This is a genomic window from Mesorhizobium sp. Ca11, assembly GCF_020165275.1.
Classification (GTDB): domain Bacteria; phylum Pseudomonadota; class Alphaproteobacteria; order Rhizobiales; family Rhizobiaceae; genus Mesorhizobium.
The window spans coordinates 1-42,555 of sequence record NZ_JAIUHU010000025.1 but is presented as its reverse complement, the minus strand read 5'-3'; the positions used below and the strand labels follow the sequence as shown (position 1 = coordinate 42,555).

34 protein-coding genes, 1 tRNA gene and 1 pseudogene are annotated in these 42,555 nt (G+C 63.8%); 19 read left to right on the top strand and 17 right to left on the bottom strand.

From position 1 onward, the window contains the following. Positions 1–98: 98 nt before the first annotated feature. Positions 99–1,595: an FAD-linked oxidase C-terminal domain-containing protein gene (locus LB538_RS27950; RefSeq protein WP_224532467.1), complete on the bottom strand. Its 1,497-nt coding sequence runs from the start codon at positions 1,593–1,595 to the stop codon at positions 99–101. A 161-nt stretch (positions 1,596–1,756) separates the two neighbouring features. Next, positions 1,757–3,079 carry a DUF3422 family protein gene (locus tag LB538_RS27945; RefSeq protein WP_095769969.1) on the bottom strand — a complete coding sequence of 441 codons (1,323 nt, stop codon included), beginning with the start codon at positions 3,077–3,079 and terminating at the stop codon, positions 1,757–1,759. A 209-nt stretch (positions 3,080–3,288) separates the two neighbouring features. Here LB538_RS27945 and LB538_RS27940 point away from each other — a divergent pair, with 209 nt between their 5' ends. Genes LB538_RS27940 through LB538_RS27930 form a run of 3 tightly spaced genes read left to right on the top strand, consistent with a single transcriptional unit; the run spans position 3,289 to position 6,072 of the window. Continuing rightward, entirely contained in the window at positions 3,289–4,092 is an 804-nt protein-coding gene (locus LB538_RS27940) for an FCD domain-containing protein (protein ID WP_095769968.1), read from the top strand. Positions 4,093–4,107: 15 nt separating this feature from the next. After that, positions 4,108–5,244 carry an alpha-hydroxy acid oxidase gene (locus LB538_RS27935; protein ID WP_224532466.1) on the top strand — a complete coding sequence of 379 codons (1,137 nt, stop codon included), beginning with the start codon at positions 4,108–4,110 and terminating at the stop codon, positions 5,242–5,244. Positions 5,245–5,304: 60 nt separating this feature from the next. Then, the gene (locus tag LB538_RS27930; RefSeq protein WP_224532465.1) at positions 5,305–6,072 is read left to right on the top strand and encodes a metallophosphoesterase; all 768 of its coding nucleotides are present in this window, start codon (positions 5,305–5,307) and stop codon (positions 6,070–6,072) included. A 42-nt stretch (positions 6,073–6,114) separates the two neighbouring features. On the opposite strand, the gene LB538_RS29230 is transcribed toward LB538_RS27930, so the two are convergent. Then, the gene (locus LB538_RS29230) at positions 6,115–6,246 is read right to left on the bottom strand and encodes a hypothetical protein (protein ID WP_263481599.1); all 132 of its coding nucleotides are present in this window, start codon (positions 6,244–6,246) and stop codon (positions 6,115–6,117) included. A 292-nt stretch (positions 6,247–6,538) separates the two neighbouring features. Further along, positions 6,539–7,237, bottom strand: a complete 699-nt coding sequence (locus LB538_RS27925; protein ID WP_224532464.1) for a type 1 glutamine amidotransferase — start codon at positions 7,235–7,237, stop codon at positions 6,539–6,541. Positions 7,238–7,322: 85 nt separating this feature from the next. Between LB538_RS27925 and LB538_RS27920 the strand changes: the two genes are divergently transcribed. From LB538_RS27920 to LB538_RS27905, 4 genes are all read left to right on the top strand, one after another. Continuing rightward, the gene (locus tag LB538_RS27920; protein WP_224532463.1) at positions 7,323–7,970 is read left to right on the top strand and encodes a hypothetical protein; all 648 of its coding nucleotides are present in this window, start codon (positions 7,323–7,325) and stop codon (positions 7,968–7,970) included. A 132-nt stretch (positions 7,971–8,102) separates the two neighbouring features. After that, the gene (locus tag LB538_RS27915) at positions 8,103–8,837 is read left to right on the top strand and encodes a 16S rRNA (uracil(1498)-N(3))-methyltransferase (RefSeq protein WP_224532462.1); all 735 of its coding nucleotides are present in this window, start codon (positions 8,103–8,105) and stop codon (positions 8,835–8,837) included. A 272-nt stretch (positions 8,838–9,109) separates the two neighbouring features. Next, the gene (locus tag LB538_RS27910; RefSeq protein ID WP_224532461.1) at positions 9,110–10,483 is read left to right on the top strand and encodes a glutamate--cysteine ligase; all 1,374 of its coding nucleotides are present in this window, start codon (positions 9,110–9,112) and stop codon (positions 10,481–10,483) included. 102 nt (positions 10,484–10,585) lie between these two features. Beyond that, entirely contained in the window at positions 10,586–11,584 is a 999-nt protein-coding gene (locus LB538_RS27905) for a DUF937 domain-containing protein (protein WP_224532460.1), read from the top strand. A gap of 377 nt (positions 11,585–11,961) precedes the next feature. Here the strand turns inward: LB538_RS27905 and LB538_RS27900 are convergent, their stop codons facing one another. Beyond that, the gene (locus LB538_RS27900) at positions 11,962–12,228 is read right to left on the bottom strand and encodes a DUF1127 domain-containing protein (RefSeq protein WP_224532459.1); all 267 of its coding nucleotides are present in this window, start codon (positions 12,226–12,228) and stop codon (positions 11,962–11,964) included. Positions 12,229–12,410: 182 nt separating this feature from the next. Here LB538_RS27900 and LB538_RS27895 point away from each other — a divergent pair, with 182 nt between their 5' ends. After that, positions 12,411–13,367: a LysR substrate-binding domain-containing protein gene (locus LB538_RS27895; protein ID WP_140839452.1), complete on the top strand. Its 957-nt coding sequence runs from the start codon at positions 12,411–12,413 to the stop codon at positions 13,365–13,367. A 2-nt stretch (positions 13,368–13,369) separates the two neighbouring features. On the opposite strand, the gene LB538_RS27890 is transcribed toward LB538_RS27895, so the two are convergent. Beyond that, positions 13,370–15,580, bottom strand: a complete 2,211-nt coding sequence (locus tag LB538_RS27890; RefSeq protein WP_224532458.1) for an EAL domain-containing protein — start codon at positions 15,578–15,580, stop codon at positions 13,370–13,372. A gap of 119 nt (positions 15,581–15,699) precedes the next feature. Here LB538_RS27890 and xseA point away from each other — a divergent pair, with 119 nt between their 5' ends. Both xseA and LB538_RS27880 read left to right on the top strand, forming a co-directional pair. Further along, the gene (gene xseA / locus LB538_RS27885; protein ID WP_224532457.1) at positions 15,700–17,265 is read left to right on the top strand and encodes an exodeoxyribonuclease VII large subunit; all 1,566 of its coding nucleotides are present in this window, start codon (positions 15,700–15,702) and stop codon (positions 17,263–17,265) included. A gap of 7 nt (positions 17,266–17,272) precedes the next feature. Beyond that, a complete protein-coding gene (locus LB538_RS27880) occupies positions 17,273–18,391 on the top strand; it encodes a P1 family peptidase (protein WP_224532456.1) in 1,119 nt (372 codons plus the stop codon). Between the two features lie 34 nt (positions 18,392–18,425). On the opposite strand, the gene LB538_RS27875 is transcribed toward LB538_RS27880, so the two are convergent. The 3 genes from LB538_RS27875 to LB538_RS27865 all read right to left on the bottom strand — a co-directional run bounded on the left by LB538_RS27875 (position 18,426) and on the right by LB538_RS27865 (position 19,780). Continuing rightward, the gene (locus tag LB538_RS27875; protein WP_095769952.1) at positions 18,426–18,677 is read right to left on the bottom strand and encodes a DUF768 domain-containing protein; all 252 of its coding nucleotides are present in this window, start codon (positions 18,675–18,677) and stop codon (positions 18,426–18,428) included. Positions 18,678–18,896: 219 nt separating this feature from the next. Beyond that, a tRNA-His gene (locus LB538_RS27870) sits at positions 18,897–18,973 on the bottom strand. A 342-nt stretch (positions 18,974–19,315) separates the two neighbouring features. Next, the gene (locus tag LB538_RS27865) at positions 19,316–19,780 is read right to left on the bottom strand and encodes a phasin (protein WP_224532455.1); all 465 of its coding nucleotides are present in this window, start codon (positions 19,778–19,780) and stop codon (positions 19,316–19,318) included. A gap of 262 nt (positions 19,781–20,042) precedes the next feature. Here LB538_RS27865 and LB538_RS27860 point away from each other — a divergent pair, with 262 nt between their 5' ends. Then, entirely contained in the window at positions 20,043–24,038 is a 3,996-nt protein-coding gene (locus tag LB538_RS27860; protein WP_224532454.1) for a PAS domain S-box protein, read from the top strand. Between the two features lie 249 nt (positions 24,039–24,287). Here the strand turns inward: LB538_RS27860 and LB538_RS27855 are convergent, their stop codons facing one another. After that, a complete protein-coding gene (locus tag LB538_RS27855; protein ID WP_224532453.1) occupies positions 24,288–26,246 on the bottom strand; it encodes an acetoacetate--CoA ligase in 1,959 nt (652 codons plus the stop codon). Between the two features lie 264 nt (positions 26,247–26,510). Here LB538_RS27855 and LB538_RS27850 point away from each other — a divergent pair, with 264 nt between their 5' ends. After that, a complete protein-coding gene (locus LB538_RS27850; RefSeq protein WP_224532452.1) occupies positions 26,511–28,391 on the top strand; it encodes an AsmA-like C-terminal region-containing protein in 1,881 nt (626 codons plus the stop codon). Between the two features lie 38 nt (positions 28,392–28,429). On the opposite strand, the gene LB538_RS27845 is transcribed toward LB538_RS27850, so the two are convergent. The 6 genes from LB538_RS27845 to LB538_RS27820 form a co-directional block, all read right to left on the bottom strand. Continuing rightward, positions 28,430–29,248: an ABC transporter permease gene (locus tag LB538_RS27845; protein ID WP_224532451.1), complete on the bottom strand. Its 819-nt coding sequence runs from the start codon at positions 29,246–29,248 to the stop codon at positions 28,430–28,432. Further along, positions 29,245–30,207 (bottom strand): ABC transporter permease subunit, encoded by a 963-nt coding sequence (locus LB538_RS27840; RefSeq protein ID WP_140839466.1) that lies wholly within the window; start codon positions 30,205–30,207, stop codon positions 29,245–29,247. Before LB538_RS27840 ends, LB538_RS27845 begins: the two co-directional genes overlap by 4 nt. A gap of 9 nt (positions 30,208–30,216) precedes the next feature. After that, complete coding sequence (locus LB538_RS27835) at positions 30,217–31,356, bottom strand: ABC transporter ATP-binding protein (RefSeq protein ID WP_224532450.1); 1,140 nt, start codon at positions 31,354–31,356, stop codon at positions 30,217–30,219. A gap of 82 nt (positions 31,357–31,438) precedes the next feature. Then, complete coding sequence (locus LB538_RS27830; protein WP_140839470.1) at positions 31,439–32,536, bottom strand: polyamine ABC transporter substrate-binding protein; 1,098 nt, start codon at positions 32,534–32,536, stop codon at positions 31,439–31,441. A 338-nt stretch (positions 32,537–32,874) separates the two neighbouring features. Beyond that, positions 32,875–33,825 carry a DMT family transporter gene (locus LB538_RS27825; protein ID WP_224532469.1) on the bottom strand — a complete coding sequence of 317 codons (951 nt, stop codon included), beginning with the start codon at positions 33,823–33,825 and terminating at the stop codon, positions 32,875–32,877. 167 nt (positions 33,826–33,992) lie between these two features. After that, a complete protein-coding gene (locus LB538_RS27820; protein WP_224532449.1) occupies positions 33,993–35,435 on the bottom strand; it encodes a short-chain fatty acyl-CoA regulator family protein in 1,443 nt (480 codons plus the stop codon). 252 nt (positions 35,436–35,687) lie between these two features. Here LB538_RS27820 and aceA point away from each other — a divergent pair, with 252 nt between their 5' ends. The 3 genes from aceA to LB538_RS27805 all read left to right on the top strand — a co-directional run bounded on the left by aceA (position 35,688) and on the right by LB538_RS27805 (position 37,976). After that, positions 35,688–36,977 carry an isocitrate lyase gene (gene aceA / locus LB538_RS27815; RefSeq protein WP_224532448.1) on the top strand — a complete coding sequence of 430 codons (1,290 nt, stop codon included), beginning with the start codon at positions 35,688–35,690 and terminating at the stop codon, positions 36,975–36,977. A 54-nt stretch (positions 36,978–37,031) separates the two neighbouring features. Further along, on the top strand, positions 37,032–37,274 hold the full coding sequence (locus tag LB538_RS27810; protein WP_027168360.1) for a hypothetical protein: 243 nt from the start codon (positions 37,032–37,034) through the stop codon (positions 37,272–37,274). 225 nt (positions 37,275–37,499) lie between these two features. Continuing rightward, positions 37,500–37,976 carry a response regulator gene (locus LB538_RS27805; protein WP_224532447.1) on the top strand — a complete coding sequence of 159 codons (477 nt, stop codon included), beginning with the start codon at positions 37,500–37,502 and terminating at the stop codon, positions 37,974–37,976. On the opposite strand, the gene LB538_RS27800 is transcribed toward LB538_RS27805, so the two are convergent. Beyond that, a complete protein-coding gene (locus LB538_RS27800; RefSeq protein ID WP_224532468.1) occupies positions 37,957–38,664 on the bottom strand; it encodes an HAD family hydrolase in 708 nt (235 codons plus the stop codon). The genes LB538_RS27805 and LB538_RS27800 overlap by 20 nt on opposite strands. Before the next feature lie 189 nt (positions 38,665–38,853). On the opposite strand from LB538_RS27800, the gene LB538_RS27795 reads away from it, so the two are divergent. The 4 genes and pseudogenes from LB538_RS27795 to LB538_RS27780 form a co-directional block, all read left to right on the top strand. Continuing rightward, positions 38,854–39,564 (top strand): class I SAM-dependent methyltransferase, encoded by a 711-nt coding sequence (locus LB538_RS27795; RefSeq protein ID WP_224532446.1) that lies wholly within the window; start codon positions 38,854–38,856, stop codon positions 39,562–39,564. Continuing rightward, complete coding sequence (locus LB538_RS27790; protein ID WP_224532445.1) at positions 39,564–40,550, top strand: ATP-grasp fold amidoligase family protein; 987 nt, start codon at positions 39,564–39,566, stop codon at positions 40,548–40,550. The genes LB538_RS27795 and LB538_RS27790 overlap by 1 nt, the downstream gene beginning before the upstream one ends. 78 nt (positions 40,551–40,628) lie before the next feature. Beyond that, entirely contained in the window at positions 40,629–42,065 is a 1,437-nt protein-coding gene (locus tag LB538_RS27785) for a glutamine synthetase family protein (protein ID WP_411909068.1), read from the top strand. 46 nt (positions 42,066–42,111) lie between these two features. Further along, positions 42,112–42,462, top strand: a pseudogene (locus tag LB538_RS27780) (four helix bundle protein); the annotation flags it as partial. Positions 42,463–42,555 lie beyond the last annotated feature (93 nt).

Below are 42,555 nucleotides of genomic sequence, written 5' to 3'. Positions count from 1 at the left end.
GGGCGAGGAAACACCGACCGCCGACGTTGCGACCTTGGAAAGCTTGGCCACCTCTCCCCCGCTTTGCGGGGGCGAGGAACTTTGATCCTGAGTCTTCATCAAAACCTCGGAATATCCGGAAACGCCACCTGCCCGCGATGCACATGCATCCTCCCAAGCTCCGCGCAGCGGCGCAGCTGCGGAAACACCTTGCCGGGGTTGAGCAGGTGGTTGGGGTCGAAGGCGCATTTCACCCGCATCTGCTGGTCGAGGTCGACCTGGTTGAACATTTCCGGCATCAGGTCGCGCTTCTCGACGCCGACGCCGTGCTCGCCGGTCAGGACGCCGCCGACCTCGACGCAAAGGCGCAAAATGTCGGCGCCGAAGCTCTCGGCCCTGTCCAGCTCGCCCGGCACGTTGGCGTCGTAGAGGATCAACGGGTGCAGGTTGCCGTCGCCGGCGTGGAAGACATTGGCGACGCCCAGCCCGTATTTCTGCGAAAGGTCGCGCATGCCGGCAAGCACGCGCGGCAGTTCCTTGCGCGGGATGGTGCCGTCCATGCAGTAATAATCCGGCGAGATACGGCCGACCGCCGGAAAGGCCGCCTTGCGGCCGGCCCAGAAGGTCAGCCGCTCCTGCTCGGATTGCGAGATGCGGCAGGTGGTCGAGCCGTTCCTGTAGGCGATCGCCTCGACGAGGCCGATCAGGTGGTCGACCTCGACACTTGGACCGTCGAGCTCGACGATCAACAGCGCCTCGACATCGAGCGGATAGTCGGCATGGACAAAATCTTCCGCCGCATGGATCGCCGGGCGGTCCATCATCTCCATGCCGCCGGGGATGATACCGGCGCCGATGATGTCGGCGACGCACTGGCCGCCCTGTTCGCTGGTCGGGAAGCCGATCAAGAGTGCGCGCGCCGTCTCCGGCTTCTTCAGGATGCGCACGGTCACCTCGGTGACGACGCCGAGCAGGCCCTCGGAACCGGTCATGACGCCGAGCAGATCATAGCCTTCCTGATCAAGATGGCTGCCGCCGAGGCGCACCACCTCGCCGTTCATCAGCACCATCTCGATGCCCAGCACATTGTTGGCGGTGAGCCCGTATTTCAGGCAGTGCACGCCGCCGGAATTCTCGGCGACATTGCCGCCGATCGAGCAGGCGATCTGGGAGGATGGATCGGGGGCGTAATAAAAGCCCTCCTGCTCGACGGCGGTGGTGATGCCGAGATTGGTGACGCCCGGTTGGGCCACGACAACGCGATTAGGATAGTCGATTTGAAGAATGCGGTTGAAGCGGCTCATCACCAGCAGCACCGCATCCTCGAGCGGCAGCGCGCCGCCGGACAGCGAGGTGCCGGAGCCACGCGGCACGACGCGGATGTTGCGCTCGTTGCAGTATTTCAGCACGCGCGAGACCTGGGCGACCGTTTGCGGCAACACCACGACCAGCGGCAGCTGCCGGTAGGCGGTCAGGCCGTCGCTCTCGAAGGCGCGCATTTCATTGGCCGCGTCGACGACGCCCTCGCCCGGCACGATGATGCGCATGTCGGCGACGATCTCGGCGCGCCGGCGCATCGTTTCGGCATCTGGCTTGGGCATGGCTAAGCCGGACATCGGGCAGCCTCATCCGCTCTTGACTGGTCAAAATCTTTTACCAGCCCGACGGTTTTGTTGCAAATGCTGCTTTGCTTGCATTCGGCGGCGAGCGTGACGCCAAGCTTCCGCAGCGGCAATCTGCCGCTGCGGACAGACCCGCGCGTGAAGATGGTTGTCCGCTACTCGCCCGGATGCTTCGCCGGCTCGGAATGCATTTTCCGCACGCGGCGCACGCCCCACCAGACGAGCAGGATGGCGACCGGCACGGAGGCCGCGGTGATCACTTCGGGCGCGAAAGCGTGACCGAAGACCGAGGCGCCCTTGGCGACATAGCCGACGAGGCCGACGACATAATAGGATACGGCGGCGACCGACAGGCCTTCGACAGTCTGCTGCAGGCGCAGTTGCAGCCGGGCGCGGTTGTTCATCGAGGCCAGCAGGTCGCGGTTCTGCTTCTCGACATCGACATCCACCCAGGTGCGCAGCAGCGTCGTGGCGCGGGTGAGTTTTCGCGACAGGTTGGCCTGGCGCTCCTCGACCGAGCGGCAGGTACGCATGGCGGGCGCCATGCGCCGCAAGAGAAAGCCCGCCCAGGTGTCGTAGCCTTGCACCGGCTCTTCATCCAGCGCTTCCAGCCTCGCGGTGACGATGCCGTCATAGGCGCGGCTGGCGCCGAAGCGATAGAGGCTGGACGCGGCGTCGGCCTCGAGCTCGGCGGCGAGTTCGGTGAGGTCGGCGAGCAAGGTCTGGCTGTCGCGGGTCTCGACCGCTTTCATTTCCAGCGTGGTCTGCGCCAGGCGGTCCTCGATGCGACGGGCGCGGCCTGACAGCGTCAATGCCATCGGCAGGCCAAGCATGGCCAGCGTCCGATAGGTCTCGATGTCGATCAGCCGCTGCGACAGGGCGCCGGTGCTGGCCGGCGTCAGGCCGCGATCGAGCACCAGCATGCGGGTCAGGCCGTCGCCGTCCTGGCGGAAATCGGTGACGATGGCGGCAGCGCCCCGCTCGACCAGCGAATAGCACAGGCTGGTCGGGTCGAAGCCGGCGATCAGCCTTTCGCTCGCCTGCGTCCATTTGCGGATTTCCAGACGGATGCCGGAAATCACGGTGCCGGGTGGCGAGAAGCCATTGCCGAAGGGCGAATCCTCTTGCCCCCGGCCGTTTTCGGCCAGCGGCCCTTCCCAGAGATAGGTCGAGAATTCCGTATGGCGCTCCCAGCGCAGCGTGCCCTTGCCCCATTTCATCGCATGATGGCGGGCATTGCGCTCGGGCGCGGCGATGCCCAGCCGCCGCGACAGTTCCGACAGCACGGCATGATCGACCGCGGTGCCGCCCTCGGTCATGAAGGAGAGCTGGACCAGCACGCGCGGTTTCTCGATCAGCGGATGCGGGCGGGCATGGACCTCGCCCAGCGCGCCGGGCCGTCCCTCATGCGCCGGAAAGCCCATCACGCTGCCTTGGGCGCGCGGCTGGAATTCGAGACTGGACATCTCGTCGGACACGGTTGGTCCCCCTGGTTTCGACCTTCGTGCAAACCCTGCCGTCTTGCGGCAATCGGCGGGACGCGTAAACAGCAAATATCTGCGTCCAGGCCCATTGGCACGCGGCCGGCAATGCGACGGGCTGGACGAATTGGATAAATAATTTGACCAGTTGGCGACAGAGGCTTTAATCTGCGCCACATCCGTCCCGTTCCCCAGGCACCCTTCCGTTGAGCGACATCTTCTCCAGGATCGAGCATTCGCGCACCGCCGACGAGGTGGTGCAGCAGATCGAGAGCCTGATCCTCGAAGGCGTGCTGCGCACCGGCGACCGGTTGCCCGGCGAGCGCGAGCTGGCGCGCCAGTTCGACGTGTCGCGGCCGATCCTGCGCGACGCGCTGAAGGCGCTGGAAGGCCGCGGGCTGCTGACGACCAAGGCCGGCGGCGGCACGCATGTCGCCGACGTCATCGGCCAGCTCTTCACCAAGCCGGTGACCGATCTCATCAGCACGCACCGCAAGGCGGTGACCGACTATCTGGAATACCGGCGCGAGATCGAGGCTGTGGCGGCCGAATACGCGGCGCGCCGCGCCACGCCGGAGGACCTCGCCCTGCTCGACCGCATCATGGCACGCATGGACGAGGCGCACCGGACCGGCGATTTCGACGATGAGGCGGAAATCGACGTCGAGTTCCACCACGCCGTCTGCGAATGCGCGCACAACATCATCCTTTTGCACACGCTGCGTTCCTGCTACCGGCTGCTGTCGGAAGGCGTGTTCCAGAACAGGCTTCTGGTGTTCGGCGTGCCCGGCGCACGCGAGGCGCTGCTCGAGCAGCACAGGGCGATCCACGCCGCGATCAAAGCGGCAGACCCAATCGCGGCGCGCAAGGCTGCGATGGACCACATCACCTATGTCGAGCGCTCGATGGCTGAAGCCGAGCGCAGCGGCGACTGGCAGCGCGTGTCCAGGCTGCGCCTCAGACAGCGCTCGGACGCCGGTGACATCGAACCCACACGAAAACGCTCCTAAGCAGCGGGGACAACCATGAGCGAAATCCTCACCATCGCCGACCTCAAGGACCTGGCACGCCGCAAGGTGCCGAAGATGTTCTTCGACTATGCCGATTCCGGCGCCTGGACGGAGAGCACCTACCGGGCCAACGAAGAGGATTTCGGCAAGATAAAGTTCCGCCAGCGCGTGCTGGTCGACATGAGCAACCGTTCGCTGGAATCGACCATGGTCGGCGAGAAGGTAGCGATGCCGGTGGCGCTCGCGCCGACCGGGCTGACCGGCATGCAGCATGCCGACGGCGAGATGCTGGCGGCGCAAGCGGCAGAAGCGTTCGGCGTGCCGTTCACGCTGTCCACCATGAGTATCTGCTCGATCGAAGATGTCGCCTCGGTGACCAAAAAGCCGTTCTGGTTCCAGCTCTATGTGCTGCGCGACAAGGACTTCGTGCTTAATCTGATCGACAGGGCCAAGGCGGCGAGATGCTCGGCGCTGGTGCTGACGCTCGATCTGCAGGTCCTGGGTCAGCGCCACAAGGATGTGCGCAACGGTCTCTCGGCGCCACCCAAGATGACGCTCGCCAACATCATCGACCTTGCGCTGAAGCCGCGCTGGTGCCTGGGGATCGCCGGCACCAAGCGCCGCACCTTCCGCAACATCGTCGGCCACGCCAAGGGTGTCGGCGACGTCTCTTCGCTGTCGTCCTGGACGAACGAGCAGTTCGATCCGCATCTGTCGTGGAAGGATGTCGCCTGGATCAAGGACCGTTGGGGCGGCAAGCTCATCCTGAAAGGCATCCTCGACAAGGAGGACGCGCTGATGGCGGCTGAGACCGGCGCCGATGCGATCGTGGTCTCCAATCACGGCGGACGGCAGCTCGACGGCGCGCCGTCCTCGATCTCGGTGCTGGAAGAAATCGCCGATGCGGTCGGCGACAGGATCGAAGTCCATATGGATGGCGGCATCCGCTCCGGCCAGGACGTGCTCAAGGCGCTCTGCCTCGGCGCCAAGGGCACTTATATCGGCAGGCCGTTCCTCTACGGCCTCGGCGCGATGGGCAAGGACGGCGTCACCAAGGCGCTCGAAATCATCCGCAAGGAAATGGACATCACGCTGGCGCTGTGCGGTAAGCGTTTGGTAACCGACATGGGCAAGGACCAGCTGCGGCGCTAGGCCTTATTCACCGATCCGCCCTAGTTTCCCGCGGTGAACCTCACGGGAAAGACGTACGCCTTGACCGAACCTGGCATCCATTATCTCGACGCGCGCGGGCCGGACGGCATGCGTCTCTATGCGATCGGCGACGTGCACGGACGCCACGACCTGCTCGCCGCCATGCATCGGCGCATCGAGAGCGAACTGGAACATGCGCCCGGGTCGGACTGGCGCATCATCCATCTCGGCGACTATGTCGACCGCGGACCGGATTCCAGAAGCGTCATCGATTTCCTGATAGAGACGCGCAAGCGCGATCCGCGCAACATCATGCTCGCCGGCAACCACGACATCGGCATGCTCGAATTCCTAGCCGAGGCAGAGCCGGACGGCCTGTTCGTGAATTACGGCGGCGTGCAGACGGCGCAGTCCTATGGCGTCGATCTTCTTCGCGACGGCCACTGGTACGGCAAGGCGCAAGCGATCGCCCGGGGACATATGGCCCTGGTGAAAGCGGTGCCGCACAGCCATGTCGATTTCCTGCAATCGCTGACGTTTTCGGCGACCTTCGGCGACTTCTTCTTCTGCCACGCCGGGATAAGACCGGGTGTGCCGCTCGACCGTCAGGACCAGCAGGATCTGATCTGGATCCGTGACGTCTTCCATGACCATCCAGGGCTTTTTTCCAAGGTGATCGTGCACGGGCACACGCCCGTCCCGGAAGCCGAGGTGAAGGCCAACCGCGTCAATGTCGACACGCTCGCCTGGAAATCCGGAACGCTAAGCGCGCTGGCCGTCAATAGCGGCGACAAACGCATCCTCGCCATGCAGGGGAAAGCGTTTTAGGCGCGATCCGGGCGCAGGCCTGCTTGCGATTTTGATTGTGGCCTAGTTCAGCGAGGCGGTGACGCCATAGCCGTCGACGGCGCGGTGGTTGGTCGCTGCGTCGGCGGCATAAATGCCCAGGCCGCAGAGCACGATGGCAGACAGCATGACAAAAGACAGGAGAGCTGCTTTCACGGACGTCATCTCTGGTTAAGCTTTCTGCATCTGGGCACGAGGCGGTTACCAATGCGTTGAAACGATAAAATGCGTGTCAATGTTTCGACGATTTCGCGCTTCTAAGCAGATTCTGTTTCGCCGGTGTGTCGGCTGGATCACACAAAAGGTTCATGGCGGTTGCATCGACGATACAAAGCGCGCCCTCTTAGAAGAGCGGCCGGACACAAACCAAGGAAGAAGGATGTTGTCCCCAGACGGAAGCGCTAAGGCGTGCCAATTATGCCACGCTTCGCCCGATCGGGGTGGATGTTCAGATCGTCGCAACCCAGGCGCGGGCTATCGCCAGACCGGCGCTATCGGCGTCGGCGCCATTGCGGGCCAGTTCGTCGTGGAGACGATCGTTCCAGTCGGGATGACGCTCGGCGATCATAGCGGCGAAGGAGGTGCTCCAGTCGCGCACCATCGGCGTATCCGCCTCGAAGTGGAACTGGAAGCCATAGACGGCGCGGCCGAGGCGGAAGGCCTGGTTTTCGGCGACCGCGCTGCCGGCGAGCCGCACGGCGTTTTCCGGCAGGCCGAACGTGTCGTCATGCCATTCGAAGATCGGGAATTTCTCGGGCAGCGCCGCCAGGACCGGATCCGATTTGGCGGCCGGCGTCAGCGACACCTTGTGCCAGCCGAACTCGGTGGCCCCGCCGATCTGGTTGGTGCCGCCGAAAGCCCGCGCCAGAAGCTGACCGCCGAGGCAGATGCCGAGAACCGAGCGATCCTTGTCGGCGAAATCGCGTGCCAGGTCGAGCAATGCGGGGAAGTAGGGGCAGATCTCGTCGTCGAGCGCGTTCTGGGCGCCGCCTAGCACCACGATGGCATCGTGCCCGGTGCTGTCGCCGGGCAGCTTATCGCCGCGATAGGGCTTGCGCAGGTCGATATCGGCGCCGGCTTCCACAAGGGCAGCGCCAATCTGGCCAAGGCCCTCATTGTCGAAATTCTGGACGACCAAAACCCGCATCGAAAACCTGCTGACATGAAAACGCTGGGGCGAGCGATATCATGCGGCCCGTGTTTCAGCCAAGATGCGTGCCGGAGAGAAAGCTATGCCACTGCAGAACCGGGTCGACCCTTTCGGCGCCATCCATGCCGTGCCGGAACGCGGCCTATTCACCGGCAATCGCGGCATCATCCATGACCCCGAGACGAAGACGCTGCTGAGGAAGCGCTGGGCCTTGCCGGCCTGGATCATATGCGTCTGCGAGTTCGGCAATGTGCGGCGCGAGCCGATGGGCCGCAACCGGCCCGGCGGAAAGGCAGGCTGGACCGAATTGTTCTTCTTCGACGAGGTGACGGCGCTGGCCGCCGGCCATCGGCCCTGTTTCTTCTGCCGGCGTGAACGGGCGACCGACTTCGTCAGCCGTTTCGGCAGGGCGTTCGGGATTGAAGAACCGCGCGCGCCGATGGTCGACAAACGGCTGCACAAGGAGCGGCTGGCTTCCGGCGGACGGCCGCCTCTCGTGGCCGCGCCGGAGCTCGGAGGCTTGCCGGATGGAACGGTGGTAGCGCAGGGCGACGCTGCTTATGCGCTGCGAGGCGGCAAGGCACGCAAATGGTCGTTCGCGGGTTATTCGAGTCCTATCGCCTTCGATCGCCTCACCGGAGGGTCGCTGCGCCTGCTGACGCCGGCGACCACCATTGCGGTATTGCGGCAAGGCTTTGCGCCTGTCTGGCATCCGACCGCCGATATTTGATGCCGCAGCCGGCCTCGCTCGTTCCTAAGCAGATATCGTGGGATGTCCCACGAATATCTGCTTAGATTCCCTTGTTTTTCGCAGGTTCTGATCGCAAAACCGCGAGACACTTTTGCGGAACCTGCTTGGGCCATGCGCGCCAACTACAAAATGCAGCGGCTGTTCGTGCCTGACGATCTCGGACCCGGCCTCGAATTCGACGCCGGACAGCAGCAGAGCCATTATCTCGCCCATGTGCTGCGGCTCGGCGAAGGCGCCGAAATCCTGCTTTTCAACGGCCGCGACGGCGAATGGTCGGCGTCGGTCGCTGCAAAGTCCAAGAAGGCGGTCCGGCTGAAGGTGCTGGAACTGCAGCGGTCGCAGCCGCCGCTGCCGGACCTCGTCTATTGCTTCGCGCCGCTGAAGCAGGGCCGGCTCGATTACCTTGTGCAGAAAGCGGTCGAGATGGGCGCAGGCATACTGCAGCCTGTCATCACTCAGCACACGCAGGTGGCGAAGCCCGGCATCGAACGGCTGCGCGCCAATGTCGTCGAGGCGGCCGAGCAATGCGGCATCCTGGCAGTGCCTGAGGTGCTCGAAGCGGAGAAGCTGGAACGGCTACTTGCCAATTGGAACAAGGAGCGACGGCTGATCTTCTGCGATGAGGATGCCTCGACCAACAATCCGCTGCCGGCCCTGCAGGCGGTAAACGAGAAGAAACTTGCGCTTCTGGTCGGACCTGAGGGCGGATTTTCCGAGGACGAGCGCAAGATGCTGAGGGCCCTGCCTTTCGTCACCGCCATCCCGCTCGGGCCGCGCATCCTGCGCGCCGACACCGCGGCGGTGGCCGCATTGGCTGTGATCCAGGCAACGATCGGCGACTGGTAGGATTGCCTTCTTCCCTTTTGCGAGAAGGTGTCGCCGAAGGCGACTGATGAGCGGGGTTCCAGAAGACACCCGCCTCTCACTCCGCTGGAACACCCTTCATCCGTCTCGGCGCTACGCGCCGATCCACCTTCTCCCACAGGGGGAGAAGGGAAGGTAAGCCATGCAGATCAAATCCAGTTGAGCCGTGGCTCAGGATTTTTCGCTTGATCGGCTACTGACATTTCGTCCATCTAGCGCCCGGCGGCCAGCTGATGGCTGCGGAGGGCTTTCTAATGGCGCGCGACACAACCGATACCCAGCTCATCGAAGGCGTCGACGAACTTGTCGGCTATCTGGCCGACGGCAACAAGCCGCGCGACAAATGGCGCATCGGCACCGAGCATGAGAAGTTCCCCTTCTATGTCGACGGCAACGCGCCGGTGCCCTATGGCGGCGAGCGCGGCATCCGCGCCATCCTCGAGGGAATGCGGGAAAAACTCGGCTGGGATCCGATCATGGATGCCGGCCGCATCATCGGCCTGGTCGAGCCGACCGGCCAGGGCGCGATCTCGCTGGAGCCCGGCGGCCAGTTCGAGCTTTCCGGTGCGCCGCTGGAATCGATCCACCAGACCTGCCGCGAGGGCAACGCGCATCTGGCGCAGGTGCGCGAGATCGCCGAGCCGCTCGGCATCCGCTTCCTCGGCCTCGGCGGCAGCCCGAAATGGTCGCTGGCCGATACGCCGAAAATGCCGAAGTCGCGCTACGAGATCATGACGCGCTACATGCCGAAGGTCGGCACCAAGGGCCTCGACATGATGTACCGCACCTGCACGATCCAGGTGAATCTCGACTTCGAGAGCGAAGCCGACATGCGCCGCAAGATGCAGGTGTCGCTGAAGCTGCAGCCGCTGTCGACGGCGCTGTTTGCCAACTCGCCCTTCACCGAGAGCCGGCCGAACGGCCTGCAGAGCTGGCGTGGCGACATCTGGCGCGACACCGACAACCAGCGCTCCGGCATGCTCGAATTCTGCTTCTCGCCCGATTTCGGCTTCGCCGACTATGTCGAATGGGCGCTCGACGTGCCGATGTATTTCGTCATCCGCGACGGCCACTATCACGACATGACGCGCTATACGTTCCGACAGTTCATGGCGGGCGGCGCCCGCAATGAACTCCCTGACGGCCTGCCGACGATGGGCGACTGGGCCAATCATCTCTCGACCCTGTTCCCCGACGTGCGCCTGAAGCGTTTCCTCGAAATGCGCGGCGCCGACGGCGGGCCATGGCGGCGCATCTGCGCCCTGCCCGCCTTCTGGGTCGGGCTGCTTTACGACGAGCAGGCGCTTGACGCCGCCGAGACGCTGACCGCGAGCTGGACCTACGAGGAAGCGCTGGCGATGCGCAACGCCGTGCCGGAGCAAGGCATCGCGGCGCCGTTCCGCAACGCCACCTTGCGCGATGTCGCCCGCGACGTGCTCGCCATCTCGCGCATGGGCCTGAAGAATCGTGGCAAGAAGAACCGCGACGGCTATGACGAGACATCGTTCCTCAACACGCTCGACGAAGTGGTCGCCCGCGGCACCACCAGCGCCGAGGAGATGCTGTCGGCCTACCACACGCGCTGGGGCGGCTCGATCGAGCCGGTGTTCATGGAATATGCGTATTAACCGTCCGGCCTGCGCCGAGCGGTTGGGCGCCAAAAGCCGCTTCAATCGGTGATGGAAACGAACTAGGCTCTCCGATGAGGATATTCTCGGAGGAGAACCCAAATGCCTTCCCTGTTCGACATTTTCGCCCAGGCCCAGAACGGCGCCGGCATGCAGGCGCTGGCACAGCAATATGGGCTTTCGATACAGCAGACGCAGGCCGCGGTGCAGGCGCTGCTGCCGGCATTCTCGCAAGGGCTGCAGCGCAACACCGCCGATCCCTATGGGATGGGCGCATTCATGACCGCTATGGCGAGCGGCCAGCACGCCAAGTATTTCGAGGACGCCACGAGGGCCTTTTCGCCGCAAGGCATCGATGAGGGCAACGGCATTCTCGGCCATCTGTTCGGCTCGAAGGATTTGTCGCGCGCCGTGGCGGCCCAGGCCGCGCAGGCGACGGGCTTGAGCCAGCAGCTGCTGCAGCAGATGCTGCCGGCCATGGCTTCGATGATGATGGGCGGGCTGTTCAAGCAGACCAATAATCAATTGAATGGGGGGCAGATGCAGGCCGCCGGCTTCGGCGGCAGCGGCAATCCGCTTGGCGAGATCATCGAGCAGATGATGCGCCAAGGCGGCTTCGCGCAGGCGCCGCAGCCGGCGCCCTATGGCGAGAACCCGCTCGGCAAGGTGCTGCAGGACATGTTCGGCGGCGGCACGCAGCTGCCGCAAAGTCAGCCCCAGCAGGCCCCCAGTCCGTACGGCGAAAACCCGCTCGGGAGGGTGCTGCAGGATATGTTCGGCGGCGGCGCGACGCAGCAGCCGCAGCAGACTCAACCACAGCAGACGCAAAGCCCCTATGGCGATAACCCGCTCGGCAAGATCTTCGAGGAGATGCTGCGCCAGGGCGGCGGCGGTTTCGGCATGCCTGGGGCACAACCGGCGCCGCAGCCGCAGCAGAGCGCGCCGCAACAGCCGCAAACCAATCCGAGCGGCCGGCCGCGAAACCCGTTCGACGATATCTTCGGCAAGATGTTCGAGACCGGTGCCCAGCAGCGCGACGAATATGAGAAGAGCGTCGGGACGATTTTCGATCAGTTCAAGCGCGACATGGACCGGCGATGAGTATCGCGCCGACGGCGAGGTCGTCATCCACGGGCGGAGCGACGCGAAGCGGAGCGTAGACCCGAGGATCCATGCCGTTACCTTCGCCGAAGGTGCAGCGGAGCAGAATTCTGCACAGTTGCAGCACATCAACGTCACGGCATGGATTCTAGGGTCTGCGCGCGTCGCTTCGCTCCTTGCTCCGCCCTAGAATGACGAACTAAAAGAAAGATGCCCGGTCCTGGAGGAGAACCGGGCAATGTGCAGGCTGGCCGGCGGGGAACCGGCAGGGAGTGTGGGAGCCTGCATGGAGCTTTGGTCGCGCGTGGCCGTGAAAAGGTTCAACGCGACCGGAAATCCAGGCGATGCGGCCGTTCAGGCCACCTGACGAGCAAGATCTAGATCGTGCCGGCGCGCTCGCTGGCGATGGCGCGCAGCTTCACTGTCGGATCGCGGCCGAAGGGCACGGCGACGGCGACATGAAGGTCGGCGCGGGTCAGGCCGATATCGGCAAGCTCGGCGTCCGACATGTCGCCCAGGCGATAGAAGGCGCGGCGGTTTTTCCAGGCGACATAGGCGTTGGCGAGAGCATTGAGCACGCGCGTCGCAACGGCCGGACGCGTGGTGATGCGCGGGGTCTCGGAAGCGAATTCAATCGTGGTCATGTCAGTCTCTCCTTCCAGGAGTCGAGCGGACGAAACCAGGCGATCGGCGCCTTGGGAGAAGCGCCGTTCCGGTTTCCATTCACATGCTGTCATGTGGACAATGCCAATTTGCCATCGCGAGATTGATTAATCCAACGAATGTTTTTAATCTGTAGCATCAACATCAATGATGGGTTTGACCGATGAAAGCGCCGCTCGACCTCGATCAGTTGCAAACCTTCATTTCGATCGCCGACACCGGTAGCTTCACCCGCGCGGCCGAGGAGGTGCATCGGACACAGTCGGCAGTGTCGATGCAGATGCGGCGGCTGGAGGAGCGGATCGGCAAGCCGTTGTTCGAAAAGGACGGCCGCACCAACAAGCTGACCGAGGAGGGCGAAAGGCTGCTTGCCTACGCGCGGCGGCTGATCCATCTCAACCGCGAGACTTTGGCCGCCTTCGACGACCAGCGGCTGGAAGGCACGATCCGCATCGGCACGCCGGACGATTATGCCGACCGCTTCCTGCCCGAGATCATGGCGCGCTTCTCGCGCTCTAACCCGCGCGTCGAACTGACGGTCGTCTGCGAGCCGACGCCAGGGCTGGTCGAGCACATCAAGCGCGGCAATCTCGACCTGGCGCTGGTGACGCATAACGATACGCGCGGCCAGTCGGAAGTGGTGCGGCGCGAGCCGCTTTTGTGGGTGACGTCCGCCAACCATGCCACACATGAGCAGGAAACCCTGCCTATGGCGTTCGGCCGGCCGAACTGCATCTGGCGGCGCGCGGCGGTCGACGTGCTCGACCGGCAGAACCGCGAGTATCGCGTGCTGTTCTCCAGCTTCTCGGCCACGGTGATCACCGCGGCCGTGCTTTCCGGCCTGGCGGTCTCGGTGCTGCCGGAATGCGCGCTGCGGCCCGGCATGCGCGTGCTCGGCGAGGCCGACGGCTTCGGCCAGTTGCCGGACTGCCGCATCGGCATCATGCGCGGCCAGACCTCGCAACCGGAGATCGTCGACGCTTTGGCCCGTCACATCGCCGAAAGCCTCGACAACATTTCCGTGCCGCTCGGCGAGGAGGCGGGAAGCTTCGACTTCGCCGCCCTCGCCTTCGCCAAGATGAAGCGGGTCAAGGCGAACCAGATCATGCCTGGCTGGTAGAGTCAGGCGCGAGCGGCGGAACGTTCCCGGTCGGCAGGTGAAACACCCGGCAGCGCAAGCAATTGGCCGGGCTCCAGCGGCGGCGACAGCAGATAGCCCTGCAACTGGCGGCAGCCCATGCCGACCAGCAAGGCCTTTTGTGCATCGGTCTCGACGCCTTCGGCGGTCACCTCGACCTTGAGCGCCTGCGCCAGCTCGATCAGTGTCTTGACGATTGCGCGCGCGCTTTCGTCCTCGTCGAGCAGATGCACGAAAGAGCGGTCGATCTTCAACTTGTCGATCGCCTGGCGGCGCAGATAGCTCAGCGAGGAATAGCCGGTGCCGAAATCGTCGAGCACGATGCAGATGCCGGATTGACGCAGCGCGGCAATCACCGTGCCGATCGTATCATTGTGCTCGAGCAGCACGCTTTCGGTGGTCTCAAGCTGCAGGCGACAGGGATCGAGCCCGGTTTCGCTCAGGATATCGGCGACCTGTCCGGCAAAGCCGATGTCACGCAGCTGCATCGGCGAGATGTTGACCGCGATCCAGGGCAATTCGGTCCCGGCGGCAAAGCGGCAGGCTTCGCCCAGCGCCCATTTGCCCAAATCGCCGATGAGGCCGCGCTCTTCGGCGATGGCGATGAATTGCGCCGCCGGCAAAGCGCCGTGCACTTCATGGCCCCAGCGGATCAGCGCTTCGGCCCCCAGTATCGCGCGGCAGTCGGCCGAGAAAACCGGCTGATAGGCGAGCTTGATGCCACCTTCGCCCTCCAGCGCCTTGCGGAGTTCCGATTCGACCTTGCGCTTGCGCAGCAAGAGATCGTCCATGTCGCCGGCAAACAGCTCGTAGCGGCCACGACCGTTCTTCTTGGCCTCGTAAAGCGCGATGTCGGCCTTGCGCAACAGCTCGTCCGCGTCGATGTCCGATCCAGACGACAGCGCGATGCCGACGCTCGCGCTGACGAAGACCTGGTCGTCGATCAGCCGGAACGGCTCACGCAGCTTCAAGAGCAGCCTTTCGGCGATGTCCTCGGCGCTTCCGACGTCGGGAACGTCAAGCAGGATGACGGCGAATTCGTCACCGCCGAGCCGCGCGACGGTATCGACTTCGCGGATCGTATGCTTGAGCCGCGCCGCCGTCTGGCGCACGAGCTCGTCACCGGCCGGATGGCCGAGCGTGTCGTTGATATGCTTGAAGCGGTCGAGGTCGAGGTAGAGCAGCGCGACGTGCGTCTTGTCCCTGCTGGCGAACAGCAGCGTGCGCCGCAAGCGGTCCTCGAACAGCGCCCGGTTGGGCAGGCCGGTGAGCGTGTCGTGGAAGGCGAGATATTGCGCCTGGTCCTGGCTGGTCTGCAGCGCCGTCGAGGCCCGACGCAACCTGCTCAACAGGAATACCAGCACGCCGCCCGCCAACAGCAGCGCGATCGCCAAGGCAGGAGCGATCTCGCGCACCAGAGCAAGGCCGGGCCGTAGCTGGTCCCAGCCGATATAGCCGAGGATGACGCCGCGCGAATCAACCAGCGGCACGGCGGCTGGGCCAGCCGGCTGTGACAAAGGCACCAGCCGCGCGCCATCAAGCAGGTACTTTCCGGCGATCTTGCCGATCACCGCGTTATTGATGAATTCGACCGACACATGCAGATATTCGGTGCCTTGCGCCTGGCTGATCCTGTCCGAGCTCGGCAGGAGCGGCGCGACGCTGACGATCGCTGGCGCGCCATCGAGGGACACCAGATCCTCGGCCACCATCTTCGCAGGCTGGCCGTACGCATCGGTCTGCGGCGGCCCAGCCAGCATGCGACGCAGTTTTTCGATGATTGGAAGAAGCGTGGGCTGGTCCTCGCCATAGGCGGAAGCGTCGACCACCTTGCCCTCGCGCATGGCGTGGATCGCATGATTGGCGGCGTCGAGAATATAGACCCGGTTGTGACCATAATAGGTGTACATCCAGACACTGAGATTCTCGTCGATCCAGGTCTGGTTGCCTGCCCTCACATTGATGATCGCGTCATCCCAAACCGAAACGCTTTCCTGCTCCCGCTGAACAGACGCAATCTGGTCCTTCAAACCATCGGCGATGAACATCTTTTGTCGTACGAGCGAGGCATCATCGGCCTGGCTGGCCGCGTAGAAGCCGAAACCCACGACGATGGCTAAAGCGAAAGTGGCGAGCGTCAGCACGGTCAGCGTGACCTGACGGGTCAACGGGCTGCTGTTTTGGCGTGCGCTCATCAGGTCCCCGGCCGGCTCTTTTGGGCCTGTCAAAGCAAATCGGGCTTAAGATCGCGTTATGATATTAGCGCGGTTTCGCCGCGCTTGACGCGGGCCGATAAGCGTTCCCCAATCGCGCAATGAGTGAAACAGCAACCGAATCACGCAGCAACGCCACCGAATATACGGTGAGCGAGATTTCCGGCGCGCTGAAGCGCACTGTCGAGGACGCCTTCGGCAATGTGCGGGTGCGTGGCGAGATTTCCGGCTATCGCGGCCCGCATTCGTCCGGCCACGCTTACTTCGCGTTGAAGGACGACCGCGCGCGGATCGATGCGGTGGTCTGGAAGACCACCATGGCGCGGCTGAAGTTCCGCCCCGAGGAAGGCATGGAGGTGATCGCCAGTGGCAAGCTGACCACCTATCCCGGCAAATCCAACTACCAGATCGTTATCGACAATCTGGAGCCGGCGGGCGCCGGCGCGCTGATGGCGCTGCTCGAAGAGCGCAAGCGCCGGCTGCAGGCCGAAGGCCTGTTCGATGCCGGCCGCAAGCGTCGGCTGCCTTTCATGCCCAAAGTCATCGGCGTCGTCACCTCGCCGACCGGCTCGGTGATCCGCGACATCATCCACCGCATCAAGGACCGGTTTCCGCTTCATGTGCTGGTGTGGCCGGTGAGGGTCCAGGGCGACACGACGGCCAGGGAGGTGACCGCGGCCGTCAACGGCTTCAATGCGCTGACATGGGACGGACCCATCCGCCAACCCGATCTGTTGATCGTGGCACGCGGCGGCGGCAGCCTCGAGGACCTCTGGGGCTTCAACGACGAAGGGCTGGCGCGGGCGGTGGCGGCGTCCGCCATCCCGGTGATCTCGGCCGTCGGCCATGAGACCGATACGACACTGATCGACTTTGTTGCCGATATGCGCGCGCCGACGCCGACGGGCGCGGCCGAGATCGCCGTGCCGGTCAGGGCGGACCTGGAGGCTACCTTGGCCAGCCTTGCCGCGCGGCTCAACGCCTGCGCCTCGCGGCATCTGGAACGCAAGCGCCAAGCGGTGCGCGCCGCGGCGCGCGCGCTCCCCTCGCCCGACCAGTTGCTGGCGCTGCCGCGCCGCCGTTTCGACGATGCGACCAGCCGCCTCGGCCGAGGGCTGACGGTGAATATCGAGCGCAAACGGGCGACACTGGAGCGGCAAAGGCTGACGCCGGCAACCCTGTCGCGGCGCCTCAATGAAGCGCGCACGCTGACCGGCCGCGATATTGCGCGGGCGCGAGCCGCGTTCTTCGCCATCGTGCGCGAAAGGCGCACGCGGTTCAAACGCACGGCGGCAAGGCTGTCGCCGGCGCCGATCGTGCGGCGCCAGAAGCAACAGGCCGACACGCTGGCAGCGCTGTCGCGCAGGCAAGATCAGGCGACGGCGCGGCGCCTCGACCGGCTGCGCGCGGCTCTTACCCAGGCGGACCGGCTGCTTTCAACATTGTCGCACAAGGCCGTGCTGGCGCGCGGCTTCGCGCTGGTCAAGGATGCCGAAGGCGCCGTCATCAAGCGGGTCGCGGAGCTGGCGCCGGGCGCGGCGCTGCAGCTGGAATTCGCCGACGGCACTGCCGAGGCCATCGCAACCTCCGGCGGGGCGCGGCCGAAGCTGGCCGGAAAATCGCCCGCCAAGGCCAAGGAGCCGGGCAATCAGGGTTCGTTGTTCTGAGGTTTCCATGCGCGACCACGACCCGCATCTTCGCACCCCGTCGGGCAAGCCGCGCCTGCGCTCGTTCGGTATCGCGCTCGATGGCACGCCGGGCCTTTTCAACGCCATCACCGACGTGCCGGGCGTGTCGGTGGGCTACACGACGCTGATTTCAGGCGACGGCCCGTTGCAGGTCGGCACCGGACCGGTGCGCACCGGCGTGACCGCGATCCTGCCAAGGCCGGCTCAGGAACTCGCGACGCCGGTGTTCGCCGGCGTGTTCAGCCAGAACGGCAATGGCGAGCTGACCGGAACGCATATCATCGAGGAAACCGGCGCCTTCAATTTCCCGGTCACCATCACCAACACGCATTCCTGCGGCGTGACCCGCGATGCCACCTTGCGCTGGATGCATCGCGTCTTGCCGGCTGCGCTCGATAGCGGCTGGGGCCTGCCAGTGGCGGCAGAGACCTATGACGGCTTCCTCAACGACATCAACGGCCATCATGTGAGCGTCGACCATGTGACCGCAGCACTCGACAGCGCCAGCGGCGGCGCCATCGAGGAAGGCAGCGTCGGTGGCGGAACCGGCATGATAAGCTTCGGCTTCAAGGCCGGATCCGGCACCGCCTCGCGCATCGTCGGATGGCGGGACCGGCGCTACACGCTTGGTGTCTTCGTGCAGGCGAATTTCGGCAAAAGGCACAATTTCACCATTCGCGGCCGGCGTGTCGGCCCCGAATTGGCCCAGCCGGCCATCCGCGAGGGCGCGCCGCGCGCCGAAAAGGGTTCCATCATTGCCATCATCGCCACCGACGCGCCGTTGCTGCCGCATCAGATGAAGCGGCTCGCCCGGCGCGTGCCGCTCGGCATTGCCGTGACCGGGGGTTATGGCTATCACAGTTCTGGCGATATTTTTCTCGCCTTCTCGACCGCCAATGCCGAGGCCGCGCTGGCGCCTTCAGGCCGCATCGCCCGCGCGGAATTCATCCCGGACGTCGACATCGACCCGTTCTTCGACGCGGTCGTGCAAGGCGTGGAGGAAGCGATCCTCAACGCATTGGTTGCCAATGCGGATATGACGGGGCGCGACGGCAATTTCGTGCCGGCGCTGCCGAAGGAATGGCTGGAGGAAAAATTCGGCTGAGAAACGGCGCCGCCGGCCCGTGGCGGGCCGGGGTTTATTCCGGTTTGTCCGGGTTGACTTCGCTGCTGCCCTCTTCAACGGCTTCCTCGAGGCGCGACGCGATCAATTCCTGGATGTCGCCGACCTCTTCCTGGATGTCCTCCAGCAGAATGCCTGCCTCGGCGGCCTTGGCGCAGCATTCCTTCGCAAGGGTCTCGGCCTGCTTGTCGATCTTGATCGGCAAATGCTGGCATTGGACTTTCTCGCCAATCCATCCGCGCAAGAACTCGATCGCATGTTCACTCATACTGCTTTTTTCCCTAGCGGCAAAGCCGGTTGGTCGTCATGAACGTCCGCATCCCTGCAAAGGATGCATGCTCCATTCGAGCCGAGTCGGCCTCGACCGGCAAGACACCTTGTCCATGGGACAATATATCTCGCCCTAGAGACAAGAGAGCTTGCCCATGGTCCGCGGAGCCGAAGGAATGGAAGGGTTCAAGGTGCACGTTCAGATCATCGAGAGTGATGGTACCGTTGGCTGGGATCGAACCAGCGACCTCCGGATCCACAATCCGGCGCTCTAACCAGCTGAGCTACAACGGCCTGCCTGCCTGAGCTGGATCGAGGTGAAAGCTTCATTCTCCGTGATCCGCTCTGTCGTTCGGCGATGCGTCAAATACGGGCTATCGGATTCTAATTCAAGGGCCTTGATAAGGTAAATGATTGGTTTCCTCATTCGCCTTTCGTCAAGGCAAAAGAAAAGGCCGGCGGGAGGAGGTGCCGGCCTTTTCCTGTTACGAGCCAGCGGGAGGAGGTGCTGGCTGGTCACCCCGGAAACGGAGGGAGGAGGTTCCATTTCCGGGTATCTGATTGCTCAACCTATCGCACGACTATTTGTCTGACGAAATGCGACGTTTTGATGCACCGCAAGGTTGTGCGCTGAAATCAGGCGGCCTTGACGTCCTTCATCGCCTTCTCGAAGGCGCTCTTGACCGGCTTGGAGACGTCCTCGACCGCCTTGGTGGCAACGGTCTGGAACTCCTTGGCCTGCTCAACGGCCATTTCGACGCGCTTGCGCAGGAAGGAGGTCTGCAGCTCGACGACTTCCGAAAGGGTCTTCGCGCCGACCAGGGCTTCGAGGTGCGAGAAGCTGACCTCGGCATTGGCGCGCAGCGCGGCGATGGTCTTCAGCGAAACGTCGCTGGAAACGGTCTTGGCGGTCTCGTAGGTCGACTCCAGAACCTTCTGGGTCTCCTCGGCGCCGGTCTTCAGCTTGGCATAGGCTTCCTTCGACTGCTCGACGCCCTTCTCGGCGAAGGCGCGGATCTGGTCGGTGGCCTTGGAAGCATCAAAGCTCGGGAATTCGACGTTTTCGATGGTCTCGGCGGATTTGGCAGTGGTCTTGGACATTTTCCAACCTTTCGCGGCAGCGGCTTTGACAGAAAGCCGTCTCGTTCATGTATGATGGCAATATAAAGGACTTTTTTGTGCATTGCAATATCTTTGCTGCACCGCACCATAAAATCTTTCCCCTGCGTCAGCCACGAGAGCCGTTAACCAAGAGCCCAGAGATTTCGACCGATGCAAGCTTAGGCTTGTGGACCTCCGGGCCGCGGGCTTTTATTAACAAAGCGTTAACTGAAAATGCCCGCTCCGGAGGGTTGGCCAGCGCATGCCGCCTGAAAACTACTCCTTCCTCGACGTTGCCGTGCTCGACGCGGTGCGCCAACGCTTTGCCGCGGGCGATGCTTTGGCCATTTTGTCGGTCGACCTCGAACAGGTGATCTGGGCGAACGGTCCGGGGGCGTCGGCCTTCGGCTATCCGGATATCGAGGCCATCATCGGCGCCTCGGCGCGGCTGCCGCTGATCGCCCGCCGGCAGATCATGGCGACCAGCGGTTTTCCCGACATCGGCAGCGACCGCGCCGTCACGGTGAGGCTGGCCACCGGCATGGAAAGCCGCGCCGTCGGCTTTCTGGCCAGCGCAGTGACGATGCCGGACGGCGAGGCGGCAATCATGCTGGCGGTGCCGGCGGCACAGACCACTTCGCGCAGCGCCGTCGAGATCGCCAGCCGCGCCATCGGCGGCTTTACCGAGGCCGGACATTTCATTGCCTTTGTCGACGCGCAAGGCGGGGTCGAGGCTTCCTCGGACGGCTTTGCGGCGCTCGGCATCGAGCCGCGGACGTTGGCTGCCCTGGTTGCGGATGTGGCAAGCAGCGGCGACCGTATCGTCAAACGCCTCGTGCCGGGCACCGACACCGCCTACCCGGCCGGTTTTGCGCGGCTCACCGATACGCGGCACCTGCTGGTGGTGATCGACGAGGCGCAGCTCGACGACTCCGGCCAGGACGATCGGGCGGCCGCCGGCGATCAAGGAATTGCGGCGCCAGAGGCGGTCAGCGCCCCGCCGCAAGGTGAAAGCGCGGCAGTCGAGCCCGAGTCTCGGCCTGCCCAGGACAACCCAGTGCCTACCGTGGCGGCTGGCAAAGAGGACGAGCCGGCGCCAGAGGCTCCCGACGGCGACGCACAGCCCGACGCGGAGAGCCGGACCTTGGCCGGCCAGCGGCCTACCCGGACAGACCATCAGGCCGACACCGCCGGCGCCGGCCAGCACGACCATTGGTATTTCAATGCCGGCGACGATGGCGCCGGGCATGCTCAACCGGCAGCGCCGGCGACGGACGAGCCGGAAGGTGCCGCCGCAGCCGAAGGCCAAGATGCTGGCGACGCTGCACGCGAGACTACCAAATCAGCCCAGCCGGGCCTGCCGCGCGACATCGACCGGTCGGCGGCCCCATTGCGCTTCGTCTGGCGCACCGACGCCGAAGGTCGGTTCAGCGCGCTGTCGCCCGAATTCGCCGACATCGTCGGCCAGCCTGCCGCCGATGTGATCGGTCGCCGCTTCAAGGATGTCGCCGCCACTTTCGGCCTCGACGCCTCGGGCGAGATCGCCGGCCTGCTCGACCGGCGCGATACCTGGTCCGGCCGCTCGGTGCTGTGGCCGGTGGCCGGAACGGGTCTGAAGATCCCCGTCGATCTGGCGGCCCTGCCCGTCTATGGCCGCAGCCGCGCCTTCGAGGGTTTTCGCGGCTTTGGCGTCGCGCGCAGCGCCGACGCCGTGGTCGATCCGGAAGCGCTTGGCATGGCTCTGGTGCCGAATGCCGCTCCTGCCGGGGCCACCCCCGGCGGGCCCGACGCGTCGGGCGATCAGCCGGCAGAGCAGACGCCTCTGGAAAAGCCAAGGCCCGAAGACCCCTTCCGGGGCGAAGTGCCGGCGCTGACCATCGTGCCGAAGCCGGAGCGACGCTTTGCCGACAAGGTGATAAGGCTGGCCGAGCATCGCCAACCGGCCAACGACAAGCAACCGGGAAGCGACACGCCGGCAAATCACAAGGGCCTGTCGATCCTCGAGCGCAGCGCCTTCCGCGAGATCGGCGAGCGGCTGCGCAAGGACAGTTCCGCCCCTGCCGAGGAACGCGCCCCCGAAGCCGACAAGCGGCCCGATGCCGCTGTTGCCAGCGAGGACGCGGCAAAGGTGAAGGAAGCGGCCAGCGAAACAAGGGCCGACGCAAGCCAGCCGCTTCCACCCGATGCGGCGGAGCACGACGATTCCGCCCAGGGCGCGACCTTGTCCACGCCCTCGGAAGCCGACGACGCAAAGGCCGCCGAAGCGGAGACCGAGGCGGAGGACCAGGACGATCTGGCGCGGCTCGACGGCATCGATGGCGCCGCCGAGATAGACGACGCCGGCCTGGCCGAGACCTCGGCCGGTTCCGGCTCGCTGCTCAACTTTGCCGATGGCGAGAAACCCACGGAAGACGCCGGCGTCGCGCCGGTTTCCCAGAACGAGCAAGCAGAGGGCGCCCGGGAGGACGCCGAACCTGCTGCCGCGAAGCCGCAGCGGCCCGTCGAAGAGCCTGCGGCGCAGCCGGTCGCGGCCGGGCAGCCCGCCTCCGATGCGACGGCCGACGACAGCATGACCGCCGACGACTTCCGCGATGCGCAGGACAATGAGGACTGGGCAGGCTCCGATGCGGATGCCGCCAAGGCCGCGGAAGAACAGCCGGAAGAACTGGACGCGACAGCCGCGACGCGGCGACGCCTCGACGTGCCGCCGCTTAAACTTTCCGGTTTTGTGCCGTCCGCGTTTTCGACCGGAGAGGAAGCCAAGGCCCCCGACACGTCCATCCTCGCCAGGCTGCCTGTGCCGCTGCTCATCCATTCGGGCGACATGCTGCATTATGCCAATGACGCCTTCCTCGAACTCACCGGCTATGATGCGCTGGACGACCTCGCGGATGCAGGCGGCCTGGGCGCGCTCTTCGCCGACCCTTACGCCGAGGACACCGCGGCGGAGGAAAGCGACCACTCGCTGAAGCTCAAGACCCGCCAGGGCCTGGAATTCCCGATCGACGCGCTGCTGCGCTCGGTGCCGTGGCGCGGCGGCAAGGCGCTGATGCTGGTGGTGCGGCGTTCCGGCGAGGACGATGCGGCGCATTTCACCGCCGCGAATGACGAGCCGGCGCTGCAGCCGGACGTGCCGGAACTGAAATCGCGCATTGCGGAGATGCGCACCATCATCGATACCGCTACGGACGGCGTCGTGCTGATCGGCCGCGACGGCAACATCCGCTCGATCAGCCGGCCGGCGGAAGCGCTGTTCGGTTTCGACAGCGACGAGGTCGCGGGCAAGCCCTTTGCCTCGCTGTTTGCCATAGAAAGCCAGCGCGCGGCGCGCGACTATCTGGCCGGGCTTTCGGAGCCGGGTGTCGCGAGCGTGCTCAATGACGGCCGCGAGGTCATCGGCCGCGAGGCGCAGGGGCGTTTCATCCCGCTGTTCATGACCATCGGCAGGCTGCCCAACGACAGCGGCTTCTGCGCCGTCGTGCGCGACATCACGCAATGGAAGCGGGCCGAGGAAGACCTGACGCAGGCACGCGCAGTGGCCGAGCGCGCCTCCTCGCAGAAGACGGATTTCCTGGCCCGCATCAGCCACGAGATCCGCACGCCGCTCAATGCCATCATCGGTTTTTCCGAGCTGATGGTAGACGAGAAATTCGGTCCGATCACCAACGACCGCTATCGCGACTACCTGCGCGACATCAACCGCTCGGGCAACCATGTGCTCGACCTCGTCAACGACCTGCTCGACATCTCCAAGATCGAGGCCGGCCAGCAGGAGATGGATTACGAGGCGGTGTCGCTCAACGACACGCTGGCCGAGACGGTGGCGATGATGCAGCCTCAGGCCAACCGCGAGCGCGTCATCATCCGCTCCAGCTTCGCCTCGCGGCTGCCGGAAGTGGTGGCGGATCTGAGAAGCGTGCGCCAGATCGCCCTCAACATCCTGTCCAACGCCATTCGCTACACCCAGGCCGGCGGCCAGGTGATCGTCTCGACCGCCTACGAAGCCTCGGGCGACGTCGTCATGCGCGTGCGCGACACCGGCATCGGCATGACCCAGGCCGAGATCGAGCAGGCGCTGAAACCGTTCAAGCAGATCAATGCGCTGAAGCGCGGACGCGGCGACGGCACCGGCCTCGGCCTGCCCCTCACCAAGGCCATGGTGGAGGCGAACCGCGCCCGCTTCGCCATCACCTCGACGCCAGGCGAAGGAACCCTAGTCGAGGTCGGCTTCCCCTCCACGCGCGTGCTCGCCGAATAACGTTGCATAGGACTGCGACGGCCAAAGAAAAAGGCGTCCAAGCGGACGCCTTGAGAAATGGGATGCTGTCACAACGGGGGCTTGAGCAGAACCTCAGGGGACGAGGAACGGGATTTCTCCCTCAAGTTACACGCGACTATCAGCGTCGTCTCTTAACAAGTCCTTACCTGGCCGCGAAAAAATTTACGAATGTGTACCACCCGTGAAATCTAGGTAAATTCGCCGGACAGATTTCGTTAACCACATCGGTCAGCTTGCCAGCTGCGGCAGGTCGCGGAACAGCTCCAGCGCCTCGGGATTGGCGAGCGCTTCCTTGTTCTTCACGGCACGGCCGTGGACCACGTCGCGTACGGCGAGCTCGGTGATCTTGCCGGACTTGGTGCGCGGGATGTCGGCGACGGCGACGATCCTGGCCGGCACGTGGCGCGGGCTGGCGCCGGTGCGGATCCTGGCGCGAATGCGCTTTTCCAGATCCTCGTCCAGGGTCACGCCGGGGGCGAGCCGCACGAACAGCACGACACGGACATCATTGTCGAAATCCTGGCCAATGCAGAGCGCCTCGAGGATTTCCGGCATCTGCTCGACCTGGTTGTAGATCTCGGCCGTGCCGATCCGGACCCCGCCCGGATTGAGCGTGGCATCGGAGCGGCCGTGGATGATCATGCCGCCATGTTCCGTCCATTCGGCGAAGTCGCCATGGCACCAGACATTATCGAAACGCTCGAAATAGGCCGCGTGATATTTCATGCCTTCGGGGTCGTTCCAGAAGCCGATCGGCATCGACGGGAAGGCCTTGGTGCAGACAAGCTCGCCCTTCTCCTGCCTCACAGGCTTGCCGTCATCGTTCCAGACGTCGACCGCCAGGCCAAGGCCGGGGCCTTGGATCTCGCCGGTCCAGACCGGCTCGGTCGGCACGCCGAGCACGAAGCAGGAAACGATGTCGGTGCCGCCCGAGATCGAGGCCAGGTGCACGTCCTTCTTGATGCCGTCATAGACGAAGCGGAAATCCTCCGGCGACAGCGGCGAGCCGGTCGAGGAGATGGTGCGCACGCGCGACAGATCGTGGCTCGCGATCGGCTTCAGACCGGCCTTGCGAACCGAATCGATGAATTTGGCCGAAGTGCCGAAATAGGTCATCTTCTCGGCATCGGCGAAATCGAACAGCACATTGCCGTCGGGGTAGAAAGGCGAGCCGTCATAAAGCAGCAGCGTCGCGCCGGAGGCGAGGCCCGAGACCAGCCAGTTCCACATCATCCAGCCGCAGGTGGTGAAATAGAACAGGCGATCGGCGTCGAGCAGGCCGGCATGCAGCCGGTGCTCCTTGACGTGCTGGATCAGCGTGCCGCCCGCCGAATGCACGATGCATTTCGGGATGCCGGTCGTGCCCGAGGAAAACAGGATGTAGAGCGGATGCGCGAAGGGCAGCCGCTCGAAGCCGACGGGCTTTGCGGCAAAAGGCGAGAGCGCGTCTTCGAGCGCGGCTGCCTTGTCGATGGTGGCGGCGACATCGCTCGAGGTGCCGAGATAGTCGACGATCAGCACCTTGCTCAGGCTTGCCAGCTTGTCCGCGACAGCGCGGATCTTGTCGGCCACCTCGATCGCCTTGCCGTTGTACCAATAGCCGTCCGGCGCGATGAAGACGATCGGCTCGATCTGGCCGAAGCGGTCGAGCACGCCCTGCTCGCCGAAATCGGGAGAGCATGACGACCAGACCGCGCCGATCGAGCTTGCCGCCAGCATCGCGGCGATGGTTTCGGGCATATTCGGCATCATGGCGGCGACGCGGTCGCCGGCCTTGACGCCGAGCGACAGGAAGAGCTGCTGCAGGCGCGAGGTCAGCGCGTGGAGCTCGTTCCAGGAGAGCCGCCGCTCGACCTTGTCCTCGCCGCGAAAGACGATCGCCTCGCCGGCGCCGGTTTTCTGCAAAAGGTTCTCGGCGAAATTGAGCCTGGCGTCGGGAAAGAAAGCTGCGCCGGGCATCCGCTCGCCGTCGACGAGGCGCCGTTCGCCCTTGTCGCCGACAAGCGCGCAGAAATCCCAGACCAGGTCCCAGAAGGCTTCGCGGTCGTCGACCGACCAGCGATGCAGTTCGGCATAGCCGGAGAAAGAACGCGCTGTCTTTGCCCCCGCGGCCTTCATGAACGCGGTCATCGGCGCTGCGTCGATCCGCTCCTGCGTCGGGGTCCACAAAGGTGTGTCGGCGGCCATGATCGCTCCTCCCAAAGCGTCGCGTTCGAGCCAGTTAAGCCCAACGTCGCATATGCCATCGTCCCAGAAACGGCGTGCGATTGCGGATCGGGATCGTGCAGACCGCTTATGCATATTGCGGCGCAGCAGAGCAAGATTTTGTTCGGGCGACCCATGGCGGCCGCTGTGCAAATGCCATCGCAAGGCCATAAAGACTTGAAAAGCGTCGGCGCTCGGTTACACCCGTCGGGCGATTTTGTTGGCAACGAAAGCATACGGGGCGAAATGCGATCATCTCTGATCCGGCGCGGGGTGTGGGCGATCGGCGTTGCCGTGCTCGTCATCGCGCTCGCGGTCGCGGCGCTGCCGCTGATTGCCTCGACCCGCATCGTGCGCGACCGCATCGCCTGGGAATTGAGTGCCTGGAGCGGCTTCAGGGTCACGATCGACGGGTCGCCGCGCATTGAAGTATGGCCGAAATTCCGGGCCATCCTCAGCGACGTGACGCTGTCGCAATGGACCGAGACCGAAGCGCCGCCAGTGGTCGAGGCCGATCGCGTGGAAGTCGATCTCTCCGCCATGGCGGCCTTGCAGGGCAACGTCGCCTTCTCGACCGCCAGGCTGGTGCGCCCGACTATCAGGGTGCAGCGCACCGCCAGCGGCTTTTATCTGCCGCCGCTTCCGACCGGCGGGCGCATCACGCGCTCGATCGACACCGCGCGCGGCGTAGTCACCGCCAACCCGCAGAAGCCGGATCTCGGCAAATTGCCATCCGATCCGTTCGGCACCGTCGAATTCCGCGATGGTCGCGTGGTGACTTCGGTTGACGGCAAGGACATCGAAATCCTGAGCAGCCTGAGCGGCCAGGTGAACTGGGAAGCGATGAACAGCGAGGCGTCGCTGACCGCGAGCGGAATCTGGCGCGGCGAAAGCATGCAGCTCGATTTCTCCTCGGCGAAACCGCTGGTGCTGTTTGGCGGAGGGGCGGCACCCGTCACCCTCTCCTTCAAGGCCGCGCCCGCGACATTCTCCTTCGACGGAACGGCCTCGATGTCCGACAACGCCTATCTGGACGGCCAGGCGAAGTTCGCCGCGCCGTCGCTGCGGCGCGTGCTGGAGTGGTCGCAGGCAGGCATCGCGCCGGGGGCCGCAATAGGCGCCGTCTCGGTCAGCAGTAAGGTGAACGCCTCGGCGGGGCGCGCGAAATTCGAGAACACCACGGTCACGCTCAACAACAACCCGGGCATGGGCGCGCTGGATTTCTCCGTCGCCGAGGGGAGCCCGGTGATTGCCGGCACGCTCGCCTTCGACACGCTGGATCTCAGATCTTTCCTGTCGGCTTTCACGCCTATCGCGCCGACCGGCGAGGCCGGCCCAGGCGCTATCGACACCAGTTTCGCCGACCGCATCAATCTCGACCTCAGGCTGTCGGCGGCGCATGCCATGGCGGGGCCGGTCCAGCTCGCCGACGTGGCGGCGACCGCGCAGGTCAAGAACGGTCTTGCCGTCTTCGACATATCCGACGCGTCGGCCTTCAACGGCAACATCCAGAGCAGCCTGCGCTTCGACCGCAAGCCGGAAGGCACGCAGGTCGAGATGCGGCTCCTGGCATCGGACGTAGACACGGGAGCCTTTGCCACGGCGGCGGGAATGACGCGGCTGGTGCCGGCCAGCACCGGGACCGTATCGGTCATCCTCAAGGGACCGGGCAAGGCCTGGAATTCCATCTTTGAGAATGCCGACGGATCGTTCTCGGCGACGTTCGGTCCGGGCACTATCAACGGGCTCGACCTGCCGGCCTTCCTCAAGCGCAACCAGCAGGGCGGCTTCTTCGCGCTCGACGACGTCGCCAATGGATCGCTGCCGATCGACGGCGCCGAGATCAAGGCAAGCATTTCGAAGGGCGTGGCGCGCCTGGACAAGGCCGAGATCAATTCGCAGAAATACAAGATCTGGCTGTCCGGCATCGCCTCCTATGTCGGACGCGGGCTGGCGCTCTCGGGCGGAGTGGTGCCCAACGGACAGCCGGCGCAGCAGCCTCAGCAGGCCAACAGTCAGACGGCCAGTCCGGCTCCCGCGCCGCCGAGCCAGCCGCTGTTCTTCGTCGGCGGCAACTGGAGCGCGCCGTTCATATCGCCGATCGCTCCCGGCGTTTCAGGCCAGTAAACGCGAGGGACGCAAAGCGTCCCCGCTTCTCGTCACGCTCAACCGCGCTGCGCGGCCTGCTCGTCGAGCTGGCGCTGGATCTCGCGCCGCTTGTTGGCGATCGAGGCGATGATGACGCCGACCGCCACCACCGCGATCAGGATGGTGCAGGCGGCGTTGATCTCGGGCGTCACGCCGAGGCGCACCTGGCTGTAGATCTTCATCGGCAGCGTGGTGGCGCCGGGACCCGAGGTGAAGCTCGCGATGACCAGATCGTCCAGCGAGAGCGTGAACGCCAGCATCCAGCCGGAGATGATCGCCGGCAGGATGACCGGCAAGGTGATCTGGAAGAAGGTCTTCACCGGCGGCGCGCCGAGATCCATCGCCGCCTCCTCCAGCGAACGGTCGAACGTGACCAGCCGCGACTGCACGACGACGGCGACGAAGCACATGGTGAAGGTGATGTGGGCGAGCGTCACCGTGACGAAACCGCGGTCGAGCCCGACGGCGACGAAGAGCAAGAGCAGCGAGAGGCCCGTTATGACTTCCGGCATGACCAGCGGCGCGAAGACCATGCCCGAGAAGAGCACACGTCCCTTGAAGCGCGTGTAGCGCGTGAGCGTGATGGCGGCGAGCGTGCCGAGCATGGTGGCGACGGTCGCGGAGATGACGCCGACGCGCGCCGTTACCCAGGTGGCGTCCATCAGGCCCTGATTGTGGAACAGCGACACGTACCATTTGGTCGAAAAGCCACCCCAGACGGTGACGAGCTTGGATTCGTTGAAGGAAAAGACGATCAGAAGAACGATCGGCAGATAGAGGAAGGCAAAGCCCAGCACGATCGAGGTGATGTTGAAGCGGCTCCAGGTCGAGTTCATCTGCCCTGCTCCTGTGCCTTGGCCTGAGCCTGCTGGAAGAACATGATCGGGATGGTCAGCACCAGGAGCAGGATGACTGCCACCGCCGACGAGACCGGCCAGTCGCGGTTGGAGAAGAACTCGTTCCAGAGCGTCTTGCCGATCATCAGCGTCTGCGAGCCGCCGAGAAGATCAGGGATGACGAACTCGCCGACGGCCGGGATGAACACCAGCAGGCAGCCGGCGACAACGCCTGGCAGCGACAGCGGGAAGGTGATCTTCCAGAAGGCGCCGGTCGGCGGGCAGCCGAGGTCCTGCGCGGCCTCGATCAGCGAATAGTCCATCTTCTCCAGCGAGGAATAGAGCGGCAGCACCATGAAAGGCAGGTAGGAATAGACGATACCAATAAAGATGGCTGTGTAGGTGTTGAGGATTACCAGCGGCTGGCTGATCAAGCCGGTGGCGAGCAGAACCTGATTGAGCAGGCCCTCGGGTTTCAGGATGCCGATCCAGGCATAGACGCGGATCAGGAATGAGGTCCAGAAAGGCAGGATCACCAGCATCAGCAAGGTCGGGCGAATCGTGGCCGGCGCCCGCGCCATGCCATAGGCGATCGGATAGCCGACGATCAGGGTGAGTATCGTCGAGATTCCCGCGATGACCAGGCTCGTCACATAGGCGTTGAAATAGAGCGCGTCCTGAGTGAGCCAGGTGTAGTTATTGAAGTTGAGCTCGCGGACGGCGGCGAAAAATCCCGAAAAGCCGTCCTTGAAGCCGAGCACCGGCGTATAAGGGGGCATTGAAATCGCCGTTTGAGACAGCGAGATCTTGAACACGATGACGAAGGGAACAAGGAAGAAGAACAGCAGCCAGAGATAGGGGACGATGATGACCAGGCGGTTGACGAAGCCTGTCGCCAGCCTCGCCGGCAGTGTTGCGGTTTCGGTCGATGGGGCGGCGGTCGCTGCGATGTCCGTCATCTCAGCCTCCTACCTGGTCAACACGACGCCGGCATCGGGCCGGAAGGAGACCCAGGCGCGATCGTTCCAGGTGAGCGGATCCTCGGTGATGCGTGAAGCGTTCAACGCGCTTGCCCGCACCATCTGGCCGTCGTCAAGCTTGATATGATAGACGGTCATGTCGCCGAGATAGGCGACGTCGTAGACCTCGCCTTCGAGCGCGTTGACGGCATCGGCCGGCTTTTTCGAGGAGACCTTGATCTTCTCCGGCCGGATCGCGAAGACGATGTCGGAGCCGGCAGCGGCGTTGCTGCCATTGTCGACGACGATCTGCGCTCCTGTCGCGCCGGTTATGCGCGTGGTGCTTGTCATATGTTCGGCAACCTTGCCTTCGAACATGTTCACATTGCCGACGAAATGCGCAACGAAGCGCGAAGCCGGCGCCTCGTAGATCTCGGCAGGCGTCGCGACCTGCATCACCTCGCCCTTGTCCATGATGGCGATGCGGTCGGCCATGGTCATGGCCTCCTCCTGGTCGTGGGTGACGACGACGAAGGTGAGGCCGAGCTCCTGCTGCAGGTCCATCAGCTCGAACTGCGTTTCCTCGCGCAGCTTCTTGTCCAAAGCGCCGAGCGGCTCGTCGAGGAGCAGAACCTTCGGGCGCTTGGCGACCGAGCGGGCAAGCGCCACGCGCTGGCGCTGGCCGCCCGAGAGCTGGTGCGGCTTGCGCTTGGCGAACTGCTCGAGCTTGACGAGCTTCAGCATCTCGGCCACGCGCTTTTCGATATCGGGTCCAGGCATGCCCTCCTGCTTGAGGCCGAAGGCGATGTTCTTCTCCACCGTCATATGCGGGAACAGCGCATACGACTGGAACATCATGTTGACGGGCCGCTTGTAGGGCGGAATGCCGCGCAGGTCCTGCCCGTCGAGCAGGATGCGGCCCGCGGACGGCTCCTCGAAGCCGGCGAGCATCCTGAGCAGGGTCGACTTGCCGCAGCCCGAAGCGCCGAGCAGGGCGAAGAATTCACGCTCGAAGATGGTCAGCGACAGATTGTTGACGGCGATGAAATCACCGAACTTCTTGGTGACCTTGTCGAACTGGATATATGGCTTGGCATTCGGGTCGTTCCATGGCGCGAAATCCCTGCGGATGCTGCCAAGCGATTTCATGATCTCCACTCCGTTACTTTCTTAAAAAATCCCCAAAAGAAAGCGACCCCGGCAGTTGGCTGCCGGGGCCGCGTCGCAATTCTCACTGGCCAGTGACTATCTTGGTCCAGGTGCGCGTGATGATGCGCTGTGTCTTGGGATCGTATGGCGCAATAGTATAGAGCTTTTTCATCGTCTCTTCGTCCGGATAGACCGAAGGATCTTCCAGGATCGCCTTATCGACGAATTGCTGCGAGGCTTTGTTGCCGTTGGCGTAGAGCACGTAATTCGACGATTTGGCGATGACTTCGGGCGTCATCATATAGTTGATGAATTCGAGCGCGTCGGCGACATGCGGAGCGTCCGCGGGGATCGCCATCTGGTCGAACCACATCTCGGCGCCTTCCTTGGGCACCGAATAGCCGATCTCGACGCCCTGCTTGGCTTCCACGGCGCGGTTGCGCGCCTGGAAGACGTCGCCCGACCAGCCGATCGCCAGGCAGATGTCGCCATTGGCCAAGGCGTTGATGTATTCGGACGAATGGAACTTGCGGACATAGGGCCGCACCTTCAGCAACGCCTCCTCGGCCTTGGAGATGTCATCGGGAGAGGTGCTGTTGGGATCGAGGCCGAGATATTTAAGCGCCGCGGGAATGACGTCGGTGGGAGAGTCCAGCACATAGACGCCGCAATCCTTCAGCTTGGCCAGCTTGTCGGGATTGAAGAAGACGTCCCAGCTGTCGATCTTGTCGGTGCCGAGCGCGGCCTGCACCTTCTTGACGTTATAGCCGAGGCCGACCGTGCCCCACATGTAGTTGACCGAATATTCGTTGCCCGGATCGTATTTGGCGGTACGCTCGGAAATGACATCCCACATGTTGGAGATGTTGGGCAGCTTCGACTTATCGAGCTTCTGGAACACGCCTGCCTGGATCTGGCGCGCCAGGAAGTTGGCGCTCGGCACGACGACGTCATAACCACTGCCGCCGGCAAGCAGTTTCGTCTCCAGGATCTCGTTGGAATCGAAGGTGTCATAGACGACCTTGATGCCGGTCTTCTTGGTGAAGTCGTCGATGATCGAGCTGTCGATATAGTCCGACCAGTTGTAGACGTTGACGACGCGGTCTTCGGCGTGACCGCTTATTGTGAAAAGCGTCAGAAATGCCGACGTCGCCGAAAGCCAAAGCGCTTTGCGGATCATGGTGTTCTCCTTTGGTGGGTGTTCCCTTGCCGGCTCGTCGCGATATGGCGGGGCGGCTTTGGTTTGAGAGTATTGAGCTTTCCGGAGAGCGACAAGCGTGAACTCTCCACGCAAGGCTCGGTAACGGCATCAGGGTTCGAGACATTTTGGCCTCCCCGGCGAGGCACCCGGGCGGCGTCAACGGCATTCACCGTGGCGTATTGAGAGCTATGACGATGCAGTCCGGTCCTGAGCGGGCCGGCGGAGACACTTGGCAAGATACGCCTGTCTTGTTGTTGCCGTAGTTGCAGCCTGCCCGCCCGGCAACTGGGTTGTCAATGGGGGAAGGCTGCCTGTCGTCAATTGGGCGACGGCAGGCCGGTGACGCCGGGACGAGTCGGCCGCGTCTGGCGCTTGAACTCCAGGCCTATATGGATCAGCAGCGCCGTGACCACGACCGTGCCGCCGATGATGGTGCGCATCGACGGCACTTCGGAATGGACCAGCCAGACCCAGATCGGCCCAAGGATCGGCTCGAAGGTGCCGAGCAGGGCCGCGATCGCCGCCGGCACCAGCCGCGCGCCCATGGCGAAAAAGGCGAGGCCGACGCCAAGATTGATGATGCCGAAGGCGAAGAGGAAGCCCATGTCGCGCCCCGAGACCGCGAATGCCGAGGCCTGGGAAGCGGCGAACGCACCGGCAAGCAGCGCGCCGAGACAGGTGGCCGGCACCATGCGCACATGGGCAAAGCGCCGGGTGATCACGGTCGCCAGCGAAAACATCACCGCGATCAGCAGCGCCAGGCCGTCGCCGATCGGCGAGACGGCGCCGCCCAGGGATTCGGAAACCATGATGGCGACGCCAGCGATGACGGCGGCAATCGCGATCCAGGTGGCCGGAGCGACCCGTTCGCGAAACAGCAGCCAGGCAAGGAGCGCCGCCAGCAGCGGCACGCCGGCCTGCATCAGGAGGATGTTGGCGACCGTGGTGTAGGCAAGCGCCACCACGAAGCTGGTCGAGGCGGTGGCGAAGCAGAAGGCGACGCCAAGGCCGGGCAGTCCCATGTGCCGAAAGAGCTTCAGGCTGCCGCGCCAACCGTCGCGCCACAGCATGAAGGCGATCAAAAAGACCACGGCCCACAGCGAACGCCAAAACACCACGGTCCAGCTGTCGCCGACATGGATGAAACGGGCGATGGCGCCGCCGAAGCTCCACATAAGCGCCGAAAGGAAGACCAGGAGCATACCGATCCGCTCCTCGCGCGGCGAGACGGCTGGCAAGGCGGCGCGGGGCGAGGCGGTATCGGTCATGGACATGACTGTCAGCGGGTTGCGTTCGATGCAGCAAGGACAACAAGACTTGTGTTTTAGGCGACAGAACTGTGCCCCAGAAAGAATTATGCCTCAATCGCGTAGCGCAAAGACGCCGGCCCGGCGTGATCCAGCACCCGGCGAGACTTAGGACACATCCGCCGATGTCATCCCTGGAAATCGAAAGCGCTGAGGCCCGTCACCATCTCGTCGAGGCCGAGCGGGCGTGTCACCGGCGGCTCGGCGCGCGCCAGGCAGCCGACGCGCTCGCAAAGCCTGCAGGCGGGGCCTACCGGCGTAGCGAAGCCTTGACCGGGCTTGCCGGCGGCTGCGGCCGGCAGCGCCGCGCCATAGACGATATCGTCGCGAAAGCCGATATCGCAGCCGAGCAGGAGCGCGGTGCGGCGCGGCCGTTCGGAGAAGGCGCCCTGCGGACCTTCCAGCGTGCGGGCGATGCAGAGGAATTCGGCGCCGTCCGGCATCTCGACCGCTTCGACGAGGATCTGGCCGGGCTGCGAGAACGCCGCATGGACGGGAAGCTTGGGGCAGCCGCCGCCGAAGCGGCTCTGCGGATAGCCTTGGCTGCCGGCCTTGCGGAAGCGGTTGCCGGCATTGTCGACTTCCAGCATGAAGAACGGCACGCCCGCCGCGCCCGGCCGCTGCAGCATGGTCAGTCGATTGGCCGCCTGCTCGAAAGAGACGCCGAAGCGAGAACGCAGGACGTCGATGTCGTAACGGCCGCGAACGGCGGCGGCATGGAAAGCCTGATAGGGCATCATTAGCGCATGCGCGGCATAGCGGCCGAGCTCGAAGCGAGCGAGCCGGCGGGCCTCGTCGGTACCGAGCTTCAGCGCCTGGATCTCAGCCGCGATGGCTACCGACATGCGTATGAGGCTCGCCTCCATCGCGACTTCCCGCAATTGGTCGAAAGGCGACAGCCGCTCGGACAGGAAGAGACGCTGCGAATGGCGATCGTAGCGGCGGCGCCAGTTGGGCATGGTGGCGACCGGCAGCACCTTGACGACGATGCCGTGCTCGCGCCTCAGCCAGGCTTTGAGCGCGCCGAACAGATCATCACTGGGGTCGAGGACCGATGTGAAAGCCTCCGCCTCCTCTTCCAGCGAAACGAAGTGGTTCGGCCGGCGCTCAAACACGTCATGGACTTCATCGGAAGGCATGCGGGTGCCGGACAGCGCGGTTGCCCTGCCCTCCTTCGCCAGAAGCTGGTTGAGATCGGACAGGCGCTCGGCCTGCTCGCGATAGGCGCGAAAGAGTTTCACCATCGCCGCCGAAGCGTTCGGCGCTGTTTCGGCGAGGTCGATCAGTTCCTGATCGCCGGGCAGTTCGCCGGCAAGAAGCGGATCGCTGAAGGCTTCGCGCAAAGCCGCGATCGAGCCTTTTGTCTCTCCCTGCAATTCATGCGGATCGACCTTGTAGACGGAGGCCAGCTTGAGAATGAGCTGCACCGTCAGCGGTCGCTGGTTGCGCTCGATCAGGTTGAGATAGGAAGGCGAGATGCCCAGCCCTTCGGCCATCGCCGTCTGGGTCAGGCTCCTGGCGTTGCGCAGCCGGCGCAGCCGCGGCCCGGCGAAGATCTTCTGGTCGGCCATCCCTGCCATCCTTGACAAGAATTTACATTGACATCGAGTCCGGCGCTCGCCTCGCCGCTTTTACAATCATGACAAATTTACAGAGCTGACTTGTCAATGGCAACACAGCTTTTCCTTTATTTTCCGAGGCATCTTGCGGTTTCTCTAGGTGCCTTTCGCGCTGCAATGTAAAGAATGTCATACGCAGGGCGTCGCAGAACATGCCTTTGCGATGCAGCGCTGACGCAGTTCCCAAACGATCCGGAGTGACCAATGACCGATTTTTACAACCTCGTCCCCTCCGCGCCGGAAGGCCGTTTCGACGGCATCGAGCGCCCCTACTTGCCGGAGGATGTGAAGCGGTTGCGCGGCTCCGTGCAGATTCGCCAGACGCTGGCCGAGATGGGTGCGAACCGGTTGTGGAAGCTCATCCACGAGGAGGATTTCGTCAATGCGCTGGGCGCGATGTCGGGCAACCAGGCCATGCAGCAGGTTCGGGCCGGCCTGAAGGCGATCTATCTCTCGGGCTGGCAGGTGGCCGCCGATGCCAACACCGCCTCAGCGATGTATCCAGACCAGTCGCTTTACCCGGCCAATGCGGCGCCGGAACTGGTCAAGCGCATCAATCGCACCTTGCAGCGCGCCGACCAGATCGAGACGTCCGAGGGCAAGGGGCTGTCGGTCGAGACCTGGTTCGCGCCGATCGTGGCCGACGCGGAAGCCGGCTTCGGCGGCCCGCTCAACGCCTTCGAGATCATGAAGGCGTTCATCGAGGCGGGCGCCGCGGGCGTCCACTATGAGGACCAGCTGGCGTCGGAAAAGAAGTGCGGCCATCTCGGCGGCAAGGTTCTGATCCCAACCGCGGCGCATATCCGCAACCTCAACGCGGCGCGCCTTGCAGCCGACGTGATGGGCACGCCGACGCTGGTCGTGGCGCGCACGGACGCAGAGGCGGCGAAGCTTTTGACCTCCGATATCGACGAGCGCGACAGACCTTTCGTCGACTACGACGCCGGCCGAACGGTCGAGGGCTTCTACAATGTCAGGAACGGCATCGAGCCTTGCATCGCGCGCGCCGTGGCCTATGCGCCGCATGCCGACCTGATCTGGTGCGAGACATCGAAGCCGGATCTGGCGCAGGCCAGGAAATTCGCCGAGGGCGTGCACAGGCACCATCCGGGCAAGCTGCTCGCCTATAATTGTTCGCCGTCCTTCAACTGGAAGAAGAACCTCGACGACGCGACGATCGCGAAGTTCCAGAAGGAGCTCGGCGCGATAGGCTACAAGTTCCAGTTCATCACGCTCGCCGGCTTCCACCAGTTGAACTTCGGCATGTTCGAGCTGGCGCGCGGCTACAAGGACCGTCAGATGGCCGCCTATTCGGAACTGCAGGAAGCCGAGTTCGCGGCCGAGGCCCGCGGCTATACCGCGACCAAGCACCAGCGAGAGGTGGGCACCGGCTATTTCGACGCCGTGTCGATGGCGATCAGCGGCGGCCAGTCCTCGACCACCGCCATGCATGAATCGACCGAGCACGCCCAATTCAGGCCGGCGGCCGAGTAACGGATAACAACCAGAGGCAACGCCCGCAGGGCATCTACAGCGAGGAGAAGAGCGATGGCATCGATAAGCCGCGTCAAGGAAAGGGCAGAAGAGCAATCGAGCGCGATGAGCGTCGACCAGCAGGCGACGATCCGCATGCTCGCCAATGATCTGCACAGGCTCAACCAGTCGGTCATGAAGGCAGTCGAGGCCGGCGTCTCGGTGGAACTGGTGCGTTCGGCCAGGCACCATGGCGGCGACGGCAACTGGGGAGACCTTTTGATCCCGGTGATCGTTACCCAGCAGAGTCACACTTGACGTAACGTCAACAGTCTCGGCGATAGTCTCCCGCGGGCTATACGCTCGGGAGACTATCGCATTTTTTCGATTTGCCTTCGTCGCCGGGCGTACGACTTGCGCTGAATTCCAGAATTTCTTGCTATATTTCCGATCTCGACTGTTTCAGCTTGACAGCGGCCGCGATCTCACCCAATTGTGCCTCAGGTTTCAACCCTGCATTGAACCAGAGTGCCCAGCCCGCCGATGTGTCCCGCCAATCGTGACGACTCCGAAAAGCACCTGAAGTCGGCGGCCCGGACCGGCGCGATCACGGCTGACTTTTCAAAGGTGCTCGTCGTCGGAAAATCGTCGATCAACCGGGTTGTAGTGTCGAAAATCGTCGAGAAATCGGGACTGAAGCCGATTTCGGAGCCGCCCGAGATCGCCGAGAAGACACTGACCGGTCAACTGCCCGGCGCCGTCATCCTGGACGGCGGACCGGACAACATGGATTGCGAGCGGCTGATGTCGGCCATCGACGCGCTGCGGCGCGCCTCCGGCAAGCCGCTGCCCGCGGTGATCCTGCTTTCAACCAGGAATGGCACACCGGAAAGCCTCGGCCTGTCAAGCGTGGTCGATGCGGTGGTTGCCAAGCCGATCACGCCCGAGCGGCTGCAACCGGTGGTCGATCGCCTGGTCGGGCGCGGCAAGGCTCGAGCGTTCACTCGGCCTTTGCGATAGCCTCGACAAGGCTCGGCAACTCGCCAAGATCTGCAATCTGACGGAAACGCGGCGCCGCGACAGGGGCCTCGGCCTGTTCGATCGCCCAGGTCAATTCGTGCGGCACATGGATGCCCCAACTGCCGGCCTCGATGGCGGGAATCACGTCGGACTTGAGGGAATTGCCAACCATCATGCTGTTCTGCGGACCACGGCCATGGCGGCTGAAGATGCGGGCATAGGTGGCGGTGCTCTTGTCGCTGACGATCTCAACTGCGTCGAAGAGGTCACCCATTCCCGACTGCGCAAGCTTGCGCTCCTGATCGAAGAGGTCGCCCTTGGTGATCAGCACCAGATGGTAGGAACCCGCCAGCTTCTCGATCGTCTCGCGCGCGTGCGGCAGCGGCTCGATCGGGTGGCTGAGCATCTCGCGGCCGGCAGCCAGTATCTCGCCGATGATCGAACCAGGCACCTCCCCGCCGGTAACCTCGACCGCTGTCTCGATCATCGACAAGGTAAAGCCCTTGATGCCGAAGCCGTAGAGGGCGAGATTGCGCCTTTCCGCCTCGAGCAGTCTTGCCGCGATTTGGTCGTGGTCTCCGTGCTCCGCCAGCATTGCGGCAAAGCGCTTCTCAGTCATGCGGAAGAACTGCTCGTTCTGCCACAACGTGTCGTCGGCATCGAAACCGATCGTGGTAAGAGCGGATATTGTCACGTCATCCTCCTTCGGAACGCGGTGTAGACGCGTTCGCCGGGCGCTGCTAGCTCTAGCCGGAAATCGGCAAAGCGGGGGTGCATGCTGAATTCGTGGAAAGGCGAGCTGGAAGGCTTCATGGCGAGCGCTCGTGAGCGCACGCCAACGGAACTGATCAACGGCATCCGCGATATTGGCGTCGCCATGGGCCATGAGACCGGCGAAGCGCTGCTCGACAGCCACCCGGAACTGTTTGCCTACCGGCCCATGCTTACGCGAGCCTTCATTGAAATGGTTCATGCGCAAGACGTCGCCGAAATCAGGCAGATGCTGGAGCTGAAGCATCCAACCTCGTTCGGGCAGATAGCGGCGGAGGAAACGACCATCGGCGTCATGTCGTCGAAAGACGCCTACAAGCGCCTGGATGAGGTCTTCGAGCATGTCGACTTCAGCCGATGCACGCGCGCCGTGATGGTCGGCTGCGGCGGCCGCCCGTTCACCATGTTCCGTATCTGCGATCAGACACCGGTTCCCGAGATCGTCGGGCTGGATATTGTGCCGGAAGCGGTCGAGACAGCGAATATTCTGGCAGCCAAACTCGGCTACGTCCGAATGCGCGCCGAATTCCGCAACGGGCGCGACTATGACTATCGCGGCGCCCAGCTTGTCTATATCGCCAGCATGGTCTCGCCCAAAGCAGCTGTCGTGTCGCGCGTCGCAGACACGGCCCCACCCGATCTCCAGCTCGTTCTATGGGAACCGTATTCGTTGGCCCGCTTGTGGTCGGAGCGCGCGGAAGAAACGCTCGACCCGCGGCTGGAAGTGGTCGGCCGCACCCGCGTATCGCGCAACATGACCCGCGATGTGTTCGTCCGCCTCCGGCCTGGCGCCGCCAAGCGCGGAAGCGCAGGCTGATGGCAGCGGGCATGGCCGATCGCGTGGTCCTGGCCGCAACCTTGGCCTGGTGCCTGCTTCGCCATCCGCTGATCTGGAAAAGAACCTATGATCACAGCGGCGTCTTTCCCGACCCGGCCAGGCCGAGGTCTTACGTCGACAAGTTCTTGTGGCGGAAGATCTTCGACCATAATCCCGTCTATGCCACGGCATGCGACAAGCTGGCGTCCAAGGACTACGCCCTGTCAACATGCCCGGAACTCAAAACCGCGAAAGTGTTGTGGAGCGGCCGCGACGCCACGCAGATCCCACCGGCGCTGCTTACCGGAAATGTCGTGGTGAAGGCCAACCATGGCTGCCGCTGGAACATGATGATCCGCAACGGCGAGGTGGACAGGGCGAAGCTGCGGCGGCGAACGGCGCGCTGGATGCGCAATCGCTACGGCAGGAAATTCGGTGAATGGGCCTACAAGGGCGCGAGACGGCTCATCTTCATTGAGGAGATGCTTCTCGAGGACGATGTGCCGGTCCCGCTGGAGTATAAATTTCATATCTCGAACGGGAAGACGGCTTACGTCTACGCCGCACGGCGGGACAGATGGGGCAACGAGCTGAAAAGTCATTTCGACCGCGACGGCAATCATGCACCCGTGCCGCCGGGCAGCGGCAGCCAATGGGTGAAGATCGATCTGCCGCCATCGTTTCTGCGGATGCGCGAGATAGCGGAGCGGCTGACGGCACCGTTCGATCATATGCGCTGCGACTTCTACGAGATCGACGGCGAAATCTATTTTTCCGAGTTCTCGGTCTACCCGCTGTCAGGAAAAGGCATCATCAACACCAAGCTGCGCGATCTGGCCGGCGATAGCTGGGACATACGCCAGGCCTGGTTCCTGTCGACGCCCCAGCGAGGTTGGCGCAAAGTCTATGCGGCGGCGCTGTTGCGATGGCTCGACGCAAACGATCGGCAGAGGCTGCAGCCCGGTTCGCAAAGAGCGGCTCCCTGAGCAAGCCGCCCGGCGCCTCCCCTTCCCTTTCCCCGTTGCGCCCGGCTATAGTTCGAAATCCGCAACACAATCTGGTGAATGATGCCGCCTGAAAAAAAGGAAGTCCGTCCGTCAAGCCGGGGGGGACGCGCCCGCACGCCTGCATTCCTGAAAAACGAACGCGGCGTGAAGAACTGGAAGGAAGCCAGCGCCTGGCTCGAATGGCGCGGCATCGAGGACATCGAGTGCATCACTCCCGACCAGGCGGGCGTCGCCCGCGGCAAGATGATGCCGTCGAAGAAATTCACCTCCAACACCTCGCTGGCGCTGCCTTCGGCCGTGTTCATGACGACGATCTCGGGCGGCTATCCCGAGGACGGCAACGGCTTCCACTATCCCGAGGACGATGGCGACCTGAAGCTTTTGCCCGATCTCTCAACGCTGACGGCTGTGCCCTGGGAAGAGGATCCGACGGCGGCAGTGATTTGCGACCTCGTCCACCAGGACGGCCGCTCGGTCGAATTCACGCCGCGCAACGTGCTGAAGCGCGTGCTTGCCGCCTATGACGAGCGCGGCTTGAGACCGGTGGTGGCGCCCGAGATCGAATTCTATCTGGTGCGCAAGAATCCCGACCCGGACTATCCGCTGACGCCGCCGGTCGGGCGCTCGGGCCGGCCGATCGGCGGCGGCGCCGGCTATTCGATCGCCGGCGTCAACGAGTTCGACGAACTGATCGACGACATCTACCATTTCTCGGAACGTCAGGGTCTGGAGATCGACACGCTGATCCATGAGGAAGGCGCCGGCCAGCTCGAGATCAATCTGCGACACGGCAACCCGATCGAGCTTGCCGACCAGGTCTTCATGTTCAAGCGCACCATTCGCGAGGCGGCGCTTAAGCACGAGATCTACGCCACCTTCATGGCCAAGCCGATCCAGGGCCAGCCGGGCTCGGCCATGCATATCCACCAGTCGGTCATCGACAAGAAGACCGGCAAGAACATCTTCTCGGCCGAGGACGGCTCCGAGACGGACGCCTTCTTCCATTTCATCGGCGGCATGCAGAAGCACGTACCGAACGCGCTGGTGATGTTCGCGCCCTACGTCAATTCCTACCGCCGGCTGACGCAGCAGGCCTCGGCTCCGGTCAACAACAAATGGGGCTACGACAACCGGACCACCGCCTTCCGCGTGCCGCGCTCCGATCCGGCAGCGCGGCGCGTCGAAAACCGGATCCCGTCTTCCGACGCCAACCCTTATCTGGCGCTTGCCGCGTCGCTTGCCTGCGGGCTGATCGGCATGACCAGAAAGATCAAAGCTGAACCGCCGGTTCTGACCACGGCCAATGCCGACGAGATCGACCTGCCGCGCAGCTTGCTGGAAGCGGTCGATTTGTTCGAGGCCGACAAGGAGCTCGGCATTATCCTCGGCACATCCTTCGCCGCCACTTACGCAGCGATCAAGCGGGCCGAGTTCGAAACCTTCATGGAAGTGATCAGCCCGTGGGAGCGGGAGTATTTGTTGCTGAATGTTTAGGGGAGTAGGGGAGTAGGGGAGTAGGGACGGTGGCTGAAAAACAGGCTCCTACAAGGATTTAGTGGTCTGGCAGCAGGCGATGGATTTGGCTGTGTCGGTCTACAGCGCGACGAGATCCTGGCCGAAGGACGAGCTCTATGGACTTACCAGCCAAGTGCGCCGCTCCGCAACTTCAGTGCCCTCAAATATAGCGGAGGGTTACGGCAGAGAGATTCGAGGTTCCTATCAGCAGTTTCTTCGCATTGCTCAAAGATCGCTGAAGGAATTGGAAACTCAGCTTCTGATCGCGGAACGTACCGGTATCGCATCACAACAAACGACGGCCACACTGCTGGCCAGCACCGAAAGTGTCGGCAAGCTTCTTCGACTTTTGATTCGAAAATTGGCAGCCGACTAGCTATCCCTACTGCCCTACTGCCCTACTGCCCTACTGCCCTACTGCCCTACTGCCCTACTGCCCTACTGCCCTACTGCCCTACTACTCCCCTAC

Coding starts and splice junctions, on each gene's coding strand:
- LB538_RS27860 (WP_224532454.1), top strand. CDS start 20,043: ATGCCGCCTGAAAACTACTCCTTCCTCGACGTTGCCGTGCTCGACGCG.
- LB538_RS27850 (WP_224532452.1), top strand. CDS start 26,511: ATGCGATCATCTCTGATCCGGCGCGGGGTGTGGGCGATCGGCGTTGCC.
- LB538_RS27875 (WP_095769952.1), bottom strand. CDS start 18,677: ATGAGTGAACATGCGATCGAGTTCTTGCGCGGATGGATTGGCGAGAAA.
- LB538_RS27925 (WP_224532464.1), bottom strand. CDS start 7,237: ATGCGGGTTTTGGTCGTCCAGAATTTCGACAATGAGGGCCTTGGCCAG.
- LB538_RS27830 (WP_140839470.1), bottom strand. CDS start 32,536: ATGATCCGCAAAGCGCTTTGGCTTTCGGCGACGTCGGCATTTCTGACG.
- LB538_RS27935 (WP_224532466.1), top strand. CDS start 4,108: ATGAGCGAAATCCTCACCATCGCCGACCTCAAGGACCTGGCACGCCGC.
- LB538_RS27880 (WP_224532456.1), top strand. CDS start 17,273: ATGCGCGACCACGACCCGCATCTTCGCACCCCGTCGGGCAAGCCGCGC.
- LB538_RS27900 (WP_224532459.1), bottom strand. CDS start 12,228: ATGACCACGATTGAATTCGCTTCCGAGACCCCGCGCATCACCACGCGT.
- LB538_RS27895 (WP_140839452.1), top strand. CDS start 12,411: ATGAAAGCGCCGCTCGACCTCGATCAGTTGCAAACCTTCATTTCGATC.
- LB538_RS27950 (WP_224532467.1), bottom strand. CDS start 1,595: ATGTCCGGCTTAGCCATGCCCAAGCCAGATGCCGAAACGATGCGCCGG.
- LB538_RS27820 (WP_224532449.1), bottom strand. CDS start 35,435: ATGGCCGACCAGAAGATCTTCGCCGGGCCGCGGCTGCGCCGGCTGCGC.
- LB538_RS27790 (WP_224532445.1), top strand. CDS start 39,564: ATGGCAGCGGGCATGGCCGATCGCGTGGTCCTGGCCGCAACCTTGGCC.
- LB538_RS27910 (WP_224532461.1), top strand. CDS start 9,110: ATGGCGCGCGACACAACCGATACCCAGCTCATCGAAGGCGTCGACGAA.
- LB538_RS27795 (WP_224532446.1), top strand. CDS start 38,854: ATGGGCCATGAGACCGGCGAAGCGCTGCTCGACAGCCACCCGGAACTG.
- LB538_RS27920 (WP_224532463.1), top strand. CDS start 7,323: ATGCCACTGCAGAACCGGGTCGACCCTTTCGGCGCCATCCATGCCGTG.
- LB538_RS27855 (WP_224532453.1), bottom strand. CDS start 26,246: ATGGCCGCCGACACACCTTTGTGGACCCCGACGCAGGAGCGGATCGAC.
- LB538_RS27865 (WP_224532455.1), bottom strand. CDS start 19,780: ATGTCCAAGACCACTGCCAAATCCGCCGAGACCATCGAAAACGTCGAA.
- LB538_RS27825 (WP_224532469.1), bottom strand. CDS start 33,825: ATGACCGATACCGCCTCGCCCCGCGCCGCCTTGCCAGCCGTCTCGCCG.
- aceA (WP_224532448.1), top strand. CDS start 35,688: ATGACCGATTTTTACAACCTCGTCCCCTCCGCGCCGGAAGGCCGTTTC.
- LB538_RS27810 (WP_027168360.1), top strand. CDS start 37,032: ATGGCATCGATAAGCCGCGTCAAGGAAAGGGCAGAAGAGCAATCGAGC.
- LB538_RS27805 (WP_224532447.1), top strand. CDS start 37,500: ATGTGTCCCGCCAATCGTGACGACTCCGAAAAGCACCTGAAGTCGGCG.
- LB538_RS27840 (WP_140839466.1), bottom strand. CDS start 30,207: ATGACGGACATCGCAGCGACCGCCGCCCCATCGACCGAAACCGCAACA.
- LB538_RS27845 (WP_224532451.1), bottom strand. CDS start 29,248: ATGAACTCGACCTGGAGCCGCTTCAACATCACCTCGATCGTGCTGGGC.
- LB538_RS27905 (WP_224532460.1), top strand. CDS start 10,586: ATGCCTTCCCTGTTCGACATTTTCGCCCAGGCCCAGAACGGCGCCGGC.
- LB538_RS27890 (WP_224532458.1), bottom strand. CDS start 15,580: ATGAGCGCACGCCAAAACAGCAGCCCGTTGACCCGTCAGGTCACGCTG.
- LB538_RS27785 (WP_411909068.1), top strand. CDS start 40,629: ATGATGCCGCCTGAAAAAAAGGAAGTCCGTCCGTCAAGCCGGGGGGGA.
- LB538_RS27835 (WP_224532450.1), bottom strand. CDS start 31,356: ATGAAATCGCTTGGCAGCATCCGCAGGGATTTCGCGCCATGGAACGAC.
- LB538_RS27915 (WP_224532462.1), top strand. CDS start 8,103: ATGCGCGCCAACTACAAAATGCAGCGGCTGTTCGTGCCTGACGATCTC.
- xseA (WP_224532457.1), top strand. CDS start 15,700: ATGAGTGAAACAGCAACCGAATCACGCAGCAACGCCACCGAATATACG.